Source organism: Corynebacterium sp. HMSC11D10, assembly GCF_001806995.1.
Lineage (GTDB): Bacteria > Actinomycetota > Actinomycetes > Mycobacteriales > Mycobacteriaceae > Corynebacterium > Corynebacterium coyleae.
The window spans coordinates 75,362-130,830 of sequence record NZ_KV787028.1 but is presented as its reverse complement, the minus strand read 5'-3'; the positions used below and the strand labels follow the sequence as shown (position 1 = coordinate 130,830).

The following is a 55,469-nucleotide window of genomic DNA, read 5'->3' as shown; positions in this document are numbered from 1 at the left end:
GCGTCGATCGCGGTGGCGGTGATCGCCGGGTCGGCGGCGGTGCCACAGGTACGCAACCACACTGAGGCTGGTGCACAGGACGCGTTTGCTACCCCGCGCCAAAGCGGACGGATGGTAAGCGCGGATGACCTCCAGGTGTTTGACTGGTTGGCGACCCAGGACGCAGCGTGGGAAGGCACGATCATGGGTGATCCTGCGGATGGATATTCGTGGATGTATGCCTACAACGGGTTGCCGTCGGTTTCCCGCCATTACCTATGGCCGACCGGCGGGATTGGCTCAGCGCACGACACAATTTTCCAGCACGCGGACTTCATCGGAGAAGACAACAATGAGTTGGTGGAGCGGGCGCTGAAGGATCTGGATGTGCGGTTCTTTGTTCTCAGCCCGGGCTCGTTTTGGGCGTACCAGAAGCCGCAGTATCCGATGCTGCGAGCGTTCTGGGCGTCAAACGGGGTGACGCCGGTGTATCGCAAGGGCACGACGTCGGTGTTTGCGGTCAACAGCGAGTTTTCTGCCGCCCAGTTGCGGGCGATGCGCAAAGACGGACAGGACCACGGCTCGGATGAGCTATTCGAGCTTGAAGATGCCGGTGTAGCCGCCTGGTAGATGCGCGCGGGGTGCTAAGGCTGTAGCCTGTTGAGTACTTACTCGGGGGAGGGGGAATTATGGCGAAACTTTTGCCTACTACACGTGCCCAGGTTTCGGGCCACCAGTTCATGCGCCGTCGTATGGAGCATGGGTTGTTGTTCGGGGATATCCGGATGATTCATGACCCGTTGTCGGCGCGCCATCGCGCCACGGTGTTTGGTGTTGCTGCGGTGGTGATGATCGCCGGGGTGATGGGGTTGTTTGCGTGGATGCGTCCGAATGCAGATCCGGGGGATGCCCCGATTCTGCGGGCGTCGGACGGCACGCTGTATGTGCGTGTTGATGACACTGTTCATCCGGTGACCAATCTTTCTTCTGCACGCTTGATTGCTGGTGCGGCGGCTGATCCGTCGCGGGTGGGTGATGAGCATTTGGCGGCGATGCCACGTGGCGTTCAGGTGGGCATTGTGGCTGCGCCGGCGATGTTTGCGCCGGAGGGTGCGGTTGATGCTGCATGGTCGGTGTGTGCGGTGCCGGGCCGTGTGACGGTGGTTGCGGGGCAGCGTCCGGAGCCTTTGCTTGGCGACGATACCGTGCTGGCCACCGACGGCACCCGCCAATGGCTGGTGACTGGTGAGGGCAGACAGTTGCTGCCTGATGCGGCGTCCCCGCAGGGGCGTATTGTGCGCCGTGCGTTGGGGGTCGGGCACACCACTCCGATGTGGGAGCCACCGTTGCAGGTGATGACGGCGCTGAAGGAATTGCCACCGGTATCAGTACCTGCGCCCGACCGGCTGCCAGAAGTATTGGTCGCTGAGAGCGGTGCGTGGGCGCTGTTCAACGGGAGAATCGAGCCGCTCAGTGAGGTGCAGCAGGCAGTGCTGTTGGATGCTGGCGCGAAGCAACGCAGCATCGGCCGCGAACAGTTAGCCACGTATCAGGACGGGGACTTAGGGCTGACGATTCCAGAGCGTCGCCCGCAGTGGGTTGACCCGGTGCAGCAGACGGTATGCGTGGACCAGGACCGTGGTGGCGCGGTGCAGTCCGGTACAGAACACGACGGTACAAAACACGACGGTGCAGAACACGCCGGTACAGCACGGTACGGCGCAGTGCGATCCGGTGATGCTTCGGCGATTGCGTTGTCTGGGGCGTCGGTGGCGACACATTTTGCGGGGCTTGCGGATGGCTCGATCGGTGTGGATTCCGGACATGGCTTCCACGTCGTGGCGAGCAACGGGTTGCGCCACCGTGCACCCGATGCGGAAACACTTGCCACGGTGGGTGCGGTGCATGTCGAGCGCGTGCCTTGGGAGATTGTCAGCCTCTTGCCGGAGGGCGAGGAGCTGACCCGGGCTGCGGCTTTGACCGCCACGTACTAGCAGCGCACAGCGCAAGGGCGCCCAGTAGAGCGAACACAACTGCGCCGAGGCCGACACTGCTGAACCGTTTCGCGGCCAAGGAGGCGGTGCGCTCTGTTGGGGCCACGGTGACGGTGTCCCGTGGCGCGATGTCGTCCGGGGTGAGTTGGCTGATCACGTTGTGCGGGGTGATGGCGCCGCCGCCGTGTTGTGCTGCGGCGGTGATGAGCGTGCGCACGTGGTCTGGCGTGATGCCGGGGTAGCGCTGCATGAGCAACGCGGCCGCACCACTGACTACCGGTGCGGCGAAGCTGGTTCCAACGTACGGGCGTGACCCGTCACGGGTGAGCGTGCCGTCGGCCCAGCCGTTGCCGCTGGATGCGAGCGCGTGTGGGACAAGACCGGCTGCGGAGATTTCCGCTGGCATGGAGTATGACGCGAGCGTGTGGGTGTCCTCGCGAGCCCCCACAGCAAGCACCGTGGGAAACAGAGCCGGGATCACGCTAAAGCCTGGTTCACAATCGGCGCTGGTGTTGCCGGATGCGGCGACGACGACTGCGCCGTCGGCCTCGGCACGGTGCAACGCGCCGCGCAGTCCATTGAGATCAATGCGTGAGGCAAGCCCCGGGTCCACACAGGACACGACAGAGACGTTGAGCACGCGCGCACCTTCGTCGAGCGCGTTGTTGATTGCAGAAGCGAGCGTCTCAAGGTCCCCCGCGACAGATTGGTCGCGGCCACCGCGGTAATGGGCTGACGTTTGACGCACCGCCAGGATCTCCGCATCTGGTGCGATGCCGAGCGTGCGCCCAGCGATGACGCCGGCGACGACGGTGCCGTGGCTGTCGCAGTCCGCAAGCGCGTTGTCGCCGACAAAGCCGGCTCCGGGGCGCAGGTGATTAAGTTCCGAGTGTGGAGCGACGCCAGTGTCGATGACGGCGACGCGCACGCCGGCTCCGGTGGCGAAGCGACGGAGCTCGTGGAGCTCCGCAGGTGTCTCACCTGGTGGTTGTGCTGCCGAAGGCACGGCGCAGGCGATGTCTTGGGCGGAGGCGTAGGTAAGCGAGCCCGGCGCGAGTGCTGCAGGTGCGCAGAGTACAGGCATGGCGAGCAACAGTGGCAACAGTGCGGAAGCGGGCAGGGAACGTGTGCGCATTGTTACAGCCCTCGAATCAGGTCGAAGACCCCGGTGAGGTGTACCGCGAGTGGGATGACGGCGATGAGGGCGGCGATTTCGGCACGTTCGAACCAGACAACGGTTGTCGGTTCTAGGTCGGGTACGCGCCGGGCCCACAGCACGGTGGTTGTAGCAGCCAGTGCGGTGAGGACGGCGATGGTGATGAGGGCGGGATGCGGGTCGTCGATACGCACGATGCTGATGGCGGAAGCAATGACTGCCGCGAGTGCTATCGCCATCAGCGCAATGCGGGTTGCAGCCCAGTGGTGGCGCGATGCGTAGACGACGAGTGCGCCGGCGATGCAGGTGCAGAACACGAAGTTCCATGCACCGCCGCTGCTGCCGATCTGGAGGAGCGCAGGGATGCTCACTGTGGAAATTCCGGCGGTGACTGCGCTGGCGATGGTGGTGGCGACTCGGCTGCGTGCGTCGACGTCTGGTTGGTATTCGTCGGCGCGATCGAATTCTTCGCCGGCGGTGGGCACGTGCGCCACGGCAAGGCCTGCAGCACGGGTGGCGATGCCGGGTGTGGCGGCAACCGTAAACAGGCCGGTGAGGACGGATAATGCGGCAGGCGCGTTTGCGGCGGGCAGCCAGGTGCCTAACATGCCGATGCCGCTGAGCACACCAACCGTGACAGCAAACGCCACCAATGCAGGGCCCGCAAGGCGCAGAGCCACTCCAATGCCGACGGTGATGAAGGCTGTGACGACGCCTGCGAGGGCGCCAAGAGCAACGTCTGTGCTGTGCAGGTTCGGTTCTGTGCCACCGATGACCCATGTGGCGGCGGCCCAGCCGAGGCACAACGGCGCTGCAGCAAACACGGCGGGCGATTTCGCAACAGCAGCGAGGGTGAGCGCGCATAACCCGGTGACGGCGAAGGTCGCGGGAGATGGGGCAAACATGCTGAGCAGCAACGCAATGCACGCTAACCCTACGAGGGTTGCGGCGGTGTCGAGGCCGCGCACGCTGCGGGCATTGCGGCCTGCGTGCGCGAGGGCGTCGGCGGCGTCGCGTACCACGGGAGGTGCGATGGGTTCTTTGGGGCGCAGGGCGATCACGGCGCCGTCGTGAAGCTTGAGCGCGTACAACGGCGTGTGCATGTCGAGTGGGCGTCCGCCTGCCGTGGAGATTTCCCACGGGCGGTGGATCTGCGGCAGTTCCACAAGACGCGCCAATTCGGGCAGCACCTCTGCAAACGTTGAGGATGTCGGCAGTGTGACATCGATATCGCGGTGAAACGCCGCAACAGAAACACGTACGGTTACGCGCACAATGTGGTGCGCCGAAGTAGCAACCAAAACTCTTCCCCCGGAAGTCTCAACGCGTGGCCCCCATTTGCCACGCAACTTGGGCCAGTATGGCGCACCGTTACGCTGCAGTCCAGCTTTTCGTACCCCTTTGGCGGGCAAATGGTCTACACTGCGCTCAACACTATGCCCAACACAGTTCGGGGGAACTGTGGCCACATGGGGTGAAAAGGGGGGATCCACGAATGCTCGGGTTAGACTACGATGCTGTGCTCGCACCAACTGCGGGCACACCTGACGTGCCGGCACTGCCAACAGGACAACTGCGTGCAGAGCCAGTCCCAACAGCGCAAAAGCCACAGACGCAGCCGGTGATCAAGATTTTGCTGCCAATTGTGATGGTGGTTGCCGTTGGTGCGGTGATGGCGCTGATGATGACATCTGGGCGCACTGTGAGCCCAATGATGTTGATCTTCCCGCTGATGATGCTTTTCGGACTGTTGGGCATGATCAATCCGCAAGATCGGCAGGGAGATATCAACGAAACGCGCCGGGTGTACCTGCGCCACCTGGATGCGTTGACCCGGAAGGCGCGCGCGAACGCAGCGCAACAGCGCGCGCACGCGACAGGGTTGCACCCGGCTCCGGCAGATCTTGTTGCTGCGACACCGGTGGAGCGGGTTTGGGAGCGCACTGCGGCGTCACCGCTGGCGTTGACCGTCCGGTTGGGGACCGGCAGCGGTGCGCTGTGCACGCCTGTCGATGTAGAGGATCCGGGAAGCCCAGAGGACCTTGACCCGGTGTGCGCGGTGAGTCTTCGTCGCACTGTCGCTGCCGTAAGCACCGTGCCTGGCATGCCGATTGTTGTGCAGCTCGATGCATTTCCCGCGGTCACCTTGGCTGGTCCCGGCGCGCATGAGGTGGCGCGTTCCATCGTGTGCCAACTCGCGTTTTTTCATGGGCCCGAGTTGGTCAGCATCGACGCGCCATTCGCGTGGGCGAAGTGGCTGCCGCACGCTCGCGCGGAACATGCACGTTTTCGCGTGGTGCTTATCGACGCCACCGTGGAGCACCTCCACGCCCCCGACGCCGACTGTGTGATTGTCGTCCACCCGGACGAGCACTACTTTGTGGACCCGGATGCCTTCCACCTCGTGTGCACCGATACGCTCGCTGCGGTCACCGAACAGGGCATGGAGCAACTCGGCCTTCCGGACTCGTTCACTGACGCGCAGGCCGAGTTCATCGCTCGCCACCTCGGGTTCTACCGACGCCCAGAAGGCGCAAGTGAGGACACTGGCGATCTGCTTGCCATGCTGGGGATTACGGACCTGGACGCACTCGATGCCACCACCATGTGGCCGGGGATGCGCAACAAGCTTGTCGTGCCCATCGGCGCGACCCCCGATGGGCAGCCGGTGTATTTGGATTTCAAAGAATCAGCGCTCGGTGGCATGGGCCCACACGGGCTCTGCATCGGAGCTACCGGTAGTGGTAAGTCCGAACTGCTTAAGGAAATCGTTGTTGCGCTTGCCGCAACGCACTCGCCGGACGAGCTCAACTTGGTGCTTGTGGACTTCAAAGGTGGCGCAACCTTCCTCGGCTGCGAAGACCTGCCCCACACCAGTGCTGTGATTACCAACCTTGAAGACGAGGCCGTGCTGGTCGAGCGCATGTTTGATGCCATCTCCGGCGAGTTGAACCGCCGCCAGGAACTGCTGCGTGCCGCAGGCAACTTTGCCAACATCACCGACTACACCCGCGCTGGGCACACACTGCCGTCGCTGGTGATCATCGTCGATGAGTTTTCAGAACTGCTCTCGCAACACCCGCACTTCGCGGACCTTTTCGTCGCGGTGGGGCGCCTGGGCCGCTCACTTGGGGTGCACTTGTTGCTCGCCTCGCAGCGGCTCGAGGAAGGAAAGCTGCGCGGGCTCGATTCCCACTTGTCGTATCGCATCGGGTTGAAGACGTTTTCCGCAGGGGAGTCGCGCCAAGTCCTCGGCGTGCCGGATGCCTATGAACTGCCCAGTGAGCCGGGCTCGGGTTACCTCAAGTCAGGTATGGAACTCACCCGCTTCAGGGGGTCTTACGTGTCCGGTCCGCTGACCCGCCAGGTGTTGTCGCACCCAGCGGACGCGCCGACAGTGCGGTTGTTTACCGGCGACGAGATAGAAATCGCCCCGCAAACTGTTACCGATACCGACTATTCGACAACGCTGTTCGACGCCGTTGTGGAGAAAGCCCGCGACGTCGCCGCAACCCGGAGCATGCGCGCCCACCAGGTGTGGCTGCCACCGTTGCCGGATACGCTCGCGCTTTCTTCGCTTGTCGACGACACCATCGCCCTCGTCGACGAGCCCTATCGCCAACTCCAAGTCCCCTTCGCCGTGGACTTTTCCCGTGCCGGTGAGCATGTTGCCATTGCTGGTGCGCCGCAGACGGGGAAGTCGATGGCGGTGCGGTCGATCGTCGCCAAGCAAGCGCTGTGTCGCACAACCGATGAGGTGGCGATCTACATCATCAACGCTGGCGGCGGCGACTACAGCGACATCGAGTCCCTGCCTCACGTGGCGGGTGTGGCGAACGCGAAGGATGAAGAACGCACGCGTCGTGTTATCGACGAGGTCACCGGACTTCTGGATGTGCCTGCCTCGCGCGCGACACTGCTCGTTGTCGATGGTTGGCATGCGTTGCTGGCCAACGATTCCAAACTTGAGGACCTGCGCGATCCTTTGGCACGGATCGCCTCCGAAGGCCCTGCTGCACGCGTGCACCTGCTGGTTACCACACAGCGGTGGAACGCAGTGCGTGCGAATGTGCGCGACCTCACCGGCACCCGCATCGAGATGCGCCTGACCGAGCCGATGGATTCGCTGATCGACCGCAAGGCCCAAGAACGTCTCGCCGCCGTGCCGGGACGTGCGCTCACCCCGGACGGCAAAGTCATGCATGTCGCGCTGACCAGCGCCGAAGACATCGCACACATCGCAGCCCAGGCGGCGAGCCAGACGCCGGTGCCACGCCTGCGCGTGCTGCCAGCAAGAGTCGACGCGCAACCGCTTATCGACGGCACCCGCATCCCACTCGGCATTGGCGGAGCGGACCTTGCACCGCTGTACTCCACCGGCCACATCCTGGCCATCGGTGCAGGCGGCGCGGGCAAATCCGCCTTCATCGCCAGCACGATTGCGGCTATTTCAGCGATGCCACGCGAACAAGCCCGCATGGTGATCTGCGACCCGCGCCGGGCACACCTGGCTCATGCGGACAGCGACATGGTCGCGGCGTACGCAGCTTCCTCGAGTGCGCTCACCGATGCGGTGCGCTCGCTGGCCACCACGCTGACCTCGCGACTGCCGGGCAGCGACGTCACGCCCGCCCAACTGGCAGACAGGTCCTGGTGGGCAGGCCCAGAGCTCTACTTGCTTATCGACGATCTCGACCTGGTCGGCGACGAACCACTGCGCCCAATCATCGACTTGTTACCCCACGCACGTGACATCGGCTTGCACATCGTGGTGGCGCGCAAGTTCGGCGGTGTTGGGCGTGCCATGTTTGGCCCGTTCCTCTCCGCTGTGAAAGACCTTCACCCAGACGTGCTGATTATGGACGGCACCAAGGACGAAGGCGCACTCTTCGGCGTCCGACCGGCTTCGCAGCCACCAGGGCGCGCAACGCTCGTACAGGGCGAGCCGAAGGGCATGATCCAACTGCCGATGCTGAATATGGGGGACTAAATGACAGACCTGCGTATTACCGCGACCGATGCGTCGACCGTGTTCACCGGTGCGGCCGACGTCCACCGCTTCGACGCGCCAAGCAGCCGTGAAATCGCGAGCACGATCCGCACTGTGCTGGGGCCGAACCCAGATGGGGCACACGTGCACATCACCGCAGACGACACGCGCCTACGCGAGCTCGAGTACGCCCTGGCGGACTACGACATTGACTTAACCACCGAACTCCTTGGTCCCGATCCGGCAGACGTGCCACGTTCGCTCAACGCACCCTCCGCGCCACCTGCGCCGTGGGATCCGCCACGGGACCCGCCACGGGACCCGCCGACAGACACGTTCGCGGCGATTGCGGACAACCGCTCGTCAAACATCGGCGTCTGGATCATCGCCGCAGTCGTCGTGGTGGTCGCAGTCGTGTGTGCGGTGGTCATCTTCAACGTTGTCTGGAAAGGCAGCGTTGGCAGTGCCGGCAGCGCCAGCAGTGCAGCGAACACGGACAGTTCAATTGCGACACCGACGGCTACTGAAGCTGCTGCGGGGGCAACGCCGTCTGTGGCGGTGGAGTCGTCGATACGCGAAGAAGCACCGCAGACCGTCCTGCTTGAACAAGACGGCCTTCAAGTGGAACTGCCTGCCGGGTTCGCTCTTGAGGCCGACGATGGCACATGGCGCGCAACCGGCGATGATCCGAACTTCCGCCTCCACATCGCCGTTGAGAGGCTGTACCAACTACCGGCCAAGACTATGGCCGAGCAACTCCTCGCCGATGTTGAGGCGGACCCGCAAACAGAACTTGTGGACACGGACGGCACCTCGGTGACCTACCTGGAGCGCGCCGCGGATGGATCGCAGGCGCTCTGGAAGACCTGGCCGCACGGCACCACCCAGCTTTTCGTGGGCTGCCACACGCGCCATGAACCCACCACAGTGCAACGCGCAACGTGTCGAATGGCCATGGAAACCGCTGAATTTAAGGGGGCTGACATGCGGACATGAAAAACTTTTGAATTCGATGGAACCGAAAGCATCAAATGTCAGTCAGATATATGAACGGCAAACACACACCGTTCATCCAACCTAAACACACAAGGGGGAAACCATGGAGCTGTTCGCCACTGAAGCGGAGGTCATGCGCGCCGCCGCAGACCGTACCGACGACACCAACGCAAACGTCAACCGCGAAATCGACCGCATCCAACAGGTAGTCGAATCCACTCGCAACTACTGGGTGGGCAACGCGCAGCGCAGTTTCGACGACCTGATGATGCGCTACGACGACGCTCAAAAGCGTTTGTCGGAGGCGTTGACCGCGATCTCCGCGAACATTCGCGACAACGCGAAGCACTACGAGTCCACCGACGCAACCAACACCGACAGCCTCCGTCAGCTCGCTGGCGGACTCGCACTCTAACCACAAGGGGGAACCACCATGCAGATCAAATACGACTTCACTCAGATCGCCGGCGCATCCGAAGATATGCGCGCATCCGCATCCCGCATCAACGGCGACCTGGCCGAACTGAAGCAGATGCTCCAGCCCATGGTCCAGACCTGGGAAGGTACCGCCGCCACCGCTTACCAGGCACACCAAGCCAAGTGGGACCAGGCAGCAGAGGACCTCAACCAGATCCTCACCCAGATCGCGCAGACCGTTGAGGATGGCAACTCCACCATGTTGGCCGTCAACAACGCTGCAGCGAACAGCTGGGGCTAACCAACAGACTTGCGTCGGGGCGACAACGCCGACCATCGGGGGATAGGGCGCGGCAGACCCGTCCCCGGCGCATCCACAAAAGAAAAAAGGGGGACTCGGGGGAAACGCCGCCGCAGGTGACTATGGGGAACACCTGCGGCGGCGTTTTTGTTTTGTGGCCAGATTGCCGTAGTGTTTAACCCCTGTGTGTCCCGCCTGACGCGCGTTTCGGGTCTCCACCGGCCGCCGGAACCGTCGAGGAACATGCGAAGTATGGCCGGCAGCAATCTAGACAGACTTTAAGGAGTCATGCATGTCTACTTACCACCCGAAGAGCGGTGACGTGACCCGTAACTGGTACGTCATCGACGCAACCGACGTGGTGCTGGGCAAGCTTGCTTCCACCGCAGCAGACCTGCTGCGCGGTAAGCACAAGCCGCAGTTCGCACCGAACGTTGACACCGGCGATCACGTCATCGTGATCAACGCCGACAAGATCCACATCTCCTCCAACAAGCGCGATCGCGAGATGCGTTACCGCCACTCCGGCTACCCGGGTGGTCTGAAGTCCATGACCCTGGGCCGCGCACTGGACGAGCGTCCGGACCGCGTGATCGAGGAAGCTGTGAAGGGCATGATGCCGCACAACAAGCTCTCCCGCCAGTCCATCAAGAAGCTGCACGTCTTCGTCGGCTCCGAGCACCCGTACGCTGCTCAGAAGCCGGAAACCTACGAGTTTAAGCAGGTGGCACAGTAATGACCGAGCCGAACAACTACGACAACCTCGCTGCCGACACCGACATCGATGCCGCAACCGCAGCAACCGAGGAGTTCAACTACACCATCGGTGACGCAATTGCGCCGGAGGCTGACGCTGCTGAGGAGACCGTTGAGGTCGCACCGCTGCACGAGGGCCCGATCCAGACTGTTGGTCGTCGTAAGCGCGCAATCGCTCGCGTGACCGTCGTCGAGGGCGAAGGCAAGATCACGGTCAACGGCCGTGAGTTCGAGGAGTACTTCCCGAACAAGCTGCACCAGCAGGACATCCTGACCCCGCTGACGCTGCTCGAGCGCGAGGGCCAGTTCGACATCAAGGCCAACATCTCCGGTGGTGGCCCGACCGGCCAGTCCGGTGCTCTGCGTCTGGCTATCGCCCGCGCACTGAACATCTACAACCCGGCTGAGCGCCCGACCCTGAAGAAGGCCGGCCTGCTCACCCGTGACGCTCGTGCCGTGGAGCGCAAGAAGGCTGGTCTGCACAAGGCCCGTCGCGCACCGCAGTACTCCAAGCGTTAATCGCTGGCTTACTCCACACGCCGTCGCCCATGTTCTGGGTGGCGGCGTTTGCCGTTTCTTCTGTCGTTGTTGGTGAGCGGACCGGTTGCGAGGGTTCGTCGATAAGCAATTGCAGCAAGCATGCATAATTGTGGGCATGACTCGATTGTTTGGAACTGATGGTGTTCGCGGCTTGGCCAACGAGGCGTTGACAGCGCCGTTGGCGTTGAAGCTCGGCGCGGCTGCGGCAACGGTGCTGACGAAGGACCGTCGCTCCGGGAAGCGTCGCCCAGTAGCGCTCATTGGGCGCGACCCGCGCGTCTCCGGTGAGATGCTGGCGGCAGCGATGGCAGCCGGCATGGCGTCGAAGGGCGTGGACGTGCTGCGTGTCGGTGTGATTCCGACGCCTGGCTTGGCGTTTCTTACGGACGACTACGGAGCCGACATCGGTGTAATGATTTCCGCCTCCCACAACCCGATGCCGGATAACGGGATCAAGTTCTTCTCCGCTGGTGGTCACAAGCTGCCGGACGATATTGAAGACGAGATTGAGCGCGCCATGGACGAGCTGGAGGAAACCGGTCCGACCGGCACCAGCATCGGCCGTGTGATCGAGGAGGCCCCAGATGCGCAGAGCCGCTACCTGGCGCATCTGGCTGATGCGGTGAGCACCGACCTGTCGGGCATCAAGGTTGTGGTGGACTGCGCGAACGGTGCAGCGTTCGAGGTAGCCCCGAAGGCGTATGCGGCAGCGGGAGCTGACGTGACCGCGATCTTTAACAAGCCCGACGCCTACAACATCAACGACGGCGCAGGCTCCACGCACATGGAGCAGATTCAGCGCGCAGTGGTTGAGCACGGCGCGGACCTTGGTTTGGCGCACGATGGTGATGCGGATCGTTGCTTGGCTGTGGATGCCGAGGGCAATGTTGTCGACGGCGACCAGATCATGGCTGTGCTGGCAACCGCGATGCGCGATAGCAACTCGCTGCGTTCCAACACGCTGGTGGCCACGGTGATGAGCAACCTGGGGCTGAAGCAGGCAATGAAGCGCGAGGGCATCGAGATGCGGGAGACCAAAGTGGGCGACCGTTATGTCCTCGAAGAGCTCAACCGTGGCGACTTCTCCTTGGGTGGCGAGCAGTCCGGCCACATTGTGGTTCCGGAGCATGCGACCACGGGCGATGGCGTGCTGTCCGGTTTGATGCTCATGGCACGCATGGCTGAAACCGGGAAGTCGCTCGCTGAGTTGGCGAGTGTGATGACCGTGCTGCCACAGACGCTGATCAACGTTCCGGTCTCAGACAAGTCGCGCATTCTTGACGACGAATCCGTTACCGCCGCGATCCGCGAAGCTGAAGCGGAGCTGGGCGATACCGGCCGTGTCTTGCTGCGTCCGTCGGGTACCGAGGAGCTGTTCCGCGTGATGGTGGAAGCAGCTGAGGAAGAACAGGCACGAAAGGTTGCCGGACAGCTCGCGGCGGCCGTCGCAGCCGTGTAACTTCTGAGTAAGAAGTTTTTTGCCCCGGCAGGGAACCGCCGGGGCGTTGGGGGAGTCTAACTAAGTAGAAATAGTTGGACTGGAATCTTTTCAGGGGTGGGAAATGACACGACATGTCAGTGCTGTCGACGTTGACGTTGACAATGTTCGAACGCAGTACGGTGCCGCGATTAACGCGTACCGTGCTGCGGCGCACGACCTCGACACGAGGCGCATCACGGTGGACCCGTCTGCTTTCGGCGATGGCTTCGCGGAGCAAGGCCGGCGTGTTGCTGAGGCACTTGAGGCGCTTCACAGTACGTCGAAGCGGTTTTTAGAGGTCCGTAGCGAGAACTGGGAGCAGGTGCTCGCGCTTACCGACGACATCGTGGCCGCCGATGCACTCGCAGCCGAGGTACTTGAGGGGGTGGAGCAGCCATGATGCCGACAGTGCAAGATGATGTCCGCACCCTCGTCGAAGCAGTCGAGGTTGCACCTGAGGTGCCAGAACACCAGCGCAATGCCGTGCGAGGCCTTGCCGGTGAGTTGATGTCCGAGTCCTCCTGTATCAACGGGCTCGACCTTTCGGTGTTCGCACAGATCGGCCTGCAATTGGCGTTGAGTTGTGAGCGTCCGGATACGCCAGCGCGCACGTGCACGGCAGATAACAGCGGATGGTTTGAAGAGGTGGGCATCCGGGATCGGGAGTGCCGAAATGAAGCCCGCGAGACCGACCACTTTGAACACGTCAAGCAGGTAGGCCAGCGTATTGGAGAGTGCTCTTCGGCGATAGAAGCGATCGTGCGCTCAGCTGATATGGCGATTCGTGCGATCTTGGAACCTGCGCGCCGTGTGTTCGAAATCGCGCAGCGTTGCGGGATCACTCAGATTGTGGAGATCGCCGTAGAGGTGATCATCGAAGCGCTGCGGTGTGCAACGGCAACGACCACGGACCGAAATGGGGTGATCCGGGAGTGCCTCGACAGCATTGCCGAGTGCACTGGTGAGGCGGCGCAAACCCAGCCAGAGCCTGCGGTGGAGAAACCATGCGACACGGTTGCAAGCTCCTCGGTCGGCACTGTGGCCGCCGGCGTGAATATCTCGGTCGATGTGGGGCTGAAGCTGGGCGTTGAGCTCGACCTGGCACAGGGCGAGGTGGAATGCCCGCCGGAGGAAGCACCGAAGCCGGAGCCTGAACCGCCGGCGAAACCAGCACCGAAACCTGCTCCAGCACCGGCGCCAACGCCACCGCCACCGCCACCGCCTGCACCTGCACCGACTAAGGATGGGGTTATCGCCCCACCGCCAGAACTGTCGCAGGTGCAAGAGCCGCCACCACCGCCGAAGAAGGCACAGCACGTCGATACAACGGCTGCTTCCGTAGGTGGCGCAGACGGGGCACAATCAGGCGCTCAGGGCGGGCAGGATCCGTGGGCAATGAAGAAAACGGGGGAGTGGTAACCAATGGATTACGAGTTGTTTGTGCTCCAGTTCCAACGTAGGACGCAAAAACGCATGGCTGATTTTGAGGCCATGATGCGCGAGCACCAGAACAAGATGGAACAAACTGCGAAGCACTACGCCAGAGCGCGCGAGACGATGGAACGGCCGAAGCCGGTCGCGCCGCGTGGGGATTACACCTTGGAACGCTCGCGTGTGTCTGCGGCGCGTCGCGCAAGAAGGGCGCAGGTGCATGCGGTGCTGCAAAGCCAGGCCCGGGGGACTCCGCCGGAGCAGCCCGGCGTGGGCGAAGAGGCCTAACCCGCGAGTGAGAACCTCGCGGAAGCGCGCCGCCCTAGAACAGGGAGAAACCGGCGTTGTCGCGGGCCAGCCCCGCGGCCTTGGCGAGCTTCTCGCCAGAAAGGGAGACCACGCCAGAGCCTTCGGCGTCGGCTTCGGCGTAGCCGGCGTAGGCCTTCTCGTCGTTTAGCACGTGCAGCAAGTAGCCCACGAGCAAGCCACGTACGGTTTCTTGCAGTGCGCGGTCGGACTTGCCCAAGCCGAGGATGCGCTTGATCATGCCGTCTTCGGAGAAGGACTGCTGATCGCCCTTCTTCGGTGCGCGGTAGACCACGTCGCCTGCCCAGTTGTAGGCAAGCTTTGCGGGGTTGCCCGGGTCGAACAAGGAATCGCCGTCCTCGCCGGGACCGATGACCATGCCGGGGGCGAAGAGCGCACGGGCTGCTTCCACCGCGGACGGTGCGACGTTTGCCGGGTACACCGTCGCCACAGCCTTCACCTTCGGGTTGTCTACCGCCGCAAGCACTGCGGCGCCACCACCCATGCCGTGGCCGACGATGCCGAGTTTGCCTGGGGAGACAGAGATGTTGCCGTTGCCTAGTCGCACGCCGGCGAGGATCTGCAGGCTCGTCTCCAGGTCTGCAGCAAAGCCACGGTGATCTGGCCTAAACCCGGTTTCGGTGTTGGGTGCTGCGACTGCGATGCCCCAGCTGGCCAGGTGGCGCAGTGTGCCGTGGTAGTCGTCGATGTCTTTCGTCCAGTCGTGGCCGAACGCGACAGCGGGCAGGTTCTTGCCCTCGGCAGGGGTGTACACCTTGCCGGGCAGGCCCGTGTAGCCCAAGTCGCCTTCAAGGACGCGGTGGGGGCCACGCTTGGACAGGTCAGAGAGTTTCTTTAGCTTCGCAGACACGCCGACGATCCTACTGCATCCTTGTCTGGACTAGGGTGAGTCCATCGTTGCAGGCGGGGTTACTCAGGAGGCAGGATGCTCGGCGCGTTACAGCTCGCATTCGTCGATTCGGTGAACCTTCTGCTCATCGGGGTCATCGTTGCAGTAGGAATTGCGGTGCCACGGGGAAACGGCCGCTACGCCAAGACGACATCGTTGCTGATTGCCGGTGACTGGCTGGGGGTGGCGGGGCTTGCGCTGCTGATGCTTGTCATTTTCGACGGGTTGGGCTCCGCCGTTGAACGTTTTGTCAACGGCCCTGTCTTCGGTGTGTTGCTGATCGCAACGGGTTTGCTGACGGCGGTGCTTGCCATGCGTGGCGGTGACAACCAGGCGCTGACGCAGAAGATCATGCAGCACCTGAACACGCCCGGTCCGCTGACGGTGCTGACGGGTTTTGTCTTGGGGCTGGTGCAGTCCGCAACCTCGGGACCGTTTTTCGGCGGGCTTGCGTTGCTGTCCGCCTCGGGTATTGACGCGCAGGTGCGTTACGCGGCGATTCCGCTGTACGCCTCGGTGGCGTTGTCGCTGCCAACGCTGTGTGCGCTGCTGGTCGGGTTGGTGCGCGCTCGTCCTGAAAGTCTCGCAGGCAGGGGGTTTGCGTGGGCGCGCAGCCACCCGCAGCAGGTGACGGCAGCCGCGACGTGGGCTGTGGCAGTAATGCTGACTGTGCTGGGTGTCGTGCACCTGCTGTAGGTGGTGCACAATGGGGCGTATGTTTCCGCTCCGTACAACGATTGATCTAGGTGCGATTGCGCACAACACTCGCCGTCTGAAAGAGCAGGCAGGCGAGGCGAAACTCATGTGTGTGGTGAAGGCGGACGCCTATAACCATGGCGTCGAAAAGTGTGTTCCGGTGATGGATCGCAATGGCGCAGATGCGTTCGGCGTGGCCACGTTGGCTGAGGCTCGTCGTGTCCGTAAGGTCACGCAGAAGCCTGTGCTCGCCTGGTTGTGGAGTATCCACGAGGAGTTGCCGGAGGGCATCGATCTTGGCGCGCCGAGTGTTGCCCATTTGCAGTTGCTTATCGACGAACCCACGCACCGCACCGTCTACCTCATGGTGGATACGGGCATGCACCGCTCCGGTATCGACGAACCGGAGTGGGAAGCGGCGTTCAAGATGGCGTTTGAGGCGGAGCAGGCCGGCAAGATTGAGGTTGCTGGTTTGATGACGCACCTGGCGTGCGCCGACAACCCGGTCGACCCCTACACGGATTTCCAGGCGGAGAACTTCCGCAAGGCGATCGAGGCGGCGCGTGCGGCCGGATTGCGTGTGGAGCGAAACCACATGGCGAACTCGCCAGCGACTTGGACGCGCAAAGATTTGCACTTTGACATGGTGCGCCCGGGCGTGAGCCTGTACGGGCTCGAGCCGGTGGCGGGACTTGACCACGATCTGAAGCCGGCGATGACGTGGGTGGGCCAGGTCATCGCGGTTAAGCCGATGAAGCAGGGCGAAGCAACCAGTTACGCACGCACCTGGGAAGCGCCCGAGGACGGCTACACCGCAGTGATTCCGGCCGGTTACGCAGACGGCGTGCACCGTAGCTGGCAGGGTGCGTTGGAGATCGCCATCAATGGCCAGACCTACACCCAGGTTGGGCGTGTGAGCATGGACCAGATTGTGGTGTGGCTCGGCGCGAACGAACACAACGTCCAGGCAGGCGACGAGGCGGTCATCTTCGGCGCCGACGGTCGCAGCGCGACGGATCTGGCAAAGGCTGCCGGCACGATTAACTACGAGGTCGTCTGCGCGCCGGAGGGCCGAACGCTTCGCACCTATGTAGGGGAGGAGTAAGTGAAGGACACGTTTGCGTGTGAAGGAAAGCGGGTGTGTGAGGGGGTCGTCGATACGCAGCAGCTTGGTGAGGAGCTCGGCGCAGCACTTGAGGCGGGGGATCTAGTGATCCTGGATGGCCCGCTCGGCGCCGGCAAGACCACGTTCACACAAGGTATTGCGCGTGGCATGCAGGTGAAGGGGCGCGTGACCAGCCCGACGTTTGTCATCGCGCGCCAACACGCTTCCACTGTGGGTGGGCCTGCGTTGGTGCATGTGGATGCCTACCGTCTCGGCGACGATCCGCTGGGTGAGCTCGATGCGCTCGACCTGGATACCGAGTTGGAAGATGCCGTGGTGGTCGCAGAATGGGGCGGCGGTTTGATGGAGCAGTTGGGGGCGCGCCACATCTTGGTGCAGTTGGATCGGGAGACTCTCGCAGAGACTGAGGGGCGGATAGTTTCCTGGCGTGTCGTAGAGGGGATGTAGGCTTACACCCATGCTGAAAACGAGTAGCAAAGCCCGTGGTTGGATCATTCTTGCGGCGGTGCTGTGGTTGGTGATCCTGATCGGGATCATCTTCATTCCGCAGTCCCGTGGCTCGAACGCTGTGGACGAGGTGAAGCCGACGAACTCGCTGACGCGTGCGTTGCTGCAGACCCGTCCGGGCGGCGACATGGTTGCCGCGCAGCTCGTTGACCCGTCCAGGGTGTACGACGCAAACGAGTACATGGGGTACACCACGCTGTGCCCAGGCGAGCCGGAGGAGCTGGTGAAGGCGAAGAAGGAAGCCTTCGCGCTGACGGATGAGGATGTGGACCTCAACGGCGAGATGGGTTACGTGCTGCTGATCCCAGCGGAGGGTGAGACTGCCCTGATCGACCCGGTTGAGTTGAAGAAGGTCGACATCTGCACTGTTCCGCAGTCGGAGACTTTCCCGCTGAACACCGCAATGCCGTTCTACAACACGAAGGGCCAGTGGGCTCTGGGGATGGGCCAGTAATGCTGGTGCTCGCCCTCGACACGGCGACTACGGATTTGGTCGCAGGTGTCGTGGATACCGAGGCGGCGAAAACGCTTGCTGAGGCAACCGTTGCTACGCGTGCGCACAACGAGCAGCTTGTGCCGACAGTGCAGGTGCTTCTCGACGAAGCCTCGCTCACCTTCGCCGACCTCGACGCCATCGTTGTCGGTTGCGGGCCGGGCCCGTTTACCGGTTTGCGTGTCGGGATGGCCACCGCCTCTGCGCTTGGCCAGGCGCTTGGCATTCCGGTGCATGGGGTATGCACCCACGATGCGGTAGCGGTAGACCGCCAAGGCGATGTGCTTGTGGTGACCGACGCCCGCCGCCGCGAGGTGTACTGGGCCCGGTACAACGACGGTGCCCGTGTTGCAGGCCCCGAGGTATGTAAGCCGGCGGATCTGCCAGTGGAGCAGGTGGACGTGCTGAGCGTGCCCGACAACCTTGCAGAGCAGGTCACGGTCGTAGCAGGCACTATTGCGTACCATGCGCCGGCCCCGGCTGGGTTGGTTGCTGTGGCGGATCTGAGCGCCACCCCGGAGCCTCTCGTCCCGCTGTATTTGCGTCGGCCGGATGCGGTGCCACCGAAGCAAGCTCCGAAGTCGCCCGCGCTGCCGTGATGGAGTTCCGTGAACTGACAGTCGGCGATGCGGCCGCGGCGGCAGCGATAGAGGCTGTCCTGTTCGCCGGGGATAACCCGTGGTCGGAGGCAGCATTTCGTTCAGAGATTGCTGCGCCCCACACGTTTTACCTCGGTGCGTTTGAAGCAGGCCGGATGCTTGGGTACGCGGGGCTTGCAATGCTGGGCCCGCGCGACGACCCAGAGTTTGAAATCCACACCATCGGGGTGGACCCCGAACAGCAGGGCCGCGGCCTGGGCCGGGCGTTGATGGACCAGATGATGCACACCGCTGACCTCATGGATGGTCCGGTCTATCTTGAGGTGCGGGTGGATAACGAGCCCGCGATCGCGCTGTATAAACGTTTCGAGTTTTTCACCGCCGGCGTGCGGAAGAACTACTATCAGGCCTCCGGCATGGACGCGTACACCATGACGCGCCCGCGCAAGAGCGAAAGGGTGTAAGCAATGATTGTCCTCGGTATCGAGTCCTCCTGCGACGAGACTGGCGTAGGCATCATCAACCTTCATGACGACGGCACGATGGAAATCCTTGCCGACGTCGTCGCGTCCTCGATGGAACAGCACGCCCGCTTTGGTGGTGTGGTGCCGGAGATCGCCTCCCGTGCACACCTTGAGGCGATGCCGCAGGTGATGGAAAAGGCGCTGGCGGACGCTGGTATTGAGAAGCCAGATGCCGTAGCAGCCACGATCGGGCCCGGTCTTGCAGGCGCACTGCTGGTTGGCGCTTCCGCCGCGAAGGCATACGCCGCCGCCTGGGGCGTGCCCTTTTACGGCGTGAACCACCTTGGCGGCCACGTCGCTGTGGCCAACCTCGAGGGGGAAAGCTTGCCGCACTCGATTGCGCTGTTGGTCTCTGGCGGGCACACGCAGCTGCTCGAGGTTGACGCGGTGGGCAAGCCGATGAAGGAACTCGGCACCACACTCGACGACGCTGCTGGTGAGGCCTACGACAAGGTGGCCCGGCTTCTGGGGTTGGGCTACCCGGGTGGCCCGGTCGTCGACAAGTTAGCTGCGCAGGGGGATCCGAATGCGGTGCGTTTTCCGCGGGCGCTGTCGCGTGCGGAGGATCTGCGCGGCGAACACCGTTACAACTTCTCGTTCTCTGGGCTGAAGACCGCGGTCGCGCGCCACGTTGAGGCCGCCGAGCGTGAGGGCCGCGTGATCTCGCTGGAGGACGTGTGCGCGTCCTTCCAGGAGGCAGTCTGCGACGTGCTTACCGCCAAGGCGATCATGGCCTGCGAGGACACCGGCGCGAACACCCTGCTGCTCGGCGGGGGTGTGGCGGCCAACAGTCGTCTTCGTGAACTCGCGCAGCAGCGTTGCGACGACCGCGGCATCGAACTGCGTGTGCCACGGTTCAAACTCTGCACCGACAACGGTGTGATGATCGCAGCGCTTGCGGGTCAGCTCATCCACGAAGGGGCCACGCCGTCTGATTTGGGCGTAGGCACGGACACGTCGCTCGAGGTAGAGGTTCCGCTCGTGTAATCGCTCGCCGAGCGAGGTCACCAGGGTGGGGCTATATTGAGCACCTGAACTGTATCCCGTGAAAGGAAATCCTCCGTGACCACCGAGCAATTTAGCCAAGAGCAGGCCGAACGCGAACGTTTCGGGCTGCTCGTCAACCCAGATCTGACGTACCGTCGCATCGTGTTCGATGAGGACTCTGCGCGCGAGATGCTCGGTGGCGGAACCGATGGAGTTGTGGAAGTGGCGTTTGACCGCGACGGCAACCGGTTCCACGCGATTTACCGGGTTGACGCTGGAATTGTCGGAGCGGAGCCGAACCCTGTTGCGTCCCTTGCGCGTAACACTGCAGAGACGGACACCCCGGAGTTTCTTACGGATCCCACCCGGTCGATCTGCGGGCCAGTGATCTTCGCGGCGCGCGGGGGCGGCAGCATCAGCGAAGGCACGGTCGAAGAGGTTGTCAACGCGATCCGTGCGGTGGAAAACTTCCGCAACGACAATCCCGAAGAGTTCGAGCTGTGGCGTAACGCGGTGAAAAACCGCTAAACGCCACCAGTGTTGTTGGCTGGCACTCTCACGGGTAGAGTGCCAAAGCAGGTTGTGTGAAGCACAGTTGTTCACCCGCGACGACGGCTGCGCCTCGTGAGACCTGAACTCTTAAATCATTCACCAATGAAAGGTTTTTGATCATGGCAAACGTCAACATCAAGCCGCTGGAGGACAAGGTCCTCGTCCAGATCGCTGAGGCTGAAACCACCACCGCCTCCGGCCTGGTTATTCCGGATTCCGCTGCGGAAAAGCCGCAGGAAGCCGTCGTCATCGCAGTTGGCCCGGGTCGTCTCGACGACAACGGCAACCGCATCACCGTGGACGTGAAGGAAGGCGACACGGTTATCTTCTCCAAGTACGGCGGCACCGAGCTGAAGTACGGCGGCGAGGAGTTCCTCCTGCTGTCCGCTCGTGACCTGCTGGCCGTCGTCGAGAAGTAAGTAAAACGCTATGGCAAAACTCATCGCATTTGATCAGGAAGCTCGCGAGGGCATCCAGCGCGGCGTGAACACGCTCGCCGACGCGGTGAAGGTCACCCTCGGTCCCCGTGGCCGCAACGTTGTGCTTGCAAAGTCCTGGGGCGGCCCGACCGTCACCAACGACGGCGTGACCATCGCCCGCGACATTGACCTTGAGGATCCGTTTGAGAACCTCGGTGCGCAGCTGGTGAAGTCCGTCGCAGTCAAGACCAACGACATTGCAGGTGACGGCACCACCACCGCAACGCTGCTCGCCCAGGCGCTCGTCGCCGAAGGGCTGCGCAACGTGGCTGCTGGTGCGAACCCGATCGAGCTGAATAAGGGCATCAAGGCGGCAGCCGACAAGGTCGTCGAGGAGCTCAAGGCTCGCGCGACCGACGTGAAGTCGTCCGCTGAGATCGCCAACGTGGCCACCGTGTCCTCTCGCGACCCTGAGGTTGGTGAGATGGTCGCAGGTGCCATGGAGAAGGTGGGCAAGGACGGTGTGCTTACCGTCGAGGAGTCTCAGTCCATCGATTCCTACGTGGATCTGACTGAGGGTATTTCCTTTGACAAGGGCTTCCTCTCCCCGTACTTCATGACCGATCCGGATGCCGGCCAGGCCGTGCTTGAGGACGCCCGCGTGCTGCTCGTACGCGGCAAGATCTCCTCTCTGCCGGATTTCCTCCCGCTGCTTGAGCAGGTTGCATCGGAGTCGGTGCCGCTGTTCGTCGTGGCCGAGGACATCGAAGGCGAGGCGCTGCAGGCGCTCGTTGTCAACGCGATCCGCAAGGTGATCAAGGTCGTTGCTGTGAAGTCGCCGTACTTCGGCGAGCGCCGCAAGGCGTTCATGGATGACCTTGCTGTTGTCACCGACGCGACCGTCATCGACTCAGAGGTTGGCATCAACCTCAAGGACGCCACCCTGGACCACCTTGGCTCCGCACGCCGCGTAACCACGACGAAGGACGACACGGTCATCGTCGACGGTGCCGGCACGGCAGAGGCAGTCGAGGAGCGCCGCGAGCAGATCCGCCGCGAGATCGAAACCACGGATTCCACCTGGGACAAGGAAAAGGCCGAGGAGCGCTTGGCCAAGCTTTCCGGTGGTGTCGCGGTGCTGCGCGTCGGTGCAGCGACCGAGACCGAACAAAACGAGCGCAAGCTCCGCGTCGAGGACGCCATCAACGCTGCCCGCGCGGCAGCAGAGGAAGGCATCATCGCCGGCGGCGGCTCCGCACTGGTGCAGATTGCCAAGCAGCTTGAGGAGTTTGCTGAAGGCTTCGAAGGCGAGCAGAAGACCGGTGTGCTGGCAGTGGCACGTGCACTGTCCAAGCCGGCATTCTGGATCGCTGACAACGCGGGCCTCGACGGCGCTGTCGTCGTGTCCAAGGTTGCCGAGATGAACAACGGCGAGGGCTTCAACGCCGCCACGCTCGAGTACGGCAACCTCATCGACCAGGGCATCATCGACCCGGTGAAGGTGACCCACAACGCTGTGGTCAACGCCGCATCCGTGGCTCGCATGGTGCTGACCACGGAGGTATCCGTGGTGACCAAGCCGGCCGAAGAAGGCGAGGAAGGTCACGCACACGCCCACTAGGGTGTCGTCGATACGCTAAAACAGTGCCCCACTTCGGTAGGGCACTGTTTTTCTTTTGGCGTGATTCTTCGGTCGTGCGCTTACTTGACGGCGGCGACGTACTTCACGCTGCCAAGGCCGCGGCGCAGGGCAGTGGAGCGCTCAGATTCACTCATGCCGCCCCAGATGCCATAGGGCTCGGCCACACGCAGGGCATGCTCGCGGCACTGGGTAAGCACCGGGCAGTTGAAGCAAATAGCCTTCGCTCGATTCTCACGCTGCGTGCGGGCGCGGCCCCGCTCACCCTCGGGGTGGTAGAAGATTTCCGAGGCTTCGCCTCGGCAGGCGCCGTGAAGCTGCCAATCCCAAAAGTCTGCATTGGGGCCGGGGAGTTGCTGTGGCAACGTCATGGTGTGAGATCTCCTTTGCCGTGGAAAACGCGATGTACACAACCAGCAGTGCAGTGTTCCGGCGGTGGGTGAACAAAGGGTTGCCGCGCGGTTACGGCACGGGTGTTTCTCGGACGTTCTTGTGAATAAAAGCGCAATTAGTAGGGAAAATGGCAAGAGTTAAAGGTTGGTGAATTCTTGAATACGCGTCGGTAACTCATATGGCGGGGGAATGGGTGTTTATAGTGTTTGCTTGTGATTGGCAATACCGGCGCGACAGCGGGTGACGAGGAAGATGAACTTGTCACCCTCGTTCCACGTGCCGCCGAAGGGGATGCGCGTGCTCTCCAGCGTGTGATTGCCATCGTCCATCCACGGGTGCTGCGCTACGCCAGGGCGCGCATTGGAGGCGGGCGCATGCCGACTGCGGAGGACGTCGCTCAGGAGATCTGCTTGGCGGTAGCGACGTCCATTGACCGCTACGTGGATACCGGGCGGCCGTTCATGGCGTTTGTGTACGGCATTGCGTTTAACAAGGTCGCCGATGCGCACCGCAGCCTGGTGCGTGACAAGACAACGCCTACTGAAGATGTCCCTGACCAGGAGGTTGTTGCGTTCACGCCGGAGGATGCAGCCGTTGTTGCAGACGGAAGTAACGAAGTTCGCGCATTACTCGATTCATTAAGTGATAAGGCTCGCGACATTGTGATTCTGAGAGTGTTTGTGGGCCTCTCGGCGGAAGAAACGGCAGAGGTAGTGGGCAGTACTCCAGGTGCGGTGCGTGTCGCGCAGCATAGGGCGCTGTCCAAGTTGCGTGAGCAGTTGGAAGGAGACCATTCAGGCCATGACGCGTGATTTTGGTGGCGGCGACTTTGGAGAAGAGTGCGTTCGCGACGATGCGTTTCTTGATGCGCTTTCGAGTGGTGTAGACCCCAGTGACGGCAGTGACCCACTGGCTGCGGCGCTGCTTGGACTAAAGCAGGACGTCGATCGCCCGATGCCAGCGGCTCCCACGGTGATCCCGGTTGCGCCGGTTGCATCGCTTGACGACGCCCGCGCGCGCCGCCGGACCGCCAACCCATGGGTCGCAGGTGTGGTCGGTGCTGCAGCTGCGTCTGTGGCTATCGTCGGCACTGGCGCTGCGGTGTATGGCACGCAGAGCTCCGCGAACGAAACCACGATGGTGGAGTTGGCAACCACGCTCGACGAGCTGGAGGCAGCGAACCAAAGCGGGGATATGGAGGCCGCCCGAAGCCTGCTTGAGCAGGCTAGGGGGCTTATGGCAGGTATCAAGATGCGTGAGGCGCGCAACGGTGAAGACGTAGTGCAGCCAGCGCCACGCACGGTTACTGAAACCACGACTGTGGTGGAGGTCCATGAAGTTGAAGTTCCGCCGAGCGTGCAGCAGCCTGCGCCGGCGCCGGAGCAGAACCCTGCGCCTGCTCCGGAGAATGCGCAGCCGCCGGCTGGGGCACCGGCGCCGGGGTCGGATGCCGTGGCACCTTCGAACGGGAGCTTGCCGCCGCGCCAGCCGCAGGAGCAACCGCGACCGACGGTGGTGGAGCCGTCCGATTCGCGCGAGCAAACTCCGATCCCAGGAGATCAGCCGCCAGCACGGCCGACGGTCCGCGATAATGTCCCGTCGAACCCAGTTGATTCTGCATCGCGGTACGCAGCAACGCCCGCGCCGGTAGTGCCGGGCGGGGCGGGCTCGTCGGAAAATTTCTAGCTAGCGTGCCTCGAGACCATCGAGGTAGCCCATCGCGTAATCCCACGGAACGTACGCAGTGACGTTCGGTTGCGCGCTGGGCTCATGCACCGGGGGAAGTTCCCCGTTGAGGGTGGCGATCATGTTTTGCTCCATGATCTCCCAGTCGTAGTAGTGCATTTGGTCGCAGTCCTCGCACAGGAAATGGATGCCCAAAATTCCGCGCGGCTTTAGCATGCGTTGTGCGTCGCGTACGTGTGCAAGGTCCTGGATGACGGCGACGCGCTCCTCAGAGGAGAGGGGCTCCACGATCTCATCGTCTTCGATGAACGACGCCGGATCGTTTGGGTCGTCCGCGAACGGGTCCAGCGGCATCATGTCGTCGTAATTCACGGTGCCCAGCCTATTAAGTGGCCGCTTGCTAGGCCAATCAGGGCGTCATCCCCGCATAGCCCCAGAGCTTGCGCGGCGTTATATCATTGCTGAAAACAATCGCGCGGGAGAGGAGAACATGTCGATGTCTGAGGCACGAGTATGGACGGGTGGCGACGATCCGAACAAGGTGGCGCTGAGGGGGCTGACGTTTGATGACGTGCTGCTGCTTCCGGCGGAGTCCCACATTGTTCCATCTGAGGTGAGCACCGAAGCCCAGTTCACCCGCAATATCCGTCTCGGCATGCCGATTATTTCGGCGGCGATGGACACAGTGACCGAATCCCGTATGGCGATCGCGATGGCGCGCCAGGGCGGTATCGGTGTGCTGCACCGTAACTTGAGCGCTCAGGACCAGGCGGAGCACGTCGATGTGGTCAAGCGCTCGGAATCCGGCATGGTGACTAACCCGGTTACCGCCACCCCCGATATGACCATCGCCGACGTCGATGCACTGTGCGCCCGTTTCCGCATCTCGGGCCTTCCTGTAGTTGACGGCTCTGACCGTCTTGTTGGCATCATCACCAACCGCGACATGCGCTTCGAGCCGGATGCTCAGCGCAAGGTCGCAGAGGTCATGACCCCGATGCCGCTGGTTGTAGCGCAGGAGGGTGTGGACAAGAAGGAAGCGCTCGATCTGCTATCCGCCAACAAGGTGGAGAAACTTCCGATTGTGACCTCCGAAGGCAAGCTTGCCGGTCTGATCACGGTGAAGGACTTTGTCAAGAGCGAGCAGTACCCGAACGCCTCGAAGGATGAGAACGGCCGTCTACTTGTCGCTGCAGGCGTCGGTACCGGTGAGGACGCATTTGAGCGTGCTGGTCTGCTCGTTGAGGCGGGCGTAGACGCGCTCGTTGTCGACTCCGCGCACGCACACAACAACCGTGTACTTGAGATGGTCTCTCGTGTGAAGAAGGAATTCGGCGACCGCGTCGACGTTGTCGGTGGCAACTTGGCTACCCGTAGCGCTGCGAAGGCCATGATCGACGCTGGCGCAGACGCCATCAAGGTCGGTATCGGTCCGGGCTCTATCTGCACCACCCGCGTGGTTGCAGGTGTTGGTGCACCGCAGATTACCTCCATCCTCGAGGCGGCCGTGCCGGCGAAGGCTGCAGGTGTGCCGATCATTGCCGACGGTGGCATGCAGTTCTCTGGCGACGTGGCTAAGGCATTGGCTGCCGGCGCATCCACCGTCATGCTCGGCTCCATGTTGGCGGGCACGGCGGAAGCGCCAGGCGACATTGTTGTTGTCGGCGGCAAGCAGTACAAGCGTTACCGCGGCATGGGCTCCATGGGTGCAATGCAGGGCCGTGGACTGACTGGTGAGAAGCGTTCCTTCTCCAAGGACCGTTACTTCCAGGCGGATGTGGCGAGCGAGGACAAGCTCGTGCCGGAAGGCATTGAGGGGCGCGTGCCGTTCCGCGGTGACCTGGATTCCATTACCCACCAGATCGTTGGCGGTCTGCGCGCTGCGATGGGTTACACAGGCGCATCCACTATCGAGGAGCTGCAGACCAAGCAGTTCGTCCAGATCACCACCGCGGGCCTGCGTGAGTCCCACCCGCACGACATCACGCAGACCGTCGAGGCACCGAACTACCGCCAGTAGGAGAACCAGCACAACATGCGTGACTACGTGGAAATCGGCATTGGGCGCGAAGCCCGCAAGGCTTACGGCTTGAGTGATTTGTCGATCGTTCCGAAACGACGCACCCGCTCCTCGCAGGATGTGGACACCTCCTGGCATATTGATGCCTACACGTTCGATATCCCGCTTGCGTCCCACCCGACGGACGCGTTGGCAAGCCCTGAGTTTGTTATCGAGATGGGCAAGCAGGGTGGCCTCGGTGTGATTGACGCGGAAGGCCTGTGGGGCCGACACGCTGATCTGGAGGCTGCGGTGAAGAAGGTGGTGGACTCATGCGAGGACCCCTTTAACGTCGATACGGCTGAGAAGTACCAGGAGTTTGTTGAGGCAGGTGAGCGTGCCGTGCGCACCTTGCAGGAGTTGCACGCCGCAGAACTTGATCACGACTTGCTTTCGGAACGTATCGCCCAGGTGCGTGACTCTGGCGTGACTGTTGCGGTGCGCGTGAGCCCTCAGAACGTGCGCGAATTGGCGCCTGTAGTTATCGCCGCAGGTGCAGAAATCCTCTTCATTCAGGGGTCGATCGTGTCTGCAGAGCACGTGCAAAAAGGTGGGGAACCGTTGAACTTGAAAGAGTTCGTCGGTTCGCTCGACGTGCCGGTCATTGCCGGTGGTGTGTATGACTACACGACCGCGACCCACCTGATGCGCGCTGGCGTTGCTGGTGTCATTGTCGGTTCGGGCGATGCCGACACGGTGGTGAATGTCCCGATGGCTACCGCTATCGCAGATGTCGCGGCAGCACGTCGGGATTACCTCGATGAGACTGGTGGACGTTATGTCCACATTCTTGCGGATACCACTATTTGGGGGGCAGGCGAGATTGCTGCAGCCATCGCTTGTGGTGCAGATGCCGTTATGCTTGGCAACCCATTAACGAAGGCAACTGAGGCCGCTGCCGGTGGCGTGTATTGGGAAGCTCAGACTGCTCACCCACGTTTTCCGCGAGGTAGCGTGCGGAAGGAACCTGACTTCACTTCTTCGACGCCACTGGAGGTCGTGCTCTTCGGTCCATCGAGCGATCCGTGGGGTGCGAAGAATCTCATTGGTGGACTGAAAAGAATTATGGCGAAATGTGGCTATACTGGGATCAAAGCTTTCCAGAAAGCCGATTTGGCAATCCGTAACTAAGAACTGGATGAAATCGACCTATGTCTAGCCGTGTAACGATTCTTCGCGACGCCCCTGAGGGCCCATTCCACGAAGTTGATGTGAACGACATCTTCTTTTCGGTGACTGACGCCAAAGGTGTGATGACGCATGTGAACGATGTGTTCATCAAGTACGCGCAGTACTCCGCCGAAGAGATGATCGGTAAGCCGCACAACCTCATCCGTCATGAGGAGATGCCTGGTGCGGCGTTCAAACTCATGTGGGACACCATCGAGGATGGCCGTCCTTTCGCCGCGTATGTGCGTAATAAGGCGAAGAGCGGCTCCGCGTACGACGTGTTTGCCACTGTTACGCCGCTGCCAAACGGCGGTTACCTGTCGGTGCGTACCCGTCCGATGACGGAGAACTTCGAAGCAGCCGCTGGTATTTACCAAGAAGCAAACATCGTTGAGCACGAGGCGAAGGCCAACGGTGTTGGCCGCCGCGAGCGTGCAGTGATGGGCGCGGAGAAGGTTACGGAGCTGCTGCCGGACTACGACGCATTCCTGCGCGAAGTTCTTCCTGCTGAGGTTCAGGCACTCGAGGATGCAGGCTTTACGCTTCCGGAGGGCTCCGGCGACATCTACGATGCTGCTGTGACGCTCTACCGTGAACTCGACGAGTTCATGACGGTGCAGACCGCCATTAAGGACGCTGCTGAGGAGCTGCGCAAGGCCAGTGCGACGCTGGTCGAGGAAAACGCAGTGACCAACAACGTGAAGGCCGAGATGGAAAACGTGGTCACCGAGGGTGCATCGCGTACGCTGCTGCTCGCACCGCTGCAGGTGTGGGCGACGATGCGTGGCATTATCGACGAGAACGCGAGGACCCTCGAGGAGACCGCTCAGGAGCTCTACGCCAAGACGTCCAACGCACGTATGGCGATTGCTCTGGCTCGTCTGCACACCGCACAGACCGCACAGTTCTCCACGGAGGCTAACGTGCAGGAGTCGATGCAGCTTCTCGTCGACGCACTCGAGGCTGACGTCAAGCACATGGATGACGCCGTGTTCTTGCACTCGTCCTTCCGTCGCCGCGTGGAGCTGAAGGTTAACTCCATCACGGAGCTGACCAAGATTCCGCTCGAGATGATTCGTCGCTGGTCTGAGAACACCAACGACATGGGCGAAGAGGTCGCACCGCTGGTGGAGCAGGTGAACAAGGCAATGGCTGCTGCTGATGCCTCGATTAACCAGCTGCACCGTTCTGCTGAGCGCCTCGCACAGGCCCCCTCGACGGAGAAGGTGCGCGAGGCTCTGGACAGCCTCAGCGCTGCGGTCCGTTAAACCTGACGCCGGAGTCGCTTGCCGGCGAGTGTCTGGTTGACGGAAGCACCGATAACCAAGGCAATCGCCGCAAGCTTCAGCGGGGAGGGGTTCTGGCTGAGCACAAGCCATCCAACGAGCGCTGCAAATGCAGGCTCGAACGAGATGAGGATGGAAAATACCTGGGGGCGGAGTCGTCGCATAGCAATCAGTTCCAGTGATGTTGGGAGCAGCGACGCCAAGATTGCGGTACCAATTGCGAGGAGCAGCAGATTGGTATCGGAAACAATGACGAGTGCACCTTCGAAACCGAAGGGCAACGTCACCAAACCACCAACTGCAAGGGCAACCGCGAGCCCACCTTGGCCGGCGATGAGGCGACCAGTCCGCTTGTTGGCAAGGACGTACACCGCCCAGGCAGCGCCTGCGATCAGGACGTAGAAGACACCGAGGCGGTCGAGCGGCTCACCGGAGAGCGAATCAACGCCAAGCAGCGCCATACCTGTAAGCGCAAGCCCGACGGAGATGCCGTCGCGTACCGAACGGGACAACACTGCGGCGAGCAGTAGCGGGCCGAGGAATTGGATGGTCACCGCGGATGCGAGTGGCACAGTTGCAATACCGGCGTAGTAGAAGCCGTTCATGCAGCCTAACGACACTCCGAGCACGATCGCTGCACCCCATTGTTCGGGGGTCCAGCGCCAAAACGCTGGCCGTGAGATTGCAAGCAGGATGACGGAGGCGATGAGTAGTCGGAATGAACTCGTCGCCCAGGTTCCGGCATGGGGGAAAAGCTGCGTGGCAAGTGCCGCGCCAAGCTGCAGAAACAGGCAGGACCCAAGGATGCACAACACGGCGGTGCGGTCGGCATTGGGTTCAACCGGGGAGGGGGCACGCAATGTCATGCAGATCATTCTGGGACGAAACGTCGAAGGATGGACAATATATTCGGATTTATATGCCATCAGCTAGTATTTGGGCCGTGACTACCGCTCAGAAACGCCCTGTTCTTGTCGTTGATTTTGGTGCGCAATACGCGCAGTTGATCGCCCGCCGTGTGCGCGAGGCGCATGTGTTCTCGGAGGTTGTGCCGTCGACTATTACGGCTGCTGAGGTTCGTGAGAAGAACCCGCAGGCGTTGGTGCTCTCCGGTGGGCCGTCGTCGGTGTACGCGGATGGTGCCCCGCAGCTCGATCCGGAGATCTTTGAGCTGGGGCTGCCGATCTTTGGTATTTGCTATGGTTTCCAGGTGATGACGCAGGCGCTCGGCGGCAAGGTCGAGGAGACCGGTGCCCGCGAGTACGGCCGCACGGCGATGGCTGTCAAGGGTGGCGTGCTGCACGCTGGCCTGGATGAGCACCCGGTGTGGATGTCCCACGGTGATTCCGTGACGCAGGCGCCGGAGGGCTTTGAGGTCACTGCCTCGACACCGGGTGCGCCGGTTGCTGCGTTTGAGAACGCGGAGCGCAAGTTTGCTGGTGTGCAGTACCACCCGGAGGTGATGCACTCGCCGCACGGCCAGGAGGTGCTGACCCGCTTCCTCACGGAGATCGCTGGTCTGGAGCAGAACTGGACGGCGTCGAATATTGCGCAGCAGCTTATTGACGATGTCCGCAACCAAGTCGGCGACGGCTACGCCATCTGCGGCCTGTCTGGCGGCGTGGATTCTGCCGTGGCGGCAGCGCTTGTGCAGCGCGCTATTGGCGACCGTTTGACCTGTGTATTCGTGGATCACGGTCTGCTGCGCCAGGGTGAGCGCGAGCAGGTGGAGAAGGACTTCGTCGCCGCGACCGGCGCGAAGCTGGTCACTGTGGATGAGCGCAAGGCCTTCCTAGACAAGCTCGCCGGCGTGACCGAGCCGGAGGCCAAGCGTAAGGCGATCGGTGCGGAGTTCATCCGTTCCTTCGAGCGTGCCGTGGCTGATGTGCTGTCGGATCACAAGGTGGATTACCTGGTGCAGGGCACCCTGTACCCGGATGTTGTGGAGTCGGGCGGCGGCACCGGTACCGCGAACATCAAGAGCCACCACAACGTGGGCGGCCTGCCGGACGACGTGGAGTTCGAATTGGTTGAGCCGCTTCGTCTGCTGTTTAAGGACGAGGTCCGCGCAGTTGGCCGCGAGCTTGGCCTGCCTGAGGTGATTGTGAACCGCCAGCCGTTCCCGGGTCCGGGCCTGGGTATCCGCATCATCGGTGAGGTCACCGAGGAACGCCTGGAAACCCTGCGCGCTGCTGATGCGATTGCTCGCGAGGAGCTGACCAAGGCCGGCCTGGATGACCAGATCTGGCAGTGCCCGGTCGTGCTGTTGGCCGATGTGCGTTCGGTTGGTGTGCAGGGCGATGGCCGCACCTACGGCCACCCGATCGTGCTTCGCCCGGTCGCATCCGAGGACGCGATGACCGCGGACTGGGTGCGCATCCCGTACGAGACGCTTGAGGTGATCTCTACCCGCATCACCAACGAGGTGGCCGACGTCAACCGTGTGGTGCTGGACGTGACGTCCAAGCCGCCGGCCACCATCGAGTGGGAGTAAGTCAGTTTCTTTCGTCCGCGCCCTCGCGGGCGTAGTACGCGGACACGGATCCGACGCGCTGCGACACGTTAATGGTGAGTAGCGCGCTGTCTGTGTCCGCGTTTTGCCGTTCTTCGGGGCATGCGGCTTCGCCGATGTTCACCTTGCAGTTGATGTCGACGGGGACGTTTTCCGGCAGGATGATATCGGTGCTGCCGGTGTTGTTCGCAATGTTGACCGTTTTCGGCTCGCTCAGCGGTTCGAGATCGGTGAAGTCGATGTATGACTCGCCGATGAAGCCGCTGGTGCCCATTTGGTCTGGTAGCTCGTCGACGTCGTACACGGTGATGTATGCGCTGCCGAAGCGGCTGTAATTGCCAAGTCGCACTTCGCTGGTGACCCCCAGCGCAAACACCGTTGCCGTTGTCAGCACCAGCGTGACGGGGATCCACAGCCAGTAGCGCTTCTTTGGTTGCGCACGCTCCGGAGCTGGCTCGACTGGGTCCGGCAGGTGCCACAGGCCCGGTGCCGCGCCGAGTGGGTCCCATGCCGGTGGCTTCTGCCCGGGGTGTTCGTAGCCCTCCGGTACGGTCAGGTGGGAGGTGTCTACGACAGGGCCTTTGCTCGTCTGCGACTCCAAGCCCACCACGAGTCCCTCCGGTGCTTCCGGCTGGCGCTGGTAGGCAAGGTACCAGCCGAGCGCGAAGAGCGCGAAGGTAACCAAAACACCGCGCAGGTCGCTGGCAACAGCAACGGACGGGAAGAAGATGACAAGACCGAGGAGCAGCAGCCAGCCGGTGTCGCGCTCTTTCTTCTCTACCTTGGTCAGCTGCTCTTTCGGGGTGGCGATCGAAGTTGCTGGGGTGCGGGTCAGCCCGAAGCGGGGCATATTGATCCAGCAGAGCAGGTAGAGGAACAGGCCACCGCCGAAGGCGATTGACAATACGACGAACAGGACGCGGATGAGCGTTGGGTCGATTTGGTAGCGGGCACCGATGCCTTCGCAGACACCACCGACGACGGCCTTGCCGCCCTGGTCTTGTGGGATGCGGGGCGGGCGGCTCTCCCACATGCGCTTGAGTGTGTTGGTTTCCATGGCTTCTATTGTTGCGAGGCAACGCCAAGCGCGGTATCGGGAACGACCCTGATTTTTCATCTCAGGGTTTACCCCGATGTGCCTGAGGGGGTTGCCGTGCAACGATAGGGGACATGTCTGCGTTGTATCCTCGGCTGACCCGTGATCGTTCCCGCCGCGTTATTGCTGGCGTGGCGTCCGGGGCGGCTGACCTGCTCGGGGTGGACGTGAAATGGGTGCGTCTGTTTTTGGTTGCGGCGAGTTTCGCTGGTGGCTTCGGCGTGCTGCTGTACGCAGGTCTGTGGGTGTTTACCCCGGTTGCTGAAGGTGCTGCGCCGCGGCAGCGCCCGAGTGCGCTCGACATCTTCCTGGTGCTTGCAGGTTTCGCGGGTGCGTTGACGTCGCTGCAGATTTCCTCCGGCGCGGGGGCCACGGTGGTGTTCATCATCGGCGTGCTCATCGTCGGTGCGGTGATTGCGTTGCAGGCGTACGACCGCGGTACGGATTCGTGGGGCAACATCGCCGCGCTGTCCTTAGGCGCGCTGCTGATCATGAGCGGGGTGCTCGCTGTGGCACTCCTCGGGGAGAGCGCCGGGGTCGCCGGTGTGGTCGTTTCTGTGCTGGTGACGGTGCTGGGTGTCGGGGTGCTTGTGGTGCCGCTGATTGCCAAGTTGACCAACTCGCTTGTTGCGGAGCGTGAGGCGAAGGCGGTGGCGGATCAGCGCGCGGAGATCGCCTCGCGCCTGCACGATTCGGTGCTGCAGACCCTGGCGCTGATTCAGCGCCAGGCGGATCATCCGGACGAGGTGGTGCGCCTTGCCCGTGGTCAGGAGCGCGAACTTCGGGCATGGCTTTTCGACGACACCGTGTCCAACCACACCACCGCCTTCGCCGCGTTGCAGAAAGCCGCGGGCGAGGTGGAGGACGCCTACGGGGTCGTGATTCAACCGGTCACGGTGGGAGACGACATTCCTTTCGACGAGCGCACCGAAGCGGTCGTGCTCGCCGCCCGGGAGGCGATGGTCAACGCCGCAAAGCATGCGGGGGTAGACACGATCGACGTCTACGCCGAGCATCTCGCGGGAAGGCTCGAGGTGTTCGTGCGTGACCGGGGTGCTGGCTTCGACCCGGAGGCTGTGCCGGCGGACCGGCACGGGCTGCGCGATTCCATCGTGGGCCGGGTTGAGCGGGTTGGGGGAGAGGTGCACGTGGTGTCGTCGATAGGCAATGGCTCCGAGATCGAACTAGCGTTGGACCTATGACGCGCGTGTTTCTCGTAGATGATCACTCGGTGTTTCGGGCCGGGGTGAAGGCCGAGCTGGCTGCCGCAGGCGACGGTCAGCTGGACGTCGTTGGGGAGGCGGGCACGGTTGCGGAGGCGGTGCGCGGGATCGAAAAGGAGCGCCCGGATGTGGTGTTGCTGGACGTGCACATGCCCGACGGCGGCGGGTTGGCTGTGCTCAAGCGCGCGCCGGGACCTGCGTATTTGGCGCTGAGCGTCTCCGACGCTGCCGAGGATGTCATCGCGCTGATCCGTGCCGGGGCGCGCGGGTACGTGACCAAGAACATCGCAGGCGAGGAGCTTGCGGAGGCGATTGAGCGGGTGCGCGGCGGAGACGCATATTTCTCGCCACGGCTTGCCGGGTTTGTGCTCGACGCGTTTGCCTCCGGGCCGGTCGTGGAGGAGGACGACCCGGCAGTCGATTCGCTCACTCGGCGCGAACTGGAGGTGTTGCGGCTGCTTGCGCGTGGTTACACCTACAAGGAGATCGCCGAGCGGCTGTTTATCTCGGTGAAGACGGTGGAGACGCACGCCTCCAACATTTTGCGCAAGACGCAGACGTCGAACCGCCACCAGTTGACCCGGTGGGCGGTTGCGCGCGACTTAGGGTAGCGCTCCAGGAAATTTGGCAATCAACTAATTGTGGCTGCCTTTTCTTCATCCGGCCACACCGTCACTGCTTTGTATGTGTAGTAGACACACGCTACGAAGACAACAATATTTCCAAAGATGAGCCACTGCGGTGCATCGTTCGGCAGAACTATCTGGAGAACAGCACTCACTAAACAAAGCATGGCAATGTTCGTACTCAACGCAATGATCAGCATTCTGCGTCCAAGGCTCATTTCGTTCCTTACTGTTCGTGGTACTTATATTTATCCGCACTGATCAGCAGCGGTTACGATAGAACCAGATGCGGTTGCCATGGTAGCTGCAGCCATCATAGGGCCAATAGGACCTGTGAGCGGCGCAGTGGCGACTCCGACTGCAGATGCTGTAGTCCCTCCGATCCCTACGAGGATGGCCCCCACACACCCAGCAGTAGACCGAGGTTGAATGAGGGCGGCATCGACTAACTCTGGATCAACGTTCGTTGAATACTTTGCAGTGATCTGGTCACCTTCAACCGAGTATTCGATGTTTACTTTCTCTCCAGTAGTGAGAGTCTTTGAAGTGGGCAGAGCTTCTTCTTCGCCCTTCGGGCTTTCTACAAATACTGTGTCCGCTTCTTTGCGAACGTTACCGTTTACTACTTCAGCGGAATATCCGCTCTCATCAGCGTCATTGATTACGAGAAGCGCTTGTCGCTCCTCTTGTGCCTTAGCAATCCTTTCCTCAAGGACATCATTTCCCGCCCCGGTGCTAGTTGGCTGCTGAACCTCGTTCTGAGAAATCTCTGCGGACGTAGCGACTGGCATTGGTACGAGCACAGAAGCTAGAGCGATAGAAGTAGCAAGCTTAGTTCCAAACTTCAAGGAAAAACCTCTTTCTGAATTCTCGAAAACGAATGAATGTAGGTAGACTATATCACGTTCGCTTAATCTAGTGCCGGCCTAGAACAGGCCTAGAGCACGCGCGCCTGGGTGAGCAGCGACAACGCAGTTTTGTCGGTTTCTTGCAGCATGAGCGGGTTCGTGCCCGGCATCGGCGAGATCGTCGTGTCCGCCCACTGCTTGCCGGTCGGGATGCCCACGATGTGCAGGCGGGGATCCAGGGCGCCGTCGGGGTGGACGGCGCGGCGGGTGTCCGCGTCGGTTTCGGGTGAGGCGGTGTGGGCGAAGGGGCGGACGCGGTTGGCGTCGACGAGCGAGCGCACCAGCGGGTCCTTGGTGTTGCGGATGTCCGGGCCAGGCAGGAACGCGTCGGCGAGTGCGGTCGCGGTGGCGCTGCGCCCGTGGCTGGTCGCGGTGAATGCGCCATCTTGCGTATCGACGACCGGCTGCGGGCCCAGGAACGTCACCAGGCCAGCGTCGGCAAGTGCAAGCAGTTCGCGCGTGCGGAACAGTGGCGGGCCGGAGCCGACCATCTGACCGAACGCCATGTACTGCGAGCGGGCCACCTCCGGGGTGCCTTTGCCGTTTTCGGTGGCGATGGCGCTGGGTTTGCGGCCAGCGGAAATCGCCCACAGCCCGGCCTTGAGCGGGGAGTCCCAGGCGGCGACGGCCTCGGCGATGTCGCGCGCCATGGCGTCGGTAACGACCTGCTGGAGTTCGTCCAGGCTGAGGTCTTCGGTGCCGGCGAGTGGGTCGACCCAGGCGGCCATGTCGAACGGCTCGGTGCTCGTGCCCTCGAGTGCCTGAGTCAGCGCGCGGGCGACCGGCAGGATGTCCTCGGGGGAGGCGTGGACGGCCAGGTCGGTGTCGTCGATACGCGTGATGATCTCCTCGAGCGGCACCTTCAGCGCCTCGGGGTGCACGCGCGCGAGGGTGCGGTAGTACTCGGCGAAGGCATCGCGGGCGAGCGCTGGCCACAGGGTGCGGCCGAACGACAAAGTGCCGCTGCCGGGCTCGGCAGGGTTGGCATCGATAGCGGCGCGCAGGCGTGACAGATCGGCCTTTGGCGGCAGCGAGTTGTACTCGGACTTGGGCAGGTAGGGGTAGCCGCGGCCAGAGGTAACGATGAAGTGGGGTTCCTCGCCGGTGGCGTCGTAACGCAAACCGGAGCGGGCCGTGTCGTCTTCGAAGAAGCGGCCGCCGCGGTTGATGGTGGTCAGCGCCATGAGGTCGAAAAAGCCCATGCCCATGCCACGCACGAGCAGGCGCTCGCCCTCGCCGATGCGGTCCACCTCCTGCTCAACCGGGTTGCCGGGCGGGATGTAGGTCAGGCCAGATTTGGCAAAGGCCTGCTGTGCCGGGGTCGGGGCGGGCAACACCCAGCCGGAGGCGACCACGGTGGCGTCGGCGTGGATCAGCGTGCCATCTGCAAGCAAGATCGCGTCGCGGCCTCCGTCGCTGTACAGCGACATCGCGCGGGACTGGTGCTCAACCACGGTGACAGAGTCCGGCAGCTCGGCCAGCGCAACCTGCCACACCCAGCGCAAGTACTCGCCATACAACGCACGCGAAGGATTAGATTCAGGTCGCGTCACACGGATTTCAGCGTCGAAGGTGCTGGGGACGGCCGGCGGGGGGGCGCTGATAAGCGGATGCGCGAATTCGCCGCGAAGCGCCTGGATCCACTCAAACATGGTGGGGCCTTCGAGCACAGGTGCGGTGACGGTCGCGCCGGGCTCAGTGAACAGGGTTACCGCGCCAGCCAGGGTGTTCATGCACAGTGTGCGGGTTTGTTCGGTGTCCCAGATGCGGCCGGCACCGAGCTGGGCGTCGTCGATGATGTGCAACGTCAGTGGTGTAGCGCCACGGTCGTTGAGGAAGGCTGCGATGCGCTCGGTGATGGAGATGCCTCGCGGTCCTGCTCCGACGATGGCGATGTCTGCTTCCACAGCGATGTACCTCCACGATTTCGATGAATCTTTATAACGTGTATAGACTGCGCAGTCTATTAAGAAAGAACCGAATTGTCTAAAAGTGGTATGGTGCCGAAAACCACAAGGGAAAAGAGGACGATAACGTGCCGAAGAAAACGGTCGCGGCCCCAGTTGTACTTGTAGGTGCAGTTGCCCTGCTGAGCGGCTGCACCGCAGGGGGTGGCGCTGAATCTCACGCAGAGGGTGACAATGTGCTCACCTACCTGGAATCCAACTGGTTTAACAGCCTCTACCCGCCGGCTGCCGGGTTTTACCCCAACGGCGGTGTGATCAATCAGCTAACAGACAGGTTGCTCTACCAAGACCCTGAAACGCTCGAACTCCAGCCGTGGATTGCCACCGACCTGCCGGAGATCAACGAGGACGCCACCGTGTTCACCTTCGATATCCGCACGGATGTGACCTACTCCGACGGCACACCGATGACGGCGCAGAACATCGTGGACAACTTCGACCTCTACGGCCAGGGCGACAAGGATCGCCTGCTCAACGTCTCGGAGCAGATCTCCAACTACGACTACGGCGAAGTCGTCGACGAGGACACGGTTCGCTTCCACTTCACCGCACCTTCTCCGGGCTTCGCGCAGGCTACGTCCTCGTACAACGCGGGCCTGCTGGCGGATTCCTCCCTGCAGCTGCGCAACGAGGACTTCGGCCCAGGCGGGGCGGCGAATGTGATCGGTTCGGGCCCCTTTGTCGTCGATAGTGAAACGCTGGGTACTGACCTCGTGCTGAAAACGCGCGAGGATTACGACTGGGCACCACCATCGCTCGAGCACCAAGGACCTGCGCGTATCGACGGCATCCACTACACCCTGGCCGCCGAAGAAGCCGTCCGCTCCGGCGCACTGCTGTCCGGCCAGGCGGATATCGCACGCACGATCTCCCCACCGGTAGAGCGCCACCTGGAAGACCAGGGCGTGCAGATTGTCGCTGCCGCAGCCAACGGTATGAACAATCAGTTTGCCTTCCGCTTCAACCACCCATTGCTGCAGGACATTCGAGTACGCAAGGCGATTATTCATGGCGTGAACCGCGAGGAAATCGTCCGCATTCTGCTGTCGGATTCCTACCCGTTAGCCACCGCGCCGATGACCTCGAGTGCCCTTGGCTACGCGGAGCAGCCCGGCGCGTACACGTTCGATCCCGATCAGGCGCGTGCGCTTCTCGACGACGCCGGCTGGACCCCCGGCCCCGACGGCATCCGCGTGAAAGACGGGCAGCGGTTGAGCCTGTCGGTCAACCACGCGCTGCCGCAGCCGCGCTCGAAGGAGATTGTCACGATGGTGCAGTCGGACCTGCGTGACCTGGGTATTGAGCTGAACATGGTGGCCGGGGATCGTGCCACGCAAAACGCAGCGCAGAAGGACATCAACCGCGTGCAGTTGATGCACACGATGGTGGGGCGTGCGGATTATGACGTGATTGAGTCGCACTTGTCGGTGAACCGCCGCGACTCGCTGCTGAACAACGCAGGAGATGGCACCCCAGTGGATGCCAAGCTCGAGGAGTTGTTGCAAAAGGTGGTTTCCACACCGGACGATGCGGGCCGTGCGGCCGCGTCGAAGGCGGTGCAGGACTACCTCACAGAACAGGCCTACGTGCTGCCGTTGTTTGAGGAGCCGCAGGTGTACGCACTTGCGCCACACGTGAAGGGCTTTGTTACCGAATCGGTGGCCCGCCCGAGTTTCTACTCGGTGTACTTCGACCGTGATGGGGAGGACAACTAAATGAGTACCACTGTGCTGAAACGCGTTGGGCAGGCGCTGCTCGTGCTACTGCTTGCCTACACGCTTGCGTTCTTCCTGCTGTCTGCGCTGCCGTCGGACGGCGTGGCTGCGCGCTATGCGGACCCCGCGCTTGGGCTGTCCCAGGCAGAGATCGAGGAGATCCGCGAGCAGATGGGCGTGGATAAACCGCTCGTCGAGCAGTACCTGGCCACCCTTGCCGGGCTGTTTACCGGCAACCTGGGGTTCTCGGTTGCCTCGGGCACGCCGGTGTTCGACCTCATCGTCGACGCCGCACCACACACCTTTGCGCTGGCCGCGACCTCGATCGGTCTTGCCGTCATCGTCGCGCTGCTGACCGCCTATGTGGCCACGCTGCCGGGCGGCGGTGCGGTGCGTAATTTCTTCCGCGCGCTGCCGTCGTTCATGGTGTCGCTGCCAGGCTTCTGGATTGCGATCCTGCTGCTGCAGTTCTTCTCCTTCCAACTCGGCTGGGTCAACGTGGTCGACCCGACCCCGCTCGAGGGGCTCATCCTGCCGTCGCTGACCCTGGCCGTGCCCATGGCGGCGCCACTGATGCAGGTGCTCATCCGGTCTATCGACGACGTCCGCGCCCAACCATTCGTCCAAGTCATCCGCGCCCGCGGTGCCAGCGAGGCCCGCATCTTCTGGCGCGACGTGCTGCGCAACTCGTTGCTGCCCGCCATCACCATGGCCGGCCTGCTGTTCGGCGAACTTGTCGGCGGAGCAGTGGTGACCGAAACCGTCTTCGGCCGCGCAGGCTTGGGCTCCCTGACCGTCAACGCGGTGTCCAGCCGCGACATGCCGGTCCTGCTGGGCGTGGTGCTTATCGCCGCGACCGCGTACGTGCTGATCAACCTCATCGTCGACTTGCTCTACCCGGTGCTTGATGTGCGACTGCGGGATGCGGGGCCACAGAGCAACAAGGCTAAGAAGAGCACCGCTCAGGCTGCCGTGAAGGAGGGCGCCCGATGACAACACAAACAACACAAGCAGCAACGAATCCTGTTGTTCGGGCGAATACGCGCGCTGGCGTGCGGGCGAAGTCGCGCAAGAACCGCCGGTGGCGCTCGCCGGCGACGATCCTGTCGCTGATCGTCCTGGTCATCGCTGCCCTGTGGGCGTTGCTGCCGGGCGTGTTTGCCACCTACGACCCGTACAAGGGCGTGGATGTGGCGCTGCTCGCACCGAACGGTGAGCACATCTTCGGTACCGACGCCGTGGGCCGCGACGTGTACTCCCGCGTGGTCTACGGCGCACGCCAGTCGCTGCTCGGCGCACTGATCGCCGTGGTGGTCGGCCTGGTCCTGGGCACCTTGATTGGCCTTGTTGCAGGTACGCAGCGTGGCTGGGTAGAGACCGTGCTGATGCGGTTCGTGGACGTGCTGCTGGCCATCCCGGGCATTTTGCTGTCGCTGTCCATCATCATCGTCACCGGTTTCGGTTCGCTGCAGGCGGCGTTTGCGGTCGGTATGACATCGGTGGCCACGTTCGCTCGTTTGGCCCGTTCGCAGGTGATCCAGATTGCCGGTGCGGACTTCGTCGAGGCTGCCTACGGCTCTGGCGCAACCCAGACCCAGGTGTTGTTCCGCCACGTGCTGCCCAACTCGCTGACCCCAGTGTTGGCGCTGGCTGCGCTGCAGTTTGGTACCGCAATCCTGCAGTTGTCCATCCTCGGCTTCCTGGGCTACGGCGCACCGCCACCAGTGCCGGAGTGGGGACTGTTGATCGCGGAAGGCCGCGACTTTATGTCCACCGCCTGGTGGCTGATCGTGCTGCCGGGTCTGGCCATTGTGGCCACCGTGATGTCCACCAACCACATCTCCCAGGTCATTCAGACAGAAGGTGATGCGAAGTGAGTACCGCAACCACACCGCTGCTTGAAGTTGACAGCCTTACCGTTGCGTACGGTGATGCCGAGCCGACCGTGGAAAACATCGCGTTTGCTGTCGAGGCAGGCAAGATGACCGCGATCGTCGGCGAGTCCGGCTCTGGCAAGACCACTTCCGCCATGGCGGCGCTCGACTTGTTGGGGCCCACCGGCAACGTGCGCGCGGGCTCCATCCGGTTTAAGGGCCAGGATCTTGCCAGCCTGAGCGCGGCCGAGTGGCGTCAGCTGCGCGGCGCAAAGATTGGTTTGGTCCCGCAGGATCCGAACAACTCGCTCAACCCGTTGAAAACCATCGGCGCATCCGTGGAGGATGGGTTGGAGATTCATGGGGTGGGGGACGCGGCGTCGCGTCGTCGTCAAGCAATTGCCCTGCTTGAGCGCGTCGGCATCGATGATCCTGAAAAGCGCTACAACCAGTACCCGCACGAGTTGTCCGGCGGCATGAAGCAGCGCGTGCTTATCGCGGCTGCGGTGGCGCTCGAGCCCGAGGTGCTCATTGCGGACGAACCCACGTCCGCACTCGACGTGACCGTGCAAAAAACCATCCTTGACCTGCTCGACGAGATGCGTGCCGAGTTGGGCCTGGGCGTCATTTTCATCACCCACGACCTTGCCGTGGCGGGCGATCGCGCCGATGACGTGGTCATCATGGAGCGCGGACGCGTCGTCGAGCACGGTCCTGTGAGCACGGTGCTGACCAACCCCACACAGGACTACTCCAAGCGCCTGCTGGCAAACGTGCCGTCGCTGTCCGTGGCAAATGCGTATCGACGCCCCCCTGTCACCACCGACACCCTCCTGCACGTGGACAACCTTGCCGTGAAGTACGGCGATTTCACCGCCGTATCCGATATCTCCTTCGAGGTCGCGCGCGGCTCCACGCACGCGCTGGTGGGCGGGTCCGGCTCCGGCAAAACCACCACAGGCCGCACGATCGCCATGTTTAACCAGCCTGCTGAGGGCAGCATCACCCTCGACGGTGAGGAACTGACCACGCTGAGCCCGAAGCAGAAGCGGCAGTTCCGCAACCGCATCCAGATGGTGTACCAAAACCCGTTTTCATCGCTGGATCCGAAGATGCGGGTCGGCGAGATTGTGGCGGAGCCGCTGCGCAACCTCGCGGGGACGTCGAAACGCGAAAGCCTTGCGCGCGCCAACGAATACCTGGAGCGCGTGGCGCTTGACCCGGAACGCTTTGCGTCGCGCACGCCTGCGCAACTGTCCGGCGGGCAGCGCCAACGCGTCGCTATCGCCCGCGCGCTGATCGTTGAGCCGGAACTCGTGGTGCTCGACGAGGCCGTTTCCGCGCTCGATGTGACCGTGCAGGCACAGATCCTGGAACTGCTGGAAAACCTCCAGCGCGAGCTGGGGCTGACCTACGTGTTCATCTCCCACGACCTGGCGGTGGTGCGCCAGATTTCGGATACGGTGAGCGTGTTCAGCCGCGGCCAACAAGTGGAATATGGCCCCACCGACAAGGTGTTCTCACACCCGCGCCACGACGTCACCCGTGAACTTATCGACGCCATCCCCGGCACCGTCTTCCGTGCCCGACAGTTAGGAGAGTTTGTTGTCTAACGACATTATCGACCTGCTCGCAGAAACCCCGGCCGACCTTGCCGAACTGCGCCGCCGCCGACCCGAAGCCGTAGAAAACGCCCAGCGCAGCTTCGCAGCCCTGTTTGAGCCCGCCAACCCGGCGCTGATCGAGGCCCTGCCGGTATCCACCCGCTACGCCGTCGCCGCTTTCGTCGCCGGCATTTCCGGTGCGCAGCGCGCCGCGGCGTTCTACGCGGACTTGCTTGCCGACGAAGACGAGGCGCTCGTTGCCGTGGTCGAAGACGCGGTGCGCGCAGGTGTGTCCGCCGGTCCGTATGCAGGCGGGGACTTTGTCACCTTCGGCGAGGGGCAGCTCGCCGCCGCCTTTGACTTCGCCCACCTGCTCACCTTCCACCCGAAGGACGCCTCGCCCGCGGCGATCGGGCACCTGCAGACCACTGGCTACACCGAGGACGCGATCGTCTCACTCGGCCAACTCATCTCCTTTGTGGCGTTCCAGCTGCGCGTCGTGCACGGTGTGCAGGTGCTGGCTGGGGGAGCGGCTGCGGGTGGTTCGGGTGCTGCTGTTGCGGATGCTGCTGTTGAGCGCACCGCCGGCGTCGCCGATCCCGGCTGGACGCCCGCTGCGGTGACCCTGCAACCCGAGGTCGTCGCACCCGAGAAGTTTGTCAACCACTCCCTGGGGTGGAAGCCGTGGGTGGCACCACTTGAAGATTCCGAGTTCACCGACGAGCAACGCGACGCCCTGATCAAGCCGGAACGCATCGGCATGGAGTACTTCCGTCTGCTCGCCCGCGACCCGCAGGCGCTGAAAGCCCGCACCCTGACCGACCTGGACATCTTCTACAACACCGAAGGTGGCCTGGGCCGTGCCGAGCGCGAACTTGCCGCCACCGTCGCCTCCCGTTTGAACGGCTGCGAGTACTGCGCATCAGTGCACCAGGCACGTTCGAAGGAGGAAGGCGGCGACGCGGAGGCGATCGACCGCCTGCTGGACGAAGGCGTGGAGGCGGACCTTGGCTCTGATGCCTGGGACGCGATCCGCCAGGCTGCGGTTGCGCTGACCCGCACCCCGTTTGAATTCGGTGCCGAGCACGTCGAGGTATTGCGCGAGGTCGGGTTGGATGATCTGGCGATCATCGACGTGATCAACTCGTCGGCCTTCTTCAATTGGGCCAACCGTCTCATGCTCACGCTCGGCGCGCCGGATGTGCCGAAGCGCTACCGCTAGCGCTTGAACCTGCGGCGGCGTTTCTGGTCGCGCCACACGAGGTCGTCGGCACGCCATTGCTCGGGTGGCGTCGGGTTTTCGGCGTAGGCGAACAACCAAATGAACAGCAACACCACGAACACGCCAAAGGTCACACGGTTATCGCCTGCGTCAGCCGCCGCCGGGATGAAAATGATCAGTCCGAGCAGAAGCAGCCAGCCGGTGCGGCACTCCTTCTGCTCGATGGGGCTGCGCTGATCCTTGCGGGTAAAGATCGCCCGGCCCGGGCTCATGTCCTCCCCAAGACGCGGCATGAGCAGCCAGCACAGCAGGTATGCGAAGATGCCGCCGCCGAAAATAAACCCGGTGAGCACAAACGCGATACGCACCGCCACCGGGTCGTAGCCGTAGCGGGCACCGAAACCGGTGCACACACCGCCGAATACGGCCCGACCACCTTGGTCTTTCGTGATGCGCCGCGGGCGGGTTTCCCACATGTGCTTGAGCGATGTCGATGAGGTTTGAGCCATGCGTGCCATTATCCGTATCTCCGGCGGACTTCGCAGCAGGGGTCTCGAGAATGGCGGGGCCTGTGCGAGGGCCTTTGCGGTAGCTCGAAAGCTACTAGAAAGCTACTAGAAAGCTACTCGAAAGGGAATGTTTCTAGGTTGAGCTGCGAAAACTCGTCTACTAGAAAGCCTTTCGAGTAGAATTCCTTCTGTGCGTCCAGAGAGAAACTACCGAGATGACCCGAGCCTTCTTCTGCGTCTGCCGGAAGATCAATGGTTCGAGCGAAAGTCTTTCCGCATCAAGCCGAAGGATCTCGCCAAAACCATCGTCGGCATGGCAAATGCGGAGGGCGGCATTATTGCTGTCGGAATTACTGACCGGGAGTTTGATGGGGCACCGACGCCTAAACAGGACAATGATCTGAGACAAACATCGCTCGACCACACGGATCCAACCGTGCGCGTTCGAATCGAGCCGTTCGATATCGGCGACGGTGCGCAGGTTTACCTGTTTCATGTAGACCCGAGTGAGCATGTGCATTATTTGCGGTCGGGGGACTGCTTCCTGCGTGTCGGCGACGAATCTCGGTTGCTGAATGCAGACGGCATTCTCGAACTGCGTTACACCAAGGGTGAGCAACAGTTCGACGCGACGGTGCTGCCCCGTGTCGGTATGGGTGATCTCGATATGGAGGTCGTTGGTGAATATGCCAACGTTATTGGTTCTTCTTCCGCTGAAGACGCTCTCAAAGCAAGAAATCTCATCGACCGCGAAGGTAGGCCCCGCACAGCAGCACTCTTGCTCTTCGGTAAAGACCCGCAAGAGTTCTTCCCTAATGCGCATGTCCGTGTTCTGCGGTTCGGTGAGGATGAGCGGCTCGCGGGGCATCAGCAACAGCTTTTGGCCGACGATCGGTTTGAGGGGCCGTTGCCACAACAAATTTGGGCTGCTCAGCGGGCGATTGAGGGGATGCTGCCGCAAGTCCGGCGCCTGGGTGCTTCGGGGTTGTTCGAGGATGAAAATCTCATCCCGAACGACGTTTGGCTTGAGGGATTAGTAAATGCTGTCATTCACCGGTCGTACAGCATGGCTGGTGACCATGTGCGGTTCGAGATCTATCCATCTCGCATCGAAGTTTCGAGTCCGGGGCGCTTTCCCGGTTTGGTGGACCCCACACGACCAGAATCTATTGCTCGATTTGCACGCAATCCTCTCATTGCGCGGGTGACGGCAGAGCTTCGGATTGGTCAAGAACTCGGCGAGGGTATCCGCCGTATGTTTGCAGGTATGCGGCGAGTGGGGTTTGCTGACCCGATTTACCAGCAGACGAGCGGAAGTGTTCTGCTCACGTTGAAGGCGGTTCAACGGCTTGATCCGAAGACTGCGGACTCCCTCCCGCCTCACGCCGGCAGCGTCCTGTCAGTCATGCAAGCGAAAGGCAGGCCAATGTCTACGGGAGAGGTTGCAGATGCTTTGGGGATTTCGAATCCCCCTGCCCGCCGCGCGTTGAAAGCGCTGCGGGAGGAGGGCCTTATTCAATGGCGCGGTAAGGGTCCGCGGGACCCTCGGGCGGTATGGCTTTTGGAAGGGCCTTTGCGGTAGCTCGAAAGCTACTCGAAAGGGAATGTTTCTAGGTTGAGCTGCGAAAACTTGTCTACTAGAAAGCCTTTCGAGTAGATTCTTTCTAGTAGTTCTATGCGTACGCGAGGCGCCGCGTGCCGTCCACGTGCGGGTACAGCAACCACGCCGCCACTGCCGCAAGGATGCCGACCAGCAGCCCCGCCACTGCGGACCAGTGCACCAGCGGGCCCATCATGAGCACAAGCCACCACACCATGAGTGGCACAACCATGCTTATCGACGGCACCCTGCTGACATTTTTCTCCTCAGCAAACGCCGCAATCTGCTTCCGGTAGGGGTGCAGCCACGTCACCGCGATAGCAACAACAACGCAGACCAGCGCTGTGATCGCCTTGATGCCCAGCGGTGCTTCGGACACCATCACGCCGACGGAACCACCCACGGCCAGCGAACCCAGCGCGCGCACGACGGCGGGCGTGGGGATCGGAGTGACGCGGCTACGGACCTCGTTGGCGCTGATCGGGATCATGTCAGAACCTCCAGTTCTCAGCCTTGAGTAGGCCGAAAAAATTGATGCATGTGACACCATGCTCGTCGGCGGCATTGGGAATCTTCAAATTCCGGCCTTGAACTCCGGGTCCCTTTCTTGTTTCCTGAGTCACGAGGATCGACCCCTCGGTTGCTGCATGCGCGATGATGAAGGGATCAGCGGCGTTTTGTTTCTCAACTACCCAGTCTGGGTGAACGGTTGAGATTTTGGCTGCTATCTCATAGTCCTGCTCCGTGTGTGGATGGACGAATTCATCAATGGATCTTGTCCATTTGTGAAGGTCGTCGGTGCCTCGCTTGATCTCTTCTTCGACCATCCCGCAAATGCAGGCGCGACCATCTGTGATCAACTCTTCGACATTGCTCCAAACACTCGCGAAATGTTCGCGGGGATACCAACGCTCCATGTTGATCAAGATGTTGGCATCGAAGGTGTAGGAAGTCATCCTGCCTCACTTCGATAGGTATCAATCAGCTTGTCGACGGTTGGTACACGCGAATCGAGGAAATACGATGCATCGAGAATGCTAATTTTCTCTTCTTCTAACGCACGAGCCACCGTGCCCACGTACGTTGCGCCGAGATCCCGGTAACGCATCCGCCAATATGCTGGCCCGGCTTCTTTCTTTTTCATCTGGTCGTGTTCTTGTTTCCATGTGGAATTGCTTAACGACATTTCACGTTTCACGGCCGATTCGTTGACCACACCGAGGTTTTTGAGCCGAATAGCCGCAGCAATCCGGCTTACCTTGAAATGGGTGGCAATTACGCCGACGAGGTCATCGCTATCTAGACCAGATAGTTTCTCCGAAACTGCTGCCCCTGGCATAAGAAAGTGTGCAGCGAAAGAGTTAACTAACGCTTCTTCAGTGTCGGTCTCCTCGAGCAAGCACAACCCGCTGCTGCGGTTGATGAGGTGGCCCAATTCATGGAAAAGGGTAAACGTCTTTCCTGCAGAGCTGTCTTTTCCGTTGAGTAGAACAATCGGTAACACGTCGTGATAGACAGAGAGGCCGCGGAAGACTCCACGTTCCACATCCGAAGTTTGGAACACCATGATCCCATGGTTTTCCAAAAGGTCGCGCCACATTTTGAAGCCAGCGTCCTTTGTTGGTCCGGTAGGAACAAAAGAAGGCTCGAGCTCCAACAGAGAACGCATCGCTGCTGCTGCCTGCTGCTCTGTGCCCCAGTGAAAAGCGGTAGGGAATGTGATTCCGGCGTGAGAAGGTTGGCTGTACTCCAGCATGATCTCGCGGTAGCGTTCCGCCCTTCGCAGCGCTTTAGTGGTGGCTGCGTCGAGCCCATCGGCTTCGGGGGACTGCCGGAAATCAACCGTAGGGGGGACATCTGCTTGGGCTGGCGGTTCGGTGAAGAAAAATGCGGGTGTGCGGTCGAGCTTTTTCGCTACATTGACCAGTTGTTTGAACGTTGGCTTCGCGGTGCCGGTTTCAAAGGCGTCAATCTGCTTTGCCTTCACTCCGATTGCATTTGCTAGCTCGCTTACTGTGAGACCAGATACCTGACGTGCCCATGCGAGCGTTTGCGGTTGAATTGGAACCCGCTCCATCAGTCTGCCTCCTTCAGCTGTGCGAATGTTCGGATAGGAAATGATGCTGCTGAGCGTACTCAATCTGGTTCAATGCGTATACAAAAGCTGATTCGCGTGAAAGACTTTCATTCCTTGAACAGCGAAAAGAAGTTGAAAATAATTTAGCAAGCCTGTTCGACCAGGGGCGTTGCCTGCGTCGACCCCGGGGTGCATACTAACTGACGTGAGTGGAACACCTATTCGAGCGTCTTCTGCGGCGGCGCACCTGCATGAAGCGGGTGAAGCGCCTGCTCAGCCGACGCGTGCTGAGCAGATCGCGGAGCTGCGTGCGCGCATGGCTGCGCTCGGCGGGGAGGTCCCTCAGGAGATTGCGGCTGATACTGAGGTGCTCACGATCAGCGGTGGTCTTTCGACTGTGTTGCCGAATGGTGGCTTGGCGCGAAGGGCGGTCACGCACGTCAGCGACACCCCGGCGCTGATCGTGGAGCTCATCGGCCAGGTGGTGGAAGCCGGTGGGCGCGCTGGCGTGGTGGGCTGGCCGGAGTTGTCGTATGCCGCGATCGGCGCCGATGCACTTGAGCGGGTCGTTGCGGTGCCAGAGCCGGGTATTGACGACCTCTCGGTGGCGGGCGTGCTCGCCGAAGGGCTTGACCTGGTGGTGTTGCGTACTCGTAGTGCTCTGGAATTGTCGCCGGTGCGCGCCCGGCCGCTGCTGGCCAGGATACGGAAAGGCCAGGCAGCGCTTGTGTGCGTCAACGTTGCGGTGCCGTCGCCGGCGCTCACACTGACGGGCACGCTCGCACAATTTCACGGCATCGGCCGAGGGACAGGGCGCATTACCGGGATCGATTTCGATGTCCGCGCAGAGGGCAAGGGGTACCGGCCGGCGAGTGCACGGGTGACGTTGGGTGCTGGTGGTGAGCGGGTCGTCGATAGGCGAAAGCTGCGACTGGTCACATGAGGGTTGCGGCGTTGTGGTTCCCGGACTGGCCCGTGCAGGCCGCGAAGTTGGAGTCCGGCGACGAGTTGGTAGAACCCATTGCGATTGCTGCGCACCACAGAGTGAAGGCGTGCTCGCAGGCAGCCCGCCAAGTGGGCATCCGGCGTGGGATGCGGGTGCGAAACGCACAGGCGGCAGCGCCGGAGCTGACGGTGGTGGAGGACAACACCGACCGCGACGGCCGGATGTTCGCAGCACTTGCAGCGGGGCTCGACGACGTCGCGGCGAGCGTAGAAGTACTGCGTCCAGGCCTTGTCGTTGCAGACCTTGAGGCCGCGGGGAAGTTCCACGGCAGTGAGGACCGTGCGCTTGAGATGCTTATCGACGCCGCCTCGCGCCGCGGCATCGACGCCCTTGCCGGTGCCGCCGACGAGATCGCCACCGCAGTGATCGCCTCGCGCTCGTCTGACGTGGTGGCGCAGGGGCAATCGGCGACGTTCCTGGCAGACCAGCCGCTCGGTGTGCTCGTTGCTGAGGAAGCACTTGGCGCGGACATGGACACGGTGCGGGCGTTGGGGCAGTTGGGGATTTCCACGCTCGGGCAGTTGGCGGCGCTGCCTCCGGCGGCTGTCACCACGCGCTTCGGCCAGTCCGGGATGCTCATCTACCGGATCGCCGCAGCCACGCCGGACCGCCGCGTCGCGCCCGAAATTCCCGTGGAGGACCTCGCGGTGGCGATCACTCCGGAGGACCCGATCGACCGAGTTGATGCTGCCGCGTTCGCCGCCCGTGCACTGGCCGCTAGCCTGCACGAACGGCTGAAAGAAACGGGGCGGAACTGCCTGCGGCTGAAAGTGACGGCCGAACTTGGCGACGGCACCCGCGTCGAACGCGTCTGGCGCACCCGCGAAGCACTCACCGAGGCCGCCACCGCCGACCGTGTGCGCTGGCAACTCGACGGCTGGCTCACTGGCGGCGGCGCAGGCGAAATTACAAGTCTCATCCTGGAACCACTCGAACTCGCCGCGCCCGAACCCGTCGGCGAACTGTGGGCCGACGGCGCCTCCACCGACACCGCCCGCCGCGTCGTGGAACGCGTGCAATCCCAACTCGGCATCGACGCGGTGCTCCAACCCCGGCTCGTCGGCGGCCGTGGCGTGGCAGAACGGGTGCAGATGGTGCCGTACGGGGAGGCGGGGCCGGTCGTCGACAAGCTGTCCTGGCCCGGAGCAATCCCAGCACCGCTGCCTGCGCGCCTCGGTGGCGGCATCGAGCACCCCGCCTCGCGCATCGCGCTTATCGACGACACCGCAACCCCCGTCATCGTCACCGCCGAAGTACTGCTCTCAACCACGCCGTACGCCCTGGCCTGGGGCGATCGCCGGTTTCTGGTTACCGGCTGGGCCGGGCCGTGGCCCGTGGATGAAGGATGGTGGGCCCAAACCGAAGGGGCCACAGGACGGCTTGCGCGCATGCAGGTGGTCGGGCGCGAAGGCGGGCCAGACGGCGCGGTGACAGGGTGGCTCCTTGTGTGGAGCAGACGCAGCTGGCGTGTCGAGGCGGTGTACTAACGGTGGGGTGAGCGGTGCGATTAGTTCTGGACGATGTCGACGACCACGCGCTTCGGGTCCTCCAACACCTGCACCGAATACGGCAAAGCAGAGCGCAGACCCACCACGACCTGGCTACGGCCCTCATAGGTGCCAGCGCTGATCACGTCGATGACGTTGCCAGTATCGCCCGCCATCTTCACCTCAACATCGGAATCCTTACCCATCTCAAACGGATAAACGGTGCCGTCGACGTTGATGTTCAAAAACGCGTTACCCGCAACCTTCAACGGCTGGCCGGTGGTCTCCTGCATCGGGGTGGAGGTGTAATCCACAAACCAACCCGGATCCCCGTCGCCCCCAAGATCCACCACGACGCGGTCGAATCCCTCATGTGCGCCAACACGGACCGCGGTGACCACAAGCTGTGACGGTGCCGACGGGCGCTGCGTCTTCGGAGACGGGTCAGCGTTGCCCAACGGTTTCAGACGCGGAGAGCTGGCGGACAAGCTGCTGGCCACCGTTTCGCCGGCCCCGAAGCTGGGTGTGGTGCAGGCGGTGCAGGCAGCGATCGTCGCTACGCAAGCGCCCACGACCGCAGCGCGGAAGGAACCGGAATTTTTTTGCATTAAGCCACCGTAACCAGCAGGAGGAATCAGAACAAAAGCCTCAGAGCGAAATACCCAAAAGGTTATCTAACTGTTACAGAAGTGAATGTTGTTCAAATGGGTCATCTAATAAGTTAGGCCAAGCTTGGCTATGGTGGTGACATGCGACAATTGCCTTGCTCAGATGTTGAGGTTGAACCGCTGCCCGGCACCGCCAAGCCCGGCGCTACCTACGTCATCTTTGAGTGGCCCGACCCGTGGCCCCGCGACGTGATTTCCAACGCCGCACTTGGCGAAGAAATCACCCCCAAAATCTCCAAACACCTCGACGAATACGACGCGTCCTTGCTGCTCATTCGCCACCCAACGCGCGAAGGCCGACACATTAAGGACCACCACCTCTACCTCGTCTTTGCCGACGAAGGCATCACCGAGGTCCTCCACGTCGACGGACCAGAAGCAATCCTGGATCTCGACCTGTCAGGGCCTGGCAAAAACGGTGGGAAGCGACGGGAACGTCCGCTGCTGCTGATCTGCACCCATGCCAAGCGCGATGTCTGCTGCGCCGTAAAGGGGCGCCCGCTGGTCAACGCGCTGCACGAGCGCTACCCATTCGGCCCGGGCAACGACGTTGCGTGGGAGGTCTCCCACATCAAGGGCCACCGCTTTGCCGCAACCATGCTGCTCATGCCGTGGGCGTATAGTTTCGGCCGCATGAACGTGGAAGCCACCGACGCGATGCTCACAGCCGCGAAGCGGGGCGAATACTTCGTACCCGGCAATCGCGGGCGCGGCACGCTCAGTCCGGTGGAGCAGGTGGCCGAGATTGCTGTTGCCAGCGAGGTCGCTGAGCCTCGTTACGGGGAGTTCGACGTTGAGCCTGTGCGTATCGACGACACCACCGCCACCGTCAACGTCACCACCGCCGGTAGGGAATACGTCGTCGAACTGGAAAAGCGTCCGGTCAGCGGGATTGTCGATTCCTGCGGCAAGGCCCCCAAGGAAGGCACCGCCTGGGTCGCGGTAAACGTGCAGGAGCGTTAGGGAAGCTAGGCCCTACATGTACTCGCCGAGGACTTCAGACACCGACCCGATGACGTGGTCGGTGGCTGCTTTCACGTCGGCGGGGGAGTGGTGGAAACTGTGCGAGTGATCGGCGAGGGTATGCATGGTCAGGTCGTTCCAGGAATCGCCGAACGTGTAGAGCTCAACGTCATCGCGGTTGATGCCGAGTACCTCGAACAGCTCGAGGATGCCGGAGCCTTTCGACCGGCCCGGTGCCATGAGATCGATGTAGTCCTGGTTTTGGGCAACTTCTACGTCGCCGAGTTTGGTGGCCCAGGCGATGACTTCGGCGCGCAGCGCGTCGTTGTCAGGAATCCAGAACGGAATGACAGCGAACTGGTGGTCCGGGATGTCGCGAATCCCCATCGGCGTGAAGTGAGCCGTGAAGTCGTGGGTACGGCCGGTGTTGTTGGCAAACACGCCGTCGACACGTCCGATGGTGGTGCCGAAAATAGCCAGTCCCTCGCGCTCCCCGAAATGTTCCACGGCGGCGCGCAAGACGGCACCGTCGAGTTCGTGGCTGAAGAGCAGGTCGCGGTTGGCGCCGTCGGTAGCTGATGCACCGTTGGACAGCACCTGGTAGTCGAACGCTAGCGTGCTGCCGGCCATGCCGTGGGCGAGTGCTGTGCGGGAGCGTCCGGTGGCAGAAATGGCAAGATGCCCGGCGTTACGCCAGGCATCTATCGCGGCGATATCCTCCTGGTCGAAACCGTGGGGAGGGTGGTGGAGAGTGCCATCGAAGTCGAACGCCGCTACCTTCATGGCACTTCAATCTACCGGCGCATGACCTTCTTGGACAGCCAGTTGCCCAGGAACTGAGCGAGCTGGACGATGACCACGATGACCAGGACTGCAGCCCAGGTGACTTGCGGTTCGAAGGCGCGGTAACCGTAGACAATGGCAAAGTCACCAACGCCGCCACCGCCGATGTAGCCGGCCATTGCGGACATATCGATAACCGCGATGAAGATGAAGGTGTAGCCCAGGATCAGCGGGCCGAGTGCCTCCGGCAGGATCACCGAGGTGATGATCTTCCAGGGGCCGGCACCCATGGAGCGGGCGGCCTCGATAACACCGGGGTCGATGGCGACGAGGTTTTGCTCCACGATGCGCGCCACGGTGAACGTGGCAGAGAAACACATCACGAACGTTGCGGCAGCGCGGCCGATGGTAGTGCCCACGACCTCCAGGGTCAGTGGGTACAGCATCGCGATCATGATGATGAACGGGATTGGCCTGAAGAAGTTCACCGCAACGTTGATCAGGGTGTAGACCACGTTGTTGCGCAGGATGCCGCCCGGGCGGGTGGTGTAGAGCAACATGCCCAACACCAGGCCGAGGAATCCGCCGACAACCATGGTGATGGCGACCATCCACAGGGTGTCGCCGATGGCGTCGAGGAAGGTGGGGCCGAGGTTGTCCCAGTTCGGTTCAGCGAGCAGGTATTCGGTCATCGGGTGATCTCCTCAATCTCGGTGCTGCGCTGCAGTGTGGCCAGGAACTCGTTGATAGCGGCGTCGTCGCCATTGAGGCGGACGGTCATCTTGCCAAACGAACGTTCCTGCAGAGTAGTGATGCCAGCGTGGACCGGCTCGATGACAACACCGCGCGTGCGGGCGGTCTCGGCGGCGCCGAAGAACCCGGAGTCCTCGGAAAGATCCACGGTGAACAGGCGGCCAGGCTTGGTCAGCAGTTCGGCGCGCTCAACATCATCGGGGGTGTTGCGCAGGCTCGTCGCTGCGAAACGCTGCGCGACGGGGGTCTGCGGGTTGGCGAAGACGTCGTAGACACCGCCGTACTCCACAACACGGCCGTTCTCCATTACGGCAACCTTGTCGGCGATGGCTCGGATGACATCCATTTCGTGGGTGATCACCACGATGGTGATACCGAGTTCTTCGTTGACGCGACGCAGCACTCCGAGCACCTCGTGGGTGGTTTCGGGGTCGAGGGCGGACGTGGCTTCGTCGGCAAGCAACAGCGACGGGTTGGTCGCAAGTGCTCGCGCGATGCCGACGCGCTGCTTCTGGCCACCGGAGAGCTGCTCCGGGTAGTTCTCGCCACGGTCAGACAGACCGACGAAGTCGAGCAGTTCAGCAACGCGACGCTTACGTTCCTTCTTGTCCACACCGGCCAGTTTCAGCGGGTATTCGATGTTGCCCGCTGCGGTACGGGAGGAAAAGAGATTGAACTGCTGGAAGATCATGCCGACGTTGCGGCGGATCTCCCGGAGTTTGCGCTCGGGCATACCGGCGACGTTGGTGTCGTCGAGAAGCAATTCGCCCGAGGTTGGCATGTCAAGGCCGTTAATGAGGCGGACAAGCGTTGACTTGCCGGCACCCGAGTAGCCGATCACTCCGAGGATTTCGCCTGGCTCGACGGTCAAGGTGACGTCATCGACGGCCTTGACCTCGCGCTCTTTGGTTTTGAAAACCTTGGATACGTTCCGGAACTCAATCCGGGTGCCGGTTGTTGTCATTTACTTGTACTCCTCCACAAGTCGGTCGAGGATCTCGTTGAGCTCCTCCTTGCTGCGCTGGACCTGCACGGCGGTGCCGTTGGAATCCTCGTCAAGCGCTGCGGTGACCTCCGGCGACTGCCAGACGTCGACCAACTTGGCGTACGTCTCGTTGTCCAGGTCATCGCCTGAGACAGTGAATACGTTGATGTACGGCTCCGCAAGCTCGGAGTTCGGATCGTCGGCCGCGACCGAGGAAGCCGGGTCGATACCTGCGCGTGCCAGCCAGTTGTTGTTGATCACAGCCGGGCGGCCTTCGTTGTAGGCGTTCGGCGTCTGCGACGCATCCACAGCGACAACCTTGACCTTGGAGGCATCCTTATCGATGTCCGCCGGGGTCGGGGTGAGCTTCGGCGCGCCTTCGCGCAGCTTCAGCAAACCAGCCTGGACCAGCACGTTGATCGCGCGACCCTGGTTGGACGGGTCGTTCGGGACAGCGATTTCGGTGCCCTCGATGCCGTCGAGCGAGTCGTGGTCCTTC

General features: G+C 62.3%; 58 protein-coding genes (1 of these 58 cut by a window edge). 39 read left to right on the top strand and 19 right to left on the bottom strand.

Annotated elements, in window-relative coordinates:
* Together HMPREF3120_RS02520 and eccB are read left to right on the top strand one after the other, a co-directional pair.
* Window positions 1-609: the 3' portion of a DUF6541 family protein gene (locus HMPREF3120_RS02520; RefSeq protein ID WP_070450591.1), read on the top strand. Its footprint begins 1,497 nt before the window's first position; only the last 609 of its 2,106 coding nucleotides appear in the window; its start codon lies off the left edge, out of view; its stop codon occupies window positions 607-609.
* Window positions 610-668: 59 nt separating this feature from the next.
* Window positions 669-1,973 (top strand): type VII secretion protein EccB, encoded by a 1,305-nt coding sequence (eccB, locus tag HMPREF3120_RS02515; protein ID WP_070450589.1) that lies wholly within the window; start codon window positions 669-671, stop codon window positions 1,971-1,973.
* On the opposite strand, the gene HMPREF3120_RS02510 is transcribed toward eccB, so the two are convergent.
* Window positions 1,912-3,108: a S8 family serine peptidase gene (locus HMPREF3120_RS02510; RefSeq protein WP_083284744.1), complete on the bottom strand. Its 1,197-nt coding sequence runs from the start codon at window positions 3,106-3,108 to the stop codon at window positions 1,912-1,914. The two genes, eccB and HMPREF3120_RS02510, sit on opposite strands and share 62 nt — an antisense overlap.
* A 2-nt stretch (window positions 3,109-3,110) precedes the next feature.
* Window positions 3,111-4,403: a type VII secretion integral membrane protein EccD gene (gene eccD / locus HMPREF3120_RS02505; protein WP_210384487.1), complete on the bottom strand. Its 1,293-nt coding sequence runs from the start codon at window positions 4,401-4,403 to the stop codon at window positions 3,111-3,113.
* Window positions 4,404-4,648: 245 nt separating this feature from the next.
* Here eccD and eccCb point away from each other — a divergent pair, with 245 nt between their 5' ends.
* The 10 genes from eccCb to HMPREF3120_RS02455 all read left to right on the top strand — a co-directional run bounded on the left by eccCb (window position 4,649) and on the right by HMPREF3120_RS02455 (window position 14,328).
* Window positions 4,649-8,119 (top strand): type VII secretion protein EccCb, encoded by a 3,471-nt coding sequence (eccCb, locus tag HMPREF3120_RS02500; protein ID WP_371441183.1) that lies wholly within the window; start codon window positions 4,649-4,651, stop codon window positions 8,117-8,119.
* The gene (locus tag HMPREF3120_RS02495) at window positions 8,120-9,115 is read left to right on the top strand and encodes a type VII secretion-associated protein (protein ID WP_070450583.1); all 996 of its coding nucleotides are present in this window, start codon (window positions 8,120-8,122) and stop codon (window positions 9,113-9,115) included.
* Window positions 9,116-9,218: 103 nt separating this feature from the next.
* Window positions 9,219-9,530 carry a WXG100 family type VII secretion target gene (locus HMPREF3120_RS02490; protein ID WP_070422754.1) on the top strand — a complete coding sequence of 104 codons (312 nt, stop codon included), beginning with the start codon at window positions 9,219-9,221 and terminating at the stop codon, window positions 9,528-9,530.
* Window positions 9,531-9,548: 18 nt separating this feature from the next.
* On the top strand, window positions 9,549-9,833 hold the full coding sequence (locus HMPREF3120_RS02485; protein ID WP_070450580.1) for a WXG100 family type VII secretion target: 285 nt from the start codon (window positions 9,549-9,551) through the stop codon (window positions 9,831-9,833).
* Between the two features lie 292 nt (window positions 9,834-10,125).
* On the top strand, window positions 10,126-10,569 hold the full coding sequence (rplM, locus tag HMPREF3120_RS02480; protein WP_070422756.1) for a 50S ribosomal protein L13: 444 nt from the start codon (window positions 10,126-10,128) through the stop codon (window positions 10,567-10,569).
* Entirely contained in the window at window positions 10,569-11,108 is a 540-nt protein-coding gene (rpsI, locus tag HMPREF3120_RS02475) for a 30S ribosomal protein S9 (RefSeq protein ID WP_070422757.1), read from the top strand. The genes rplM and rpsI overlap by 1 nt, the downstream gene beginning before the upstream one ends.
* A gap of 136 nt (window positions 11,109-11,244) precedes the next feature.
* On the top strand, window positions 11,245-12,588 hold the full coding sequence (gene glmM, locus HMPREF3120_RS02470) for a phosphoglucosamine mutase (RefSeq protein WP_070450577.1): 1,344 nt from the start codon (window positions 11,245-11,247) through the stop codon (window positions 12,586-12,588).
* A 103-nt stretch (window positions 12,589-12,691) separates the two neighbouring features.
* Window positions 12,692-13,009: a hypothetical protein gene (locus HMPREF3120_RS02465; protein ID WP_070450572.1), complete on the top strand. Its 318-nt coding sequence runs from the start codon at window positions 12,692-12,694 to the stop codon at window positions 13,007-13,009.
* A complete protein-coding gene (locus HMPREF3120_RS02460; protein WP_070450569.1) occupies window positions 13,006-14,028 on the top strand; it encodes a hypothetical protein in 1,023 nt (340 codons plus the stop codon). The genes HMPREF3120_RS02465 and HMPREF3120_RS02460 overlap by 4 nt, the downstream gene beginning before the upstream one ends.
* A 54-nt stretch (window positions 14,029-14,082) precedes the next feature.
* Window positions 14,083-14,328 (top strand): hypothetical protein, encoded by a 246-nt coding sequence (locus HMPREF3120_RS02455; protein ID WP_141739346.1) that lies wholly within the window; start codon window positions 14,083-14,085, stop codon window positions 14,326-14,328.
* Window positions 14,329-14,362: 34 nt separating this feature from the next.
* Here the strand turns inward: HMPREF3120_RS02455 and HMPREF3120_RS02450 are convergent, their stop codons facing one another.
* The gene (locus tag HMPREF3120_RS02450) at window positions 14,363-15,217 is read right to left on the bottom strand and encodes a dienelactone hydrolase family protein (protein ID WP_070450566.1); all 855 of its coding nucleotides are present in this window, start codon (window positions 15,215-15,217) and stop codon (window positions 14,363-14,365) included.
* A gap of 75 nt (window positions 15,218-15,292) precedes the next feature.
* Between HMPREF3120_RS02450 and HMPREF3120_RS02445 the strand changes: the two genes are divergently transcribed.
* The 10 genes from HMPREF3120_RS02445 (at window position 15,293) to groL (ending at window position 22,780) form a co-directional block, all read left to right on the top strand.
* Complete coding sequence (locus HMPREF3120_RS02445) at window positions 15,293-15,952, top strand: GAP family protein (RefSeq protein ID WP_070450563.1); 660 nt, start codon at window positions 15,293-15,295, stop codon at window positions 15,950-15,952.
* A gap of 19 nt (window positions 15,953-15,971) precedes the next feature.
* The gene (gene alr, locus HMPREF3120_RS02440) at window positions 15,972-17,057 is read left to right on the top strand and encodes an alanine racemase (RefSeq protein ID WP_070450656.1); all 1,086 of its coding nucleotides are present in this window, start codon (window positions 15,972-15,974) and stop codon (window positions 17,055-17,057) included.
* Window positions 17,058-17,525, top strand: coding sequence for a tRNA (adenosine(37)-N6)-threonylcarbamoyltransferase complex ATPase subunit type 1 TsaE (tsaE, locus tag HMPREF3120_RS02435; protein WP_083284743.1), 468 nt, complete (start codon window positions 17,058-17,060; stop codon window positions 17,523-17,525).
* A 10-nt stretch (window positions 17,526-17,535) separates the two neighbouring features.
* Window positions 17,536-18,039: a hypothetical protein gene (locus tag HMPREF3120_RS02430; RefSeq protein ID WP_070450560.1), complete on the top strand. Its 504-nt coding sequence runs from the start codon at window positions 17,536-17,538 to the stop codon at window positions 18,037-18,039.
* Window positions 18,039-18,677 (top strand): tRNA (adenosine(37)-N6)-threonylcarbamoyltransferase complex dimerization subunit type 1 TsaB, encoded by a 639-nt coding sequence (gene tsaB, locus HMPREF3120_RS02425; protein WP_070422766.1) that lies wholly within the window; start codon window positions 18,039-18,041, stop codon window positions 18,675-18,677. Before HMPREF3120_RS02430 ends, tsaB begins: the two co-directional genes overlap by 1 nt.
* Entirely contained in the window at window positions 18,677-19,141 is a 465-nt protein-coding gene (rimI, locus tag HMPREF3120_RS02420; RefSeq protein ID WP_070450557.1) for a ribosomal protein S18-alanine N-acetyltransferase, read from the top strand. Before tsaB ends, rimI begins: the two co-directional genes overlap by 1 nt.
* A 3-nt stretch (window positions 19,142-19,144) precedes the next feature.
* On the top strand, window positions 19,145-20,188 hold the full coding sequence (tsaD, locus tag HMPREF3120_RS02415) for a tRNA (adenosine(37)-N6)-threonylcarbamoyltransferase complex transferase subunit TsaD (RefSeq protein WP_070422768.1): 1,044 nt from the start codon (window positions 19,145-19,147) through the stop codon (window positions 20,186-20,188).
* A gap of 75 nt (window positions 20,189-20,263) precedes the next feature.
* A complete protein-coding gene (locus tag HMPREF3120_RS02410; RefSeq protein ID WP_070422769.1) occupies window positions 20,264-20,716 on the top strand; it encodes a hypothetical protein in 453 nt (150 codons plus the stop codon).
* A 143-nt stretch (window positions 20,717-20,859) separates the two neighbouring features.
* The gene (gene groES, locus HMPREF3120_RS02405) at window positions 20,860-21,159 is read left to right on the top strand and encodes a co-chaperone GroES (RefSeq protein WP_070450554.1); all 300 of its coding nucleotides are present in this window, start codon (window positions 20,860-20,862) and stop codon (window positions 21,157-21,159) included.
* Window positions 21,160-21,169: 10 nt separating this feature from the next.
* On the top strand, window positions 21,170-22,780 hold the full coding sequence (groL, locus tag HMPREF3120_RS02400; RefSeq protein WP_070450551.1) for a chaperonin GroEL: 1,611 nt from the start codon (window positions 21,170-21,172) through the stop codon (window positions 22,778-22,780).
* 80 nt (window positions 22,781-22,860) lie between these two features.
* Here groL and HMPREF3120_RS02395 read toward each other — a convergent pair whose 3' ends face one another.
* Entirely contained in the window at window positions 22,861-23,169 is a 309-nt protein-coding gene (locus tag HMPREF3120_RS02395; RefSeq protein WP_070422772.1) for a WhiB family transcriptional regulator, read from the bottom strand.
* A gap of 234 nt (window positions 23,170-23,403) precedes the next feature.
* Between HMPREF3120_RS02395 and HMPREF3120_RS02390 the strand changes: the two genes are divergently transcribed.
* Window positions 23,404-24,003 carry a sigma-70 family RNA polymerase sigma factor gene (locus tag HMPREF3120_RS02390; RefSeq protein WP_224213064.1) on the top strand — a complete coding sequence of 200 codons (600 nt, stop codon included), beginning with the start codon at window positions 23,404-23,406 and terminating at the stop codon, window positions 24,001-24,003.
* Window positions 23,993-24,877, top strand: a complete 885-nt coding sequence (locus HMPREF3120_RS02385) for a hypothetical protein (protein WP_070450548.1) — start codon at window positions 23,993-23,995, stop codon at window positions 24,875-24,877. Before HMPREF3120_RS02390 ends, HMPREF3120_RS02385 begins: the two co-directional genes overlap by 11 nt.
* On the opposite strand, the gene HMPREF3120_RS02380 is transcribed toward HMPREF3120_RS02385, so the two are convergent.
* Entirely contained in the window at window positions 24,878-25,249 is a 372-nt protein-coding gene (locus HMPREF3120_RS02380; protein WP_070450545.1) for a DUF5319 domain-containing protein, read from the bottom strand.
* A 124-nt stretch (window positions 25,250-25,373) separates the two neighbouring features.
* On the opposite strand from HMPREF3120_RS02380, the gene guaB reads away from it, so the two are divergent.
* Genes guaB through HMPREF3120_RS02365 form a run of 3 tightly spaced genes read left to right on the top strand, consistent with a single transcriptional unit; the run spans window position 25,374 to window position 29,374 of the window.
* Complete coding sequence (gene guaB, locus HMPREF3120_RS12260; protein WP_070422775.1) at window positions 25,374-26,897, top strand: IMP dehydrogenase; 1,524 nt, start codon at window positions 25,374-25,376, stop codon at window positions 26,895-26,897.
* Between the two features lie 15 nt (window positions 26,898-26,912).
* Window positions 26,913-28,067 carry a GuaB3 family IMP dehydrogenase-related protein gene (locus tag HMPREF3120_RS12255; protein WP_070422776.1) on the top strand — a complete coding sequence of 385 codons (1,155 nt, stop codon included), beginning with the start codon at window positions 26,913-26,915 and terminating at the stop codon, window positions 28,065-28,067.
* A gap of 20 nt (window positions 28,068-28,087) precedes the next feature.
* Window positions 28,088-29,374, top strand: coding sequence for a PAS domain-containing protein (locus tag HMPREF3120_RS02365; RefSeq protein WP_070450543.1), 1,287 nt, complete (start codon window positions 28,088-28,090; stop codon window positions 29,372-29,374).
* Here HMPREF3120_RS02365 and HMPREF3120_RS02360 read toward each other — a convergent pair.
* A complete protein-coding gene (locus HMPREF3120_RS02360; RefSeq protein ID WP_070450540.1) occupies window positions 29,371-30,258 on the bottom strand; it encodes an EamA family transporter in 888 nt (295 codons plus the stop codon). The two genes, HMPREF3120_RS02365 and HMPREF3120_RS02360, sit on opposite strands and share 4 nt — an antisense overlap.
* A gap of 53 nt (window positions 30,259-30,311) precedes the next feature.
* Between HMPREF3120_RS02360 and guaA the strand changes: the two genes are divergently transcribed.
* On the top strand, window positions 30,312-31,886 hold the full coding sequence (gene guaA, locus HMPREF3120_RS02355) for a glutamine-hydrolyzing GMP synthase (RefSeq protein ID WP_141739345.1): 1,575 nt from the start codon (window positions 30,312-30,314) through the stop codon (window positions 31,884-31,886).
* Window position 31,887: 1 nt separating this feature from the next.
* On the opposite strand, the gene HMPREF3120_RS02350 is transcribed toward guaA, so the two are convergent.
* A complete protein-coding gene (locus tag HMPREF3120_RS02350; RefSeq protein ID WP_070450538.1) occupies window positions 31,888-32,961 on the bottom strand; it encodes a PspC domain-containing protein in 1,074 nt (357 codons plus the stop codon).
* 113 nt (window positions 32,962-33,074) lie between these two features.
* On the opposite strand from HMPREF3120_RS02350, the gene HMPREF3120_RS02345 reads away from it, so the two are divergent.
* Window positions 33,075-34,202, top strand: a complete 1,128-nt coding sequence (locus HMPREF3120_RS02345) for an ATP-binding protein (RefSeq protein ID WP_070450535.1) — start codon at window positions 33,075-33,077, stop codon at window positions 34,200-34,202.
* Entirely contained in the window at window positions 34,199-34,834 is a 636-nt protein-coding gene (locus tag HMPREF3120_RS02340; protein WP_070450532.1) for a LuxR C-terminal-related transcriptional regulator, read from the top strand. Before HMPREF3120_RS02345 ends, HMPREF3120_RS02340 begins: the two co-directional genes overlap by 4 nt.
* A gap of 20 nt (window positions 34,835-34,854) precedes the next feature.
* Here HMPREF3120_RS02340 and HMPREF3120_RS02335 read toward each other — a convergent pair whose 3' ends face one another.
* The 3 genes from HMPREF3120_RS02335 to HMPREF3120_RS02330 all read right to left on the bottom strand — a co-directional run bounded on the left by HMPREF3120_RS02335 (window position 34,855) and on the right by HMPREF3120_RS02330 (window position 37,664).
* Window positions 34,855-35,067 carry a hypothetical protein gene (locus HMPREF3120_RS02335; protein ID WP_224213060.1) on the bottom strand — a complete coding sequence of 71 codons (213 nt, stop codon included), beginning with the start codon at window positions 35,065-35,067 and terminating at the stop codon, window positions 34,855-34,857.
* Between the two features lie 30 nt (window positions 35,068-35,097).
* Window positions 35,098-35,697, bottom strand: coding sequence for a hypothetical protein (locus tag HMPREF3120_RS11670; protein WP_224213059.1), 600 nt, complete (start codon window positions 35,695-35,697; stop codon window positions 35,098-35,100).
* 89 nt (window positions 35,698-35,786) lie between these two features.
* On the bottom strand, window positions 35,787-37,664 hold the full coding sequence (locus HMPREF3120_RS02330) for an FAD/NAD(P)-binding protein (protein ID WP_371441182.1): 1,878 nt from the start codon (window positions 37,662-37,664) through the stop codon (window positions 35,787-35,789).
* A 128-nt stretch (window positions 37,665-37,792) separates the two neighbouring features.
* On the opposite strand from HMPREF3120_RS02330, the gene HMPREF3120_RS02325 reads away from it, so the two are divergent.
* From HMPREF3120_RS02325 to HMPREF3120_RS02305, 5 genes are read left to right on the top strand one after another with little or no spacing between them, the layout of a single operon-like run.
* Window positions 37,793-39,439 carry a TIGR04028 family ABC transporter substrate-binding protein gene (locus tag HMPREF3120_RS02325; protein WP_070450527.1) on the top strand — a complete coding sequence of 549 codons (1,647 nt, stop codon included), beginning with the start codon at window positions 37,793-37,795 and terminating at the stop codon, window positions 39,437-39,439.
* A complete protein-coding gene (locus tag HMPREF3120_RS02320; protein WP_070450524.1) occupies window positions 39,440-40,432 on the top strand; it encodes an ABC transporter permease in 993 nt (330 codons plus the stop codon). It begins immediately after the preceding gene.
* Window positions 40,429-41,316, top strand: a complete 888-nt coding sequence (locus tag HMPREF3120_RS02315) for an ABC transporter permease (RefSeq protein WP_070450521.1) — start codon at window positions 40,429-40,431, stop codon at window positions 41,314-41,316. The genes HMPREF3120_RS02320 and HMPREF3120_RS02315 overlap by 4 nt, the downstream gene beginning before the upstream one ends.
* Window positions 41,313-42,926 carry a dipeptide ABC transporter ATP-binding protein gene (locus HMPREF3120_RS02310; protein ID WP_070450518.1) on the top strand — a complete coding sequence of 538 codons (1,614 nt, stop codon included), beginning with the start codon at window positions 41,313-41,315 and terminating at the stop codon, window positions 42,924-42,926. The genes HMPREF3120_RS02315 and HMPREF3120_RS02310 overlap by 4 nt, the downstream gene beginning before the upstream one ends.
* Entirely contained in the window at window positions 42,919-44,139 is a 1,221-nt protein-coding gene (locus tag HMPREF3120_RS02305; protein ID WP_070450515.1) for an alkylhydroperoxidase domain protein, read from the top strand. Before HMPREF3120_RS02310 ends, HMPREF3120_RS02305 begins: the two co-directional genes overlap by 8 nt.
* Here the strand turns inward: HMPREF3120_RS02305 and HMPREF3120_RS02300 are convergent.
* A complete protein-coding gene (locus HMPREF3120_RS02300) occupies window positions 44,136-44,648 on the bottom strand; it encodes a PspC domain-containing protein (RefSeq protein WP_168156397.1) in 513 nt (170 codons plus the stop codon). The two genes, HMPREF3120_RS02305 and HMPREF3120_RS02300, sit on opposite strands and share 4 nt — an antisense overlap.
* Window positions 44,649-44,838: 190 nt before the next feature.
* Here HMPREF3120_RS02300 and HMPREF3120_RS02295 point away from each other — a divergent pair, with 190 nt between their 5' ends.
* Complete coding sequence (locus HMPREF3120_RS02295; RefSeq protein ID WP_070450510.1) at window positions 44,839-46,230, top strand: RNA-binding domain-containing protein; 1,392 nt, start codon at window positions 44,839-44,841, stop codon at window positions 46,228-46,230.
* A 91-nt stretch (window positions 46,231-46,321) separates the two neighbouring features.
* On the opposite strand, the gene HMPREF3120_RS02290 is transcribed toward HMPREF3120_RS02295, so the two are convergent.
* From HMPREF3120_RS02290 to HMPREF3120_RS02280, 3 genes are read right to left on the bottom strand one after another with little or no spacing between them, the layout of a single operon-like run.
* Complete coding sequence (locus HMPREF3120_RS02290; RefSeq protein WP_070450508.1) at window positions 46,322-46,738, bottom strand: hypothetical protein; 417 nt, start codon at window positions 46,736-46,738, stop codon at window positions 46,322-46,324.
* A 1-nt stretch (window position 46,739) separates the two neighbouring features.
* Window positions 46,740-47,204: a DUF4411 family protein gene (locus HMPREF3120_RS02285; protein ID WP_070450505.1), complete on the bottom strand. Its 465-nt coding sequence runs from the start codon at window positions 47,202-47,204 to the stop codon at window positions 46,740-46,742.
* Entirely contained in the window at window positions 47,201-48,325 is a 1,125-nt protein-coding gene (locus HMPREF3120_RS02280; protein WP_070450502.1) for a helix-turn-helix domain-containing protein, read from the bottom strand. The genes HMPREF3120_RS02285 and HMPREF3120_RS02280 overlap by 4 nt, the downstream gene beginning before the upstream one ends.
* A 205-nt stretch (window positions 48,326-48,530) precedes the next feature.
* Between HMPREF3120_RS02280 and HMPREF3120_RS02275 the strand changes: the two genes are divergently transcribed.
* Together HMPREF3120_RS02275 and HMPREF3120_RS02270 are read left to right on the top strand one after the other, a co-directional pair.
* Window positions 48,531-49,268, top strand: coding sequence for a hypothetical protein (locus tag HMPREF3120_RS02275; protein WP_246815401.1), 738 nt, complete (start codon window positions 48,531-48,533; stop codon window positions 49,266-49,268).
* Window positions 49,265-50,818: a Y-family DNA polymerase gene (locus HMPREF3120_RS02270; RefSeq protein ID WP_070450496.1), complete on the top strand. Its 1,554-nt coding sequence runs from the start codon at window positions 49,265-49,267 to the stop codon at window positions 50,816-50,818. Before HMPREF3120_RS02275 ends, HMPREF3120_RS02270 begins: the two co-directional genes overlap by 4 nt.
* 20 nt (window positions 50,819-50,838) lie before the next feature.
* On the opposite strand, the gene HMPREF3120_RS02265 is transcribed toward HMPREF3120_RS02270, so the two are convergent.
* Window positions 50,839-51,426, bottom strand: coding sequence for an AMIN-like domain-containing (lipo)protein (locus tag HMPREF3120_RS02265; protein ID WP_070422796.1), 588 nt, complete (start codon window positions 51,424-51,426; stop codon window positions 50,839-50,841).
* A 141-nt stretch (window positions 51,427-51,567) separates the two neighbouring features.
* Here HMPREF3120_RS02265 and HMPREF3120_RS02260 point away from each other — a divergent pair, with 141 nt between their 5' ends.
* The gene (locus HMPREF3120_RS02260; protein ID WP_070450493.1) at window positions 51,568-52,449 is read left to right on the top strand and encodes a sucrase ferredoxin; all 882 of its coding nucleotides are present in this window, start codon (window positions 51,568-51,570) and stop codon (window positions 52,447-52,449) included.
* A 12-nt stretch (window positions 52,450-52,461) separates the two neighbouring features.
* Here HMPREF3120_RS02260 and HMPREF3120_RS02255 read toward each other — a convergent pair whose 3' ends face one another.
* The 4 genes from HMPREF3120_RS02255 to HMPREF3120_RS12335 form a co-directional block, all read right to left on the bottom strand.
* The gene (locus HMPREF3120_RS02255) at window positions 52,462-53,232 is read right to left on the bottom strand and encodes an HAD hydrolase family protein (protein WP_070450490.1); all 771 of its coding nucleotides are present in this window, start codon (window positions 53,230-53,232) and stop codon (window positions 52,462-52,464) included.
* An 11-nt stretch (window positions 53,233-53,243) separates the two neighbouring features.
* Entirely contained in the window at window positions 53,244-53,924 is a 681-nt protein-coding gene (locus HMPREF3120_RS02250; RefSeq protein WP_070450487.1) for a methionine ABC transporter permease, read from the bottom strand.
* Window positions 53,921-54,949 (bottom strand): methionine ABC transporter ATP-binding protein, encoded by a 1,029-nt coding sequence (locus tag HMPREF3120_RS02245; protein ID WP_070450483.1) that lies wholly within the window; start codon window positions 54,947-54,949, stop codon window positions 53,921-53,923. Before HMPREF3120_RS02245 ends, HMPREF3120_RS02250 begins: the two co-directional genes overlap by 4 nt.
* Window positions 54,950-55,469: MetQ/NlpA family ABC transporter substrate-binding protein (locus HMPREF3120_RS12335; protein WP_246815400.1), on the bottom strand; the 520-nt coding region annotated here is incomplete at its 5' end.

What these genes read in the sequence shown, in the direction of transcription:
- alr (WP_070450656.1), top strand. Translation starts at nt 15,972, where the DNA reads ATGTTTCCGCTCCGTACAACGATTGATCTAGGTGCGATTGCGCACAAC.
- HMPREF3120_RS02270 (WP_070450496.1), top strand. Translation starts at nt 49,265, where the DNA reads ATGAGGGTTGCGGCGTTGTGGTTCCCGGACTGGCCCGTGCAGGCCGCG.
- HMPREF3120_RS02490 (WP_070422754.1), top strand. Translation starts at nt 9,219, where the DNA reads ATGGAGCTGTTCGCCACTGAAGCGGAGGTCATGCGCGCCGCCGCAGAC.
- HMPREF3120_RS02290 (WP_070450508.1), bottom strand. Translation starts at nt 46,738, where the DNA reads ATGATCCCGATCAGCGCCAACGAGGTCCGTAGCCGCGTCACTCCGATC.
- guaB (WP_070422775.1), top strand. Translation starts at nt 25,374, where the DNA reads ATGTCTGAGGCACGAGTATGGACGGGTGGCGACGATCCGAACAAGGTG.
- rpsI (WP_070422757.1), top strand. Translation starts at nt 10,569, where the DNA reads ATGACCGAGCCGAACAACTACGACAACCTCGCTGCCGACACCGACATC.
- rimI (WP_070450557.1), top strand. Translation starts at nt 18,677, where the DNA reads ATGGAGTTCCGTGAACTGACAGTCGGCGATGCGGCCGCGGCGGCAGCG.
- tsaB (WP_070422766.1), top strand. Translation starts at nt 18,039, where the DNA reads ATGCTGGTGCTCGCCCTCGACACGGCGACTACGGATTTGGTCGCAGGT.
- HMPREF3120_RS02315 (WP_070450521.1), top strand. Translation starts at nt 40,429, where the DNA reads ATGACAACACAAACAACACAAGCAGCAACGAATCCTGTTGTTCGGGCG.
- HMPREF3120_RS02320 (WP_070450524.1), top strand. Translation starts at nt 39,440, where the DNA reads ATGAGTACCACTGTGCTGAAACGCGTTGGGCAGGCGCTGCTCGTGCTA.
- glmM (WP_070450577.1), top strand. Translation starts at nt 11,245, where the DNA reads ATGACTCGATTGTTTGGAACTGATGGTGTTCGCGGCTTGGCCAACGAG.
- guaA (WP_141739345.1), top strand. Translation starts at nt 30,312, where the DNA reads ATGCCATCAGCTAGTATTTGGGCCGTGACTACCGCTCAGAAACGCCCT.
- HMPREF3120_RS02350 (WP_070450538.1), bottom strand. Translation starts at nt 32,961, where the DNA reads ATGGAAACCAACACACTCAAGCGCATGTGGGAGAGCCGCCCGCCCCGC.
- HMPREF3120_RS02285 (WP_070450505.1), bottom strand. Translation starts at nt 47,204, where the DNA reads ATGACTTCCTACACCTTCGATGCCAACATCTTGATCAACATGGAGCGT.
- HMPREF3120_RS02460 (WP_070450569.1), top strand. Translation starts at nt 13,006, where the DNA reads ATGATGCCGACAGTGCAAGATGATGTCCGCACCCTCGTCGAAGCAGTC.
- HMPREF3120_RS12255 (WP_070422776.1), top strand. Translation starts at nt 26,913, where the DNA reads ATGCGTGACTACGTGGAAATCGGCATTGGGCGCGAAGCCCGCAAGGCT.
- tsaD (WP_070422768.1), top strand. Translation starts at nt 19,145, where the DNA reads ATGATTGTCCTCGGTATCGAGTCCTCCTGCGACGAGACTGGCGTAGGC.
- HMPREF3120_RS02360 (WP_070450540.1), bottom strand. Translation starts at nt 30,258, where the DNA reads ATGACATTGCGTGCCCCCTCCCCGGTTGAACCCAATGCCGACCGCACC.
- HMPREF3120_RS02495 (WP_070450583.1), top strand. Translation starts at nt 8,120, where the DNA reads ATGACAGACCTGCGTATTACCGCGACCGATGCGTCGACCGTGTTCACC.
- HMPREF3120_RS02430 (WP_070450560.1), top strand. Translation starts at nt 17,536, where the DNA reads ATGCTGAAAACGAGTAGCAAAGCCCGTGGTTGGATCATTCTTGCGGCG.
- HMPREF3120_RS02510 (WP_083284744.1), bottom strand. Translation starts at nt 3,108, where the DNA reads ATGCGCACACGTTCCCTGCCCGCTTCCGCACTGTTGCCACTGTTGCTC.
- HMPREF3120_RS02245 (WP_070450483.1), bottom strand. Translation starts at nt 54,949, where the DNA reads ATGACAACAACCGGCACCCGGATTGAGTTCCGGAACGTATCCAAGGTT.
- HMPREF3120_RS02395 (WP_070422772.1), bottom strand. Translation starts at nt 23,169, where the DNA reads ATGACGTTGCCACAGCAACTCCCCGGCCCCAATGCAGACTTTTGGGAT.
- HMPREF3120_RS02455 (WP_141739346.1), top strand. Translation starts at nt 14,083, where the DNA reads ATGGCTGATTTTGAGGCCATGATGCGCGAGCACCAGAACAAGATGGAA.
- HMPREF3120_RS02265 (WP_070422796.1), bottom strand. Translation starts at nt 51,426, where the DNA reads ATGCAAAAAAATTCCGGTTCCTTCCGCGCTGCGGTCGTGGGCGCTTGC.
- HMPREF3120_RS02340 (WP_070450532.1), top strand. Translation starts at nt 34,199, where the DNA reads ATGACGCGCGTGTTTCTCGTAGATGATCACTCGGTGTTTCGGGCCGGG.
- HMPREF3120_RS02250 (WP_070450487.1), bottom strand. Translation starts at nt 53,924, where the DNA reads ATGACCGAATACCTGCTCGCTGAACCGAACTGGGACAACCTCGGCCCC.
- HMPREF3120_RS02260 (WP_070450493.1), top strand. Translation starts at nt 51,568, where the DNA reads ATGCGACAATTGCCTTGCTCAGATGTTGAGGTTGAACCGCTGCCCGGC.
- HMPREF3120_RS02385 (WP_070450548.1), top strand. Translation starts at nt 23,993, where the DNA reads ATGACGCGTGATTTTGGTGGCGGCGACTTTGGAGAAGAGTGCGTTCGC.
- rplM (WP_070422756.1), top strand. Translation starts at nt 10,126, where the DNA reads ATGTCTACTTACCACCCGAAGAGCGGTGACGTGACCCGTAACTGGTAC.
- groES (WP_070450554.1), top strand. Translation starts at nt 20,860, where the DNA reads ATGGCAAACGTCAACATCAAGCCGCTGGAGGACAAGGTCCTCGTCCAG.
- HMPREF3120_RS02465 (WP_070450572.1), top strand. Translation starts at nt 12,692, where the DNA reads ATGACACGACATGTCAGTGCTGTCGACGTTGACGTTGACAATGTTCGA.
- HMPREF3120_RS02445 (WP_070450563.1), top strand. Translation starts at nt 15,293, where the DNA reads ATGCTCGGCGCGTTACAGCTCGCATTCGTCGATTCGGTGAACCTTCTG.
- HMPREF3120_RS02255 (WP_070450490.1), bottom strand. Translation starts at nt 53,232, where the DNA reads ATGAAGGTAGCGGCGTTCGACTTCGATGGCACTCTCCACCACCCTCCC.
- HMPREF3120_RS02300 (WP_168156397.1), bottom strand. Translation starts at nt 44,648, where the DNA reads ATGGCTCAAACCTCATCGACATCGCTCAAGCACATGTGGGAAACCCGC.
- groL (WP_070450551.1), top strand. Translation starts at nt 21,170, where the DNA reads ATGGCAAAACTCATCGCATTTGATCAGGAAGCTCGCGAGGGCATCCAG.
- HMPREF3120_RS02280 (WP_070450502.1), bottom strand. Translation starts at nt 48,325, where the DNA reads ATGGAGCGGGTTCCAATTCAACCGCAAACGCTCGCATGGGCACGTCAG.
- HMPREF3120_RS02485 (WP_070450580.1), top strand. Translation starts at nt 9,549, where the DNA reads ATGCAGATCAAATACGACTTCACTCAGATCGCCGGCGCATCCGAAGAT.
- HMPREF3120_RS02345 (WP_070450535.1), top strand. Translation starts at nt 33,075, where the DNA reads ATGTCTGCGTTGTATCCTCGGCTGACCCGTGATCGTTCCCGCCGCGTT.
- HMPREF3120_RS02365 (WP_070450543.1), top strand. Translation starts at nt 28,088, where the DNA reads ATGTCTAGCCGTGTAACGATTCTTCGCGACGCCCCTGAGGGCCCATTC.
- eccB (WP_070450589.1), top strand. Translation starts at nt 669, where the DNA reads ATGGCGAAACTTTTGCCTACTACACGTGCCCAGGTTTCGGGCCACCAG.
- HMPREF3120_RS02335 (WP_224213060.1), bottom strand. Translation starts at nt 35,067, where the DNA reads ATGAGCCTTGGACGCAGAATGCTGATCATTGCGTTGAGTACGAACATT.